53 protein-coding genes, 4 tRNA genes and 1 pseudogene (2 of these 58 cut by a window edge) are annotated in these 55,107 nt (G+C 65.7%); 25 read left to right on the top strand and 33 right to left on the bottom strand.

Going from position 1 to position 55,107, the window contains the following annotated elements; genetic code table 11:
- Positions 1-206, top strand: the 3' end of a protein-coding gene (locus AC1RQK_RS16445) for a pilus assembly PilX family protein (protein ID WP_492375002.1). Its footprint begins 340 nt before the window's first position; the window shows 206 of its 546 coding nt (coding positions 341-546); its start codon lies beyond the left edge, outside the window; its stop codon occupies positions 204-206.
- Between the two features lie 55 nt (positions 207-261).
- On the top strand, positions 262-3,474 hold the full coding sequence (locus tag AC1RQK_RS16440; protein WP_492809889.1) for a pilus assembly protein: 3,213 nt from the start codon (positions 262-264) through the stop codon (positions 3,472-3,474).
- 294 nt (positions 3,475-3,768) lie between these two features.
- Here AC1RQK_RS16440 and AC1RQK_RS16435 read toward each other — a convergent pair.
- A tRNA-Ser gene (locus tag AC1RQK_RS16435) sits at positions 3,769-3,858 on the bottom strand.
- 273 nt (positions 3,859-4,131) lie between these two features.
- On the opposite strand from AC1RQK_RS16435, the gene AC1RQK_RS16430 reads away from it, so the two are divergent.
- The gene (locus AC1RQK_RS16430) at positions 4,132-4,656 is read left to right on the top strand and encodes an outer membrane lipoprotein (RefSeq protein ID WP_492809887.1); all 525 of its coding nucleotides are present in this window, start codon (positions 4,132-4,134) and stop codon (positions 4,654-4,656) included.
- A gap of 82 nt (positions 4,657-4,738) precedes the next feature.
- On the opposite strand, the gene hemW is transcribed toward AC1RQK_RS16430, so the two are convergent.
- From hemW to AC1RQK_RS16405, 5 genes are all read right to left on the bottom strand, one after another.
- Positions 4,739-5,983: a radical SAM family heme chaperone HemW gene (gene hemW, locus AC1RQK_RS16425; RefSeq protein WP_492375005.1), complete on the bottom strand. Its 1,245-nt coding sequence runs from the start codon at positions 5,981-5,983 to the stop codon at positions 4,739-4,741.
- Positions 5,980-6,597 carry an RdgB/HAM1 family non-canonical purine NTP pyrophosphatase gene (rdgB, locus tag AC1RQK_RS16420; protein WP_492375006.1) on the bottom strand — a complete coding sequence of 206 codons (618 nt, stop codon included), beginning with the start codon at positions 6,595-6,597 and terminating at the stop codon, positions 5,980-5,982. Before rdgB ends, hemW begins: the two co-directional genes overlap by 4 nt.
- A 13-nt stretch (positions 6,598-6,610) precedes the next feature.
- Entirely contained in the window at positions 6,611-7,330 is a 720-nt protein-coding gene (rph, locus tag AC1RQK_RS16415) for a ribonuclease PH (protein WP_150986278.1), read from the bottom strand.
- A 140-nt stretch (positions 7,331-7,470) separates the two neighbouring features.
- Positions 7,471-8,385 carry a PP2C family protein-serine/threonine phosphatase gene (locus AC1RQK_RS16410; protein ID WP_492375007.1) on the bottom strand — a complete coding sequence of 305 codons (915 nt, stop codon included), beginning with the start codon at positions 8,383-8,385 and terminating at the stop codon, positions 7,471-7,473.
- Positions 8,386-8,556: 171 nt separating this feature from the next.
- On the bottom strand, positions 8,557-9,606 hold the full coding sequence (locus tag AC1RQK_RS16405; protein ID WP_492375008.1) for a serine/threonine protein kinase: 1,050 nt from the start codon (positions 9,604-9,606) through the stop codon (positions 8,557-8,559).
- A 178-nt stretch (positions 9,607-9,784) separates the two neighbouring features.
- Between AC1RQK_RS16405 and AC1RQK_RS16400 the strand changes: the two genes are divergently transcribed.
- The 4 genes from AC1RQK_RS16400 (at position 9,785) to AC1RQK_RS16385 (ending at position 14,348) form a co-directional block, all read left to right on the top strand.
- A complete protein-coding gene (locus AC1RQK_RS16400; protein WP_150986275.1) occupies positions 9,785-10,726 on the top strand; it encodes a YicC/YloC family endoribonuclease in 942 nt (313 codons plus the stop codon).
- A gap of 5 nt (positions 10,727-10,731) precedes the next feature.
- Positions 10,732-11,385, top strand: a complete 654-nt coding sequence (gene gmk, locus AC1RQK_RS16395) for a guanylate kinase (RefSeq protein WP_043344606.1) — start codon at positions 10,732-10,734, stop codon at positions 11,383-11,385.
- An 84-nt stretch (positions 11,386-11,469) separates the two neighbouring features.
- Positions 11,470-11,673, top strand: coding sequence for a DNA-directed RNA polymerase subunit omega (rpoZ, locus tag AC1RQK_RS16390; RefSeq protein ID WP_006162413.1), 204 nt, complete (start codon positions 11,470-11,472; stop codon positions 11,671-11,673).
- 257 nt (positions 11,674-11,930) lie between these two features.
- Complete coding sequence (locus AC1RQK_RS16385; RefSeq protein ID WP_492375025.1) at positions 11,931-14,348, top strand: RelA/SpoT family protein; 2,418 nt, start codon at positions 11,931-11,933, stop codon at positions 14,346-14,348.
- A 77-nt stretch (positions 14,349-14,425) separates the two neighbouring features.
- On the opposite strand, the gene greB is transcribed toward AC1RQK_RS16385, so the two are convergent.
- Entirely contained in the window at positions 14,426-14,989 is a 564-nt protein-coding gene (gene greB, locus AC1RQK_RS16380; RefSeq protein ID WP_492375010.1) for a transcription elongation factor GreB, read from the bottom strand.
- A 123-nt stretch (positions 14,990-15,112) separates the two neighbouring features.
- On the opposite strand from greB, the gene AC1RQK_RS16375 reads away from it, so the two are divergent.
- The 4 genes from AC1RQK_RS16375 to AC1RQK_RS16360 all read left to right on the top strand — a co-directional run bounded on the left by AC1RQK_RS16375 (position 15,113) and on the right by AC1RQK_RS16360 (position 16,879).
- Positions 15,113-15,189: transfer RNA gene (locus AC1RQK_RS16375), tRNA-Arg, on the top strand.
- Positions 15,190-15,463: 274 nt separating this feature from the next.
- Positions 15,464-16,294 (top strand): DUF1266 domain-containing protein, encoded by an 831-nt coding sequence (locus AC1RQK_RS16370; RefSeq protein WP_492809882.1) that lies wholly within the window; start codon positions 15,464-15,466, stop codon positions 16,292-16,294.
- Between the two features lie 114 nt (positions 16,295-16,408).
- Complete coding sequence (locus AC1RQK_RS16365) at positions 16,409-16,690, top strand: hypothetical protein (protein ID WP_492809880.1); 282 nt, start codon at positions 16,409-16,411, stop codon at positions 16,688-16,690.
- Positions 16,691-16,803: 113 nt separating this feature from the next.
- A tRNA-Met gene (locus tag AC1RQK_RS16360) sits at positions 16,804-16,879 on the top strand.
- 129 nt (positions 16,880-17,008) lie between these two features.
- Here the strand turns inward: AC1RQK_RS16360 and AC1RQK_RS16355 are convergent.
- The gene (locus tag AC1RQK_RS16355) at positions 17,009-17,449 is read right to left on the bottom strand and encodes a hypothetical protein (protein WP_492809878.1); all 441 of its coding nucleotides are present in this window, start codon (positions 17,447-17,449) and stop codon (positions 17,009-17,011) included.
- 123 nt (positions 17,450-17,572) lie between these two features.
- Positions 17,573-17,860: a hypothetical protein gene (locus AC1RQK_RS16350; protein ID WP_492375013.1), complete on the bottom strand. Its 288-nt coding sequence runs from the start codon at positions 17,858-17,860 to the stop codon at positions 17,573-17,575.
- Positions 17,861-18,100: 240 nt separating this feature from the next.
- On the opposite strand from AC1RQK_RS16350, the gene AC1RQK_RS16345 reads away from it, so the two are divergent.
- Complete coding sequence (locus AC1RQK_RS16345; protein ID WP_267605928.1) at positions 18,101-18,784, top strand: Fe2+-dependent dioxygenase; 684 nt, start codon at positions 18,101-18,103, stop codon at positions 18,782-18,784.
- A 129-nt stretch (positions 18,785-18,913) separates the two neighbouring features.
- Here the strand turns inward: AC1RQK_RS16345 and AC1RQK_RS16340 are convergent, their stop codons facing one another.
- Positions 18,914-19,216 carry a hypothetical protein gene (locus AC1RQK_RS16340; protein ID WP_492375015.1) on the bottom strand — a complete coding sequence of 101 codons (303 nt, stop codon included), beginning with the start codon at positions 19,214-19,216 and terminating at the stop codon, positions 18,914-18,916.
- A gap of 279 nt (positions 19,217-19,495) precedes the next feature.
- Between AC1RQK_RS16340 and AC1RQK_RS16335 the strand changes: the two genes are divergently transcribed.
- A complete protein-coding gene (locus tag AC1RQK_RS16335; RefSeq protein ID WP_150986268.1) occupies positions 19,496-19,807 on the top strand; it encodes a hypothetical protein in 312 nt (103 codons plus the stop codon).
- Positions 19,808-19,998: 191 nt separating this feature from the next.
- Positions 19,999-20,901, top strand: coding sequence for a lipid A hydroxylase LpxO (gene lpxO, locus AC1RQK_RS16330; protein WP_492375016.1), 903 nt, complete (start codon positions 19,999-20,001; stop codon positions 20,899-20,901).
- Between the two features lie 90 nt (positions 20,902-20,991).
- Here the strand turns inward: lpxO and AC1RQK_RS16325 are convergent, their stop codons facing one another.
- The 3 genes from AC1RQK_RS16325 to AC1RQK_RS16315 all read right to left on the bottom strand — a co-directional run bounded on the left by AC1RQK_RS16325 (position 20,992) and on the right by AC1RQK_RS16315 (position 24,692).
- Entirely contained in the window at positions 20,992-22,467 is a 1,476-nt protein-coding gene (locus AC1RQK_RS16325; RefSeq protein WP_492375017.1) for a sensor domain-containing diguanylate cyclase, read from the bottom strand.
- A gap of 206 nt (positions 22,468-22,673) precedes the next feature.
- Positions 22,674-23,075 (bottom strand): hypothetical protein, encoded by a 402-nt coding sequence (locus tag AC1RQK_RS16320; protein ID WP_492375018.1) that lies wholly within the window; start codon positions 23,073-23,075, stop codon positions 22,674-22,676.
- Between the two features lie 174 nt (positions 23,076-23,249).
- Positions 23,250-24,692 (bottom strand): aminotransferase-like domain-containing protein, encoded by a 1,443-nt coding sequence (locus AC1RQK_RS16315; protein ID WP_492375019.1) that lies wholly within the window; start codon positions 24,690-24,692, stop codon positions 23,250-23,252.
- A gap of 174 nt (positions 24,693-24,866) precedes the next feature.
- Between AC1RQK_RS16315 and AC1RQK_RS16310 the strand changes: the two genes are divergently transcribed.
- The gene (locus AC1RQK_RS16310; RefSeq protein WP_492375020.1) at positions 24,867-25,232 is read left to right on the top strand and encodes a hypothetical protein; all 366 of its coding nucleotides are present in this window, start codon (positions 24,867-24,869) and stop codon (positions 25,230-25,232) included.
- 79 nt (positions 25,233-25,311) lie between these two features.
- Here the strand turns inward: AC1RQK_RS16310 and AC1RQK_RS16305 are convergent, their stop codons facing one another.
- Positions 25,312-25,617, bottom strand: coding sequence for a single-stranded DNA-binding protein (locus AC1RQK_RS16305; RefSeq protein ID WP_492809873.1), 306 nt, complete (start codon positions 25,615-25,617; stop codon positions 25,312-25,314).
- Between the two features lie 187 nt (positions 25,618-25,804).
- Between AC1RQK_RS16305 and AC1RQK_RS16300 the strand changes: the two genes are divergently transcribed.
- Complete coding sequence (locus AC1RQK_RS16300) at positions 25,805-27,427, top strand: NAD(P)/FAD-dependent oxidoreductase (protein ID WP_492809871.1); 1,623 nt, start codon at positions 25,805-25,807, stop codon at positions 27,425-27,427.
- A 16-nt stretch (positions 27,428-27,443) separates the two neighbouring features.
- On the opposite strand, the gene AC1RQK_RS16295 is transcribed toward AC1RQK_RS16300, so the two are convergent.
- Complete coding sequence (locus AC1RQK_RS16295; RefSeq protein WP_492387117.1) at positions 27,444-28,712, bottom strand: TIGR03862 family flavoprotein; 1,269 nt, start codon at positions 28,710-28,712, stop codon at positions 27,444-27,446.
- Positions 28,713-28,845: 133 nt separating this feature from the next.
- Here AC1RQK_RS16295 and AC1RQK_RS16290 point away from each other — a divergent pair, with 133 nt between their 5' ends.
- Both AC1RQK_RS16290 and AC1RQK_RS16285 read left to right on the top strand, forming a co-directional pair.
- Positions 28,846-29,238 carry a hypothetical protein gene (locus tag AC1RQK_RS16290; RefSeq protein WP_492809869.1) on the top strand — a complete coding sequence of 131 codons (393 nt, stop codon included), beginning with the start codon at positions 28,846-28,848 and terminating at the stop codon, positions 29,236-29,238.
- A 70-nt stretch (positions 29,239-29,308) separates the two neighbouring features.
- Positions 29,309-29,875, top strand: a complete 567-nt coding sequence (locus AC1RQK_RS16285) for a DUF1415 domain-containing protein (RefSeq protein WP_492376652.1) — start codon at positions 29,309-29,311, stop codon at positions 29,873-29,875.
- 72 nt (positions 29,876-29,947) lie between these two features.
- Here the strand turns inward: AC1RQK_RS16285 and AC1RQK_RS16280 are convergent, their stop codons facing one another.
- Both AC1RQK_RS16280 and AC1RQK_RS16275 read right to left on the bottom strand, forming a co-directional pair.
- A complete protein-coding gene (locus AC1RQK_RS16280; protein ID WP_052494454.1) occupies positions 29,948-30,835 on the bottom strand; it encodes a class I SAM-dependent methyltransferase in 888 nt (295 codons plus the stop codon).
- Positions 30,836-31,022: 187 nt separating this feature from the next.
- Positions 31,023-31,976: a bestrophin family protein gene (locus AC1RQK_RS16275; RefSeq protein WP_492809867.1), complete on the bottom strand. Its 954-nt coding sequence runs from the start codon at positions 31,974-31,976 to the stop codon at positions 31,023-31,025.
- A 298-nt stretch (positions 31,977-32,274) separates the two neighbouring features.
- Between AC1RQK_RS16275 and AC1RQK_RS16270 the strand changes: the two genes are divergently transcribed.
- The 3 genes from AC1RQK_RS16270 (at position 32,275) to AC1RQK_RS16260 (ending at position 37,178) form a co-directional block, all read left to right on the top strand.
- Positions 32,275-33,966, top strand: coding sequence for a flagellar assembly protein A (locus AC1RQK_RS16270; protein ID WP_492809865.1), 1,692 nt, complete (start codon positions 32,275-32,277; stop codon positions 33,964-33,966).
- Positions 33,967-34,257: 291 nt separating this feature from the next.
- Entirely contained in the window at positions 34,258-34,767 is a 510-nt protein-coding gene (locus AC1RQK_RS16265; protein WP_492809863.1) for a response regulator, read from the top strand.
- Positions 34,768-35,153: 386 nt separating this feature from the next.
- Complete coding sequence (locus AC1RQK_RS16260; protein ID WP_492809993.1) at positions 35,154-37,178, top strand: gamma-glutamyltransferase family protein; 2,025 nt, start codon at positions 35,154-35,156, stop codon at positions 37,176-37,178.
- Positions 37,179-37,408: 230 nt separating this feature from the next.
- Here the strand turns inward: AC1RQK_RS16260 and AC1RQK_RS16255 are convergent, their stop codons facing one another.
- Both AC1RQK_RS16255 and AC1RQK_RS16250 read right to left on the bottom strand, forming a co-directional pair.
- On the bottom strand, positions 37,409-37,972 hold the full coding sequence (locus AC1RQK_RS16255; protein ID WP_492376656.1) for a hypothetical protein: 564 nt from the start codon (positions 37,970-37,972) through the stop codon (positions 37,409-37,411).
- A gap of 495 nt (positions 37,973-38,467) precedes the next feature.
- Positions 38,468-39,337, bottom strand: coding sequence for a transcriptional regulator (locus AC1RQK_RS16250; protein ID WP_492376657.1), 870 nt, complete (start codon positions 39,335-39,337; stop codon positions 38,468-38,470).
- Positions 39,338-39,729: 392 nt separating this feature from the next.
- Here AC1RQK_RS16250 and AC1RQK_RS16245 point away from each other — a divergent pair, with 392 nt between their 5' ends.
- Positions 39,730-39,984: a hypothetical protein gene (locus AC1RQK_RS16245; protein WP_492809860.1), complete on the top strand. Its 255-nt coding sequence runs from the start codon at positions 39,730-39,732 to the stop codon at positions 39,982-39,984.
- A gap of 97 nt (positions 39,985-40,081) precedes the next feature.
- Here AC1RQK_RS16245 and AC1RQK_RS16240 read toward each other — a convergent pair whose 3' ends face one another.
- Positions 40,082-40,447: a hypothetical protein gene (locus AC1RQK_RS16240; RefSeq protein WP_492809858.1), complete on the bottom strand. Its 366-nt coding sequence runs from the start codon at positions 40,445-40,447 to the stop codon at positions 40,082-40,084.
- A gap of 684 nt (positions 40,448-41,131) precedes the next feature.
- Between AC1RQK_RS16240 and AC1RQK_RS16235 the strand changes: the two genes are divergently transcribed.
- The 3 genes from AC1RQK_RS16235 to AC1RQK_RS16225 all read left to right on the top strand — a co-directional run bounded on the left by AC1RQK_RS16235 (position 41,132) and on the right by AC1RQK_RS16225 (position 43,432).
- Positions 41,132-42,343 (top strand): DUF4382 domain-containing protein, encoded by a 1,212-nt coding sequence (locus AC1RQK_RS16235; protein WP_492809856.1) that lies wholly within the window; start codon positions 41,132-41,134, stop codon positions 42,341-42,343.
- A 244-nt stretch (positions 42,344-42,587) separates the two neighbouring features.
- Entirely contained in the window at positions 42,588-42,872 is a 285-nt protein-coding gene (locus AC1RQK_RS16230; protein WP_492809854.1) for a hypothetical protein, read from the top strand.
- 425 nt (positions 42,873-43,297) lie between these two features.
- Positions 43,298-43,432 carry a hypothetical protein gene (locus AC1RQK_RS16225; protein WP_492374093.1) on the top strand — a complete coding sequence of 45 codons (135 nt, stop codon included), beginning with the start codon at positions 43,298-43,300 and terminating at the stop codon, positions 43,430-43,432.
- A 584-nt stretch (positions 43,433-44,016) separates the two neighbouring features.
- On the opposite strand, the gene AC1RQK_RS16220 is transcribed toward AC1RQK_RS16225, so the two are convergent.
- The 13 genes and pseudogenes from AC1RQK_RS16220 to AC1RQK_RS16160 form a co-directional block, all read right to left on the bottom strand.
- Positions 44,017-44,092, bottom strand: a tRNA-Thr gene (locus AC1RQK_RS16220).
- A 126-nt stretch (positions 44,093-44,218) separates the two neighbouring features.
- Positions 44,219-44,491: a hypothetical protein gene (locus tag AC1RQK_RS16215; RefSeq protein WP_492809852.1), complete on the bottom strand. Its 273-nt coding sequence runs from the start codon at positions 44,489-44,491 to the stop codon at positions 44,219-44,221.
- Positions 44,492-44,559: 68 nt separating this feature from the next.
- Positions 44,560-45,315: pseudogene (locus tag AC1RQK_RS16210) on the bottom strand (amino acid permease); the annotation flags it as partial.
- 97 nt (positions 45,316-45,412) lie between these two features.
- Complete coding sequence (locus AC1RQK_RS16205) at positions 45,413-46,426, bottom strand: amidohydrolase family protein (protein WP_492809850.1); 1,014 nt, start codon at positions 46,424-46,426, stop codon at positions 45,413-45,415.
- Positions 46,423-46,971: a 3-hydroxyanthranilate 3,4-dioxygenase gene (locus AC1RQK_RS16200; protein WP_492809848.1), complete on the bottom strand. Its 549-nt coding sequence runs from the start codon at positions 46,969-46,971 to the stop codon at positions 46,423-46,425. The genes AC1RQK_RS16205 and AC1RQK_RS16200 overlap by 4 nt, the downstream gene beginning before the upstream one ends.
- A gap of 73 nt (positions 46,972-47,044) precedes the next feature.
- Positions 47,045-47,467, bottom strand: a complete 423-nt coding sequence (locus tag AC1RQK_RS16195; RefSeq protein ID WP_492809846.1) for a RidA family protein — start codon at positions 47,465-47,467, stop codon at positions 47,045-47,047.
- Between the two features lie 16 nt (positions 47,468-47,483).
- Positions 47,484-48,254 carry a 2-keto-4-pentenoate hydratase gene (locus AC1RQK_RS16190; RefSeq protein ID WP_492809844.1) on the bottom strand — a complete coding sequence of 257 codons (771 nt, stop codon included), beginning with the start codon at positions 48,252-48,254 and terminating at the stop codon, positions 47,484-47,486.
- The gene (dmpG, locus tag AC1RQK_RS16185; RefSeq protein WP_492809842.1) at positions 48,251-49,345 is read right to left on the bottom strand and encodes a 4-hydroxy-2-oxovalerate aldolase; all 1,095 of its coding nucleotides are present in this window, start codon (positions 49,343-49,345) and stop codon (positions 48,251-48,253) included. Before dmpG ends, AC1RQK_RS16190 begins: the two co-directional genes overlap by 4 nt.
- Complete coding sequence (locus tag AC1RQK_RS16180; RefSeq protein ID WP_492374099.1) at positions 49,342-50,313, bottom strand: acetaldehyde dehydrogenase (acetylating); 972 nt, start codon at positions 50,311-50,313, stop codon at positions 49,342-49,344. The genes dmpG and AC1RQK_RS16180 overlap by 4 nt, the downstream gene beginning before the upstream one ends.
- An 8-nt stretch (positions 50,314-50,321) precedes the next feature.
- Complete coding sequence (locus AC1RQK_RS16175; RefSeq protein WP_492374100.1) at positions 50,322-51,155, bottom strand: 2-keto-4-pentenoate hydratase; 834 nt, start codon at positions 51,153-51,155, stop codon at positions 50,322-50,324.
- Positions 51,156-51,176: 21 nt separating this feature from the next.
- Positions 51,177-52,646, bottom strand: coding sequence for a 2-hydroxymuconic semialdehyde dehydrogenase (locus AC1RQK_RS16170; protein WP_492809840.1), 1,470 nt, complete (start codon positions 52,644-52,646; stop codon positions 51,177-51,179).
- Positions 52,647-52,799: 153 nt separating this feature from the next.
- Complete coding sequence (locus AC1RQK_RS16165) at positions 52,800-53,768, bottom strand: LysR substrate-binding domain-containing protein (protein ID WP_492809838.1); 969 nt, start codon at positions 53,766-53,768, stop codon at positions 52,800-52,802.
- A 336-nt stretch (positions 53,769-54,104) separates the two neighbouring features.
- Positions 54,105-55,107, bottom strand: partial view of a class 1 fructose-bisphosphatase gene (locus AC1RQK_RS16160; RefSeq protein WP_416047949.1) — the 3' portion only. It continues 14 nt past the right edge of the window; 1,003 of the gene's 1,017 nt are visible here — the last part of the coding sequence; its start codon lies beyond the right edge, outside the window; it ends in the stop codon at positions 54,105-54,107.

Here is a 55,107-nt window from a genome sequence, read left to right as displayed (position 1 = left end):
CTGACGACGTTTCCTGCTTCGTTGGCAATGGTAACCAGGACACTGGCATCTTGACGGCATCCGGCGGTGGCGGCGGAAATTCACTGTGCAATGCCACTCAATGGGATGTAAAGGCCAGCGTCAGCGATAGCGCAGCCACTGCGACCAACACCACCTTGCACCAGGGCATCTCAGTACGCGTGCCGGTCGGCACGGCATGCCCGTAAGTTTGCGGCCACGACTCAGTTATCGATTGCCTCACCTCCGAACTCAGGACTCACAATGCGTCAATTCGCTGAACGCGCTGCCTCGCGCATTGCCATCGCCACGTTACTCGCGCTTTCTGCCTTGCACCCGGCAATGGCGGAGGACATCGATCTGTACACTGGCTTGCAGCCCCAGGCCGGCAAGCCCAATGTGCTGATCCTGTTCGACAATGCATCGACCTGGGATGCGTCGGCCAGCTTCACCTGCTCCACATCGGGGGTCGTCTCCAGCAATAACGATGGCAAGGACGTCGGCGCCGAGCAATGCGCGCTCTACAACGCGGTGTCGTCGATCAAGACCAGCCCCACACTGCTGGGCAACCTCAATCTCGGCGTGATGATGTTCGGCAGCGGGAGCAACGTCGGCGGCCAGTTCAAGTTCCCGTCCGTGGCACCTTTCAAGTTGCCGCTGATGGACAACAGCGGGGTCGACAGCTTCCTTCGCTATGTGAAAACAATCGACCGTCAGGCCGACAACTCGAACAACTCGCAGGTCGGTGGCGGTATGCAGGAATCGTGGGCCTACTATGCCGGCCAGACTGGCTTGTCCGGCACCAAGTACACCTCGCCGATCGACAACCCCTGTCAGCGCAATTTTGTCATCTATATCGCCAACGCCGTGAACAACGGCAAGCCGCAAGACACCGGCCAGAATGTCATCAATGCCCTGGCCGCAGCAGGCGCGACTACAGCTCAGCAGCAGCAGATTGTCATTCCCGCTCCCAACAACAAATACCAGAGCAACTGGGGCGACGAATGGGCTCGCTTCATGTACCAGACTGACGTCCAGGGCAACATGGCCAACCGTCAGAACATCGTGACCTACACGATCGCGGTGACCGATGGCAAGAATCCTGACTATGTCCAGCTCGCGAGCAGCATGGCGACCAATGGCGGCGGTAAGACATATGTGGTACAGCTAGGTGACGTCAATGGACTGACGTCGGCCTTGCTGCAAATCTTCAACGAGGTGCAGGCCATCAACAGCGTGTTTGCCTCGGTCAGCCTTCCGGCCTCCGTCAATGCCCAGGGTCAGTTCCTCAACCAGGTCTATGTGGGAATGTTCCGCCCGGATGCCACCGCGGCACCACGGTGGCAAGGCAATCTCAAGCAGTACCAGATCGGCTATGACGCCGGTGGCAACATCGTGCTGCAGGATGCCAAGGGCAACGCTGCCATCAGCAACGCGGCGACGGGCTTCATCTCCCCGAACGCCATCAGTTTTTGGACTACGGAGCCGCCGCTTTCCTTTGGCGCGACCGGCTACGGGAGCAGCGCAGTCGGTAGTTGGCCGGCCACGGGATACTGGCAGAATAGCCCGTCAAGTGTCGGGTGGGGCCTTGATTCCCCTGATGGAGAGGTCGTGGAGAAGGGGGGGGCGGGAGAGATGCTGCGCGCACAGTTGCTGACCAGCCAGACCAGCCGGCAACTGATCACCTGCAACGGCGCGGGTAGTTGCCCGACGAGCGCGGCGATGCCGTCATTCGATAGTTCCAACACATGGCTGAAGGACACGAGTTCGACCGGCGGCCTTGCCGTCATCAACTCGGGGACCAGCGGCGCGAAGACCATCACCGCCACCGAATTGCCCAAGCTCATCGCCTGGGTACGCGGCCAGGACGTCGCTGCTTCGGATACCACCAGCCTGGCCGGCACCGAAGCAGAGCCAGGTCCCGGCACGCCGGTGACCGTGCGCAGTTCGATCCACGCAGACGTACTGCATTCCAGGCCGGCTGTCGTCAACTATGGCGGCAGCAAGGGAGTTGTGGTGTTCTATGGCACCAACGATGGCGTGTTCCATGCTATCAACGGTAACCAGACGCAGGGCATCGGCAGTGTGAGGCCGGGCGGCGAGCTATGGGGCTTCATCGCACCGGAGTTCCTTGGCAAGCTCAGCCGCCTTTATACCAACTCTCCGGAGGTGCAGCTCTCGACCACGCCTGGCGGTATCACCCCCGCTCCGGCGCCGCGGGATTACTTCTTCGATGGAAGTACCACCGTGATGCAGGACTTGCGCGACGCGGCGAATCCTCGTGTGGTCATTTACCTGACGGCACGCCGCGGCGGGCGGCTGATCTATGCAATCGATGTGACCGATCCCGTCAATCCGCGCTTCCTGTGGAAACGCTCCAATGCTGATATCCCTGAACTCGGCCAGACCTGGTCCCAGCCGCGCGTAATGCGCGTGCGCGGCTACGCCAACCCGTTGGTGGTGATGGGCGCGGGCTATGACTCGGCCGAGGACAGTGATCCGTCGCCGGGAGTTGATACCATGGGACGCGGCATCGTGGCATTCGATGCCGTCAGCGGCGCCGTTGTGTGGAGCGCGCTGCCCAACTGTAGCGGTATGAGCGGCACATGCCTGGCGGTTGCCGGCCTGACCCGGGCCATCCCGTCGGATGTCACGGGGCTTGATCGCAATGGCGACGGTTATATCGAACGCCTGTATGTTGGCGACGTCGGCGGCAATCTCTGGAGAGCCGACTTTGAGACTACCGCGGGCAATGCGCCTGTCAACTGGACGCTTAACAAGCTTGCTGCACTCGGCGGCGCAGCCAGCACGAACAACGCGCGCAAGTTCTTCTATGCACCCGACGTCATTTCCACCGCTGCCTACGACGCCATTACAGCCGGCACGGGTGACCGAGAGCATCCTCTCTATTCCGCCTCAACGACGCAGGGGACTGCCTATAACGTGGTCAATCGCCTCTACATGTTGAAGGACCCCAACATACTCGGCATGCCGGCCACCTGGACGCCCATCACCGAGGCCAGTCTCGTCGACGACACCAGCACCACGGCTAAGTACAACGGTACTGGCGCGGGCTTCTATATCACGCTCACGAATCCCGGTGAGAAAGCGGTGAACGCGCCACTGACCGTCAGCGGCTACACCACGATCGGCACAAATACGCCAGCCGTGCCGCAGGCCGGCATGTGCTACCCCAATCTTGGCATTGCCCGGAGCTATTCCTTCAGCTTCCTTACAGCTTCAGGCCAAAACCCACAGCGTTCGATCATCCTGGATGGCGGCGGCTTTCCGCCTTCCCCGGTATTCGGCATGGTATCGATTGGCAGCGGTGTAGTGCCGGTCTTGCTCGGCGGTGGCAACCAGACCGGCGCCGGAGGGGGGGATGCCACCTCGGCGCTAGGTGCCCAAAAGATCAATATCGCGGGGGTCGGCAAGCGCAAGCGCATCTACTGGTATCCGGAGAGCGACAAGCACTAGCGTGGCACAGGTGTCATGCCGCACTCGAAAAGCCTGTCGCCAACGTTTGAAATGGGTTCGCGTTTCGGAAGGCCCCTGGGGTGGGCACCGTTCGCTTGTGCGGCGGGAAATGGAACCCGTCAGCCGACGTACCGCAGAGGCGAGAGCGACTCGGCAAAGAATGCATCATGCTGTGATGAATCTACAAAAGCGCTGCGGTCGGCTGTGAGTACGCTTGCGTGCAGGTAAAAGCGTAGGTGGGCGTTGCGACGAAATAGAAATCCATTTGTAAATCAATGATTTACATTGGATTGATGGCGGAAGCGGTGAGATTCGAACTCACGGATGGGTCACCCCATCGGCAGTTTTCAAGACTGCTGCCTTAAACCACTCGGCCACGCTTCCCGGGGGAAGAGCAGGCATTGTAGCGCGAACAGGGAAGGCCCCTGTCCGTGCCGCATGCTGCTTCGATGCTGGCGCTACGGCCAGCGCCGCGCATTATAGCAAGGCCGCGCGGCCTGGGGGCATGAGAAAATGCCTGTGGCCTTGTCGGTGCCTGTCGGACACGGCGGAACCTTCAATCCGGATTCATGCTCCTATCATGCGTGAGGGGAGTCGTGCCCATGTGGGCGCTCCCTCCTGTTCCATGCAGTAGCAGTCAATCGAGGAGAATAACCAATGAACGGCAAGACTCTGTTGGGCGTGGCGGCGGCGGCCGCGGTGGTGGGTTTGGCGGGTTGCGCGGCGCCCGGTGGTGGTTATGGCGGCGGCTATGGTGGTGGCTACGGTGCGCCGCAGCAAGCAGCCTATCAGGCACCGCCCCCGCCCCCGGGCACCAACACCTACCAGGCACCCGCGAATTCGGCGTTCTATGGCCGGGTGGAATCGATCGAGCCGGTGACGACGCAGCAAAACAGCTCGGGCTTGCTCGGCACGGTGATCGGCGGCGTGGCCGGTGGCTTGCTGGGTCACCAGATCGGCGGGGGCACCGGCAATACCATTGCCACCATCGGCGGCGCCGTGGCGGGTGGCGTGGCGGGCAACCAGATCGAGAAGCGTGCCGGCAGCAGCACCGAAACCGTGTATCGCGTCAACGTGCGGCTGGACGATGGCCGCATGGCTACCGTGACGCAGCGCAACGTCAGCAATCTGCGTATCGGTTCCCGCGTCCAGGTGGCCAACGACATGGCGACGCCGTACTGACCGGCATGGTATTCGCGCCGCCCACGCGGGCAAACGGCCACCCTCGGGTGGCCGTTTTGCTGGTGGCCGCGTGGTATCGCGATCAACCTTTCAGGAACATCTCCTGCAGGTCGTTGAGGAAGCGCCGTCCCAGTTCCGTTGGCTTGATGGTAGCCAGATCCGCTTCCAGCAGGCCTTTCTTCTCGGCGGCGGCCAGGTCGCGGCTGATGGTGTGCAGCGGCAGCCCGGTGTGGTCGAAGAATGTGCTGGCCGGCACGCCGTCAGTGAGGCGCAGCGCGTTCAGCATGAACTCGAAGGGCAGGTCGGCTGCGCCGACATCGTGCTGCTCCTGCACTGCGTTGCCGGCCATGGCCTGCGCCATATACGTGGCGGGATGCTTGTGGCGCATCTGGCGCAGCACCCGGTGCGGGAACGATAGCTTGCCGTGCGCGCCGGCCCCGATGCCAAGGTAGTCGCCAAAGCGCCAGTAGTTCAGGTTGTGGCGCGCTTGCCGGTGCGGCCGGGCGTAGGCCGAGGTTTCGTAGTGGACGTAGCCCGCCTGCGCGGTGCGTGCTTCGATCAGGTCCTGCATTTCATACGCGCTGTCGTCATCCGGCAGCGCCGGCGGGAACTTGGCGAACAGCGTGTTGGGCTCCAGCGTCAGGTGATAGAGCGACAGGTGCGTGGTGTTGAACGAGAGTGCCGTCTCCAGGTCATTGGCACATTCCGCCATCGTCTGGCCGGGCAGCGCGTACATCAGGTCGAGGTTGACGTTGTCGAAGTTGTCCAGCGCGATGCCGATCGCCGCGCGGGCTTCGGCGCCTCCGTGGATGCGGCCAAGCGCGGCAAGATGGCGGTCGTTGAAACTCTGGATGCCGATGGACAAGCGGTTGATGCCGCTGGCGCGATAGCTGGCGAAGCGCTCTGCTTCGAACGTGCCGGGGTTGGCCTCCATCGTGATCTCGGCGTCGGCGTCCAGCGGCAACAGCGCGCGGATATCCGACAGCAGCCGGTCCATGCCGGCGGCCGACAGCAGGCTAGGCGTGCCGCCTCCGATGAAGACCGTGTGCACCTGGCGGCCCCACACCAGCGGCAGTGATTGCTCCAGGTCGGCGCGCAGCGCATCCAGGTAGGCGTCTTCCGGGATGTCGTGGCTGTCCGCCGCGCCGGGCACGGCATGCGAGTTGAAATCGCAGTACGGGCACTTTCGCACGCACCACGGAATATGCACGTAGAGCGACAGCGGCGGGGAGCCGGGCAGCGCGAGCTGGCCCGGCTGCAGCCACAATGACTTGGTATCGGCGGGGGCGCTGGCGCCCGTGGACGCCAGGGGAACGATCGGGATCATGGGCAGCCAGTCCCGGGGCCGCCGGCCTGCAGGCGCTCGGTCAGCGCTTTGAGCGCGAGCGCACGGTGGCTGACGGCGTTTTTTTCCTCGGCGCTCAACTCGGCCGCGGTCTTGCCCAGGTGCGGCAGCAGGAAGTGTGGGTCGTAGCCAAAGCCGGCGTTGCCGCGCGGCGCGTCGACCACCTCGCCAGCCCACACGCCCTCGGCGATCACCGGCCGCGGATCCTCGGCATGGCGCACCAGCACCAGCACACAGTAGTAGTAGGCGTGGCGGTTGAGCTTGCCGGCCAGCTGCGAGATGAGGTGCGCGTTGTTGGCGGCATCGGACTTGGGCTTGCCCACGAGTTGCGCATAACGCGCCGAGTAGACGCCCGGCGCGCCATCCAGCGCGTCGACGCAGATGCCGGAGTCATCCGCCAGCGCGGGCAGGCCGGCCAGGCGGCTGGCGTGGCGCGCCTTGGTGAGGGCGTTCTCGACGAAGGTGGCGTAGGGCTCCTCGGCCTCGGCAATGCCGAGCTGCCCCTGCGGGACCACCTCGAAGCCGAGCGGCGCCAGCAGCGCGCCAAACTCGCCGAGCTTGCCGGGGTTGTTGGAGGCGAGGACCAGGCGTTGCATGGCGTTCACCGTATCAGGCCAGGCCCAGCGCGCGGCGCTGGTGCGCCACCAGTTCGGCGATGCCTTGCTCGGCGATGCGCGTCATCGCATCGAGATCGGCACGGCTGAACGGCACGCCCTCGGCGGTGCCTTGCACTTCGACAAAGCCGCCGCTGCCGGTCATCACCACGTTCATGTCGGTGTCGCAGTTGCTGTCCTCGGCATAATCCAGGTCGAGCACGGCCACGCCATCCACCATGCCAACCGACACGGCGGCAACGAAGTCGCGGATCGGGCTGGCCTTGATCTGGCCGTCGCGCAGCATGGCGGAAACAGCGTCATGGGCGGCCACGAACGCGCCGGTGATGGCCGCGGTGCGGGTGCCGCCATCGGCCTGCAGCACGTCGCAGTCCAGGTGAATGGTGAATTCGCCCAGCGCGGACAGATCGAACACCGAGCGCATCGCGCGGCCGATCAGGCGCTGGATCTCCTGCGTGCGCCCGGTCTGCTTGCCGCGGGCGGCTTCACGGTCCGAGCGCGTGTGGGTGGCGCGCGGCAGCATGCCGTACTCGGCGGTGACCCAGCCTTCGCCGCTGCCCTTCTTGTGGGGGGGCACCTTGGCCAGCACGCTGGCGGTGCACAGCACCTTGGTGTCGCCAAAGGCACTCAGGACAGCACCTTCGGCGTGGCGGGTGTAGTGGCGGGTCAGAGCAATAGGGCGCAGCGCATCGGCTGCGCGTCCGCTGGGTCGCATGTGGGGGTTTTCTCGGAAATCGATTCAGGACCCGGATTTTAACGCCGCCGGGCTGCGCGTGCGCGTCCTGCGCCAACTCCCCCCGCGGGGGCGTGCGAATTCCCGCGCCATTGCGGCGCGGGCGGTACTTTGGCCCGGGCTCAGCGCATGAAATTGCTGGTCTTGTCGATCGCCGCGCGGATCTCAGCGATGGAGCGCTCGATCTCCTCCTCGGAGAGCAGGTCGGTATCGCCGCCGTTGTTCTCCAGGATCGAGGTGGTGAACGTGTTGAGCGGCAGGGTCTCGGTGGCGACCGAGTCCTCGTTGGACAGGTGGGCGTCGAGTTCCCACATCATGGCGATGGCTGTGGTGTTGTCGGCGCCGTCGCCGGCGTTGTGCAGCGCCTGCTCGATCAGGTCCGGGATGGCATGCACCACGGACAAGTTGGTGACCTTCTCGATCAGCAGTTGCTCTTCGATGCTGCCCCACAGCCCGTCGGAGCACAGCAGCGCCACGTCGCCCGGCTCCAGCCGCAGCGGGCCGCCGATATCGATCAGCGGCAGGTTGGGCGAACCCAGGCAGTTGTAGAGCTTGTTGCGCTCGGGGTGGTTGGCCACATCCATTGGCAGCACGCGCTCCTGCTGCAGCAGGTTCTCGATCTTGGAGTGGTCGCGCGTGCGGGTCAGCAGGTTGCCCTTGCGCACCAGGTAGAGGCGCGAGTCGCCGGCGTGGGCCCAGTGGATCTGGCCGTTCTGGACCAGGCAGCAGACCACAGTGGTGCGCGGGACGTCGGCCAGCTGGTTGGCCTCGGCGTAGCGATGGATTTCCCGGTGGGCCAGCATGATGGTGTCCTGCAGGAAATCGGCAGGATTGCGGATCGAAGGCCGGGCCTGGGCCTGGAACTGGCGCGCCAGGGTCTGCAAGGCTTGCTGCGCGGCGACTTCGCCCAGCGCGTGGCCGCCCAGGCCATCGGCCAGCACCATCAGCAGGGCATCCCGCGTAAAGCAATAGCCCATGCGGTCCTGGTTGATGCGGCGGCCGCCTTTTCTGCTTTCCTGGTAGACGGAGAATCGCATGGTGGCTGTAGGAGTCAGTTCTTGAGAGACGGCGGCGTCATCCGCGCGCTCCACCGGCACAGCGTGCGGGCGGGCCGCGAGGCGACGGTTCTCATCATAGTTGTAAATGGTGGCAGAAGGGGGGCACGGAGGCGGCTGCGCATGGCGCGGGGGATGGCGCCACTACGTGCTTTATTCGCCGCTTGCGCCGGCCTCCTTGGCCTGGACTGCCGCGGCTGGCTCCTCGCGCTTGCGCAGCAGCGTCAGGAACCGGCTTGCGAGGGGGCGCTCGGCGGCCGCGGCTGCAGGCGCGGCGGCCTGCTCGCCTAGTGCATTGGTTTGTTCGCGCAGCTCCTTTTGCAGCCGGAACACGCTCTGCGGCCGCTCGGAAGGGGGCAGCCGCAGGCACCATTCGACCAGGTCCACCAGGCCGTCGGTATAGCTGGCGCGCAGTCGCGTGATGGAGTCCGCCATGCGGTCGTCCTTCTCGCGCTGGTTGGCCTCCTGGGGCGGCATGCCGGCCATGCAGGCGTAGAGCGTGGCGCCAAGGCTGTAGATGTCGGTCCACGGGCCCAGCTCGGAATGCTTGCCGTACAGCTCCGGCGCGGCAAAGCCCGGCGTGTACATGGGCTGGAAACGCGCGGCCTCCATGGTCAGGATCTGGCGGGCGGCACCAAAATCGAGCAGGATGGGCGATTCGTCTTCGCGCAGGTAGATGTTGCCGGGCTTGATGTCCAGGTGCAGCAGCTTGTGGATATGCACTTCGCGCAGGCCGCTCATCAGGTCGTGGAAGACCTTGCGGATGAAGTGTTCGCGCAGCACCTTGGCGCGGCCTTGCTGGCGCGCGTGCAGGATGTGTTCCTGCAGTGTCTTGCCCAGCTCGTAGTTCATCACCATGTAGACGGTGGAATTCTCTCGGAAGAAATTCACCACGCGCACCACGCTGGGATGCGAAATCTTCGCCAGCGAGCGGCCTTCCTCGAAGAAATACTTGAGCCCCAGCCGGAACGACGCCGCGCTTTCCTCGGGCACCACCGGGATCAGCTCGCCGGGCTGGCGGCGTGCCAGCGACGACGGCAGGTACTCCTTTATCGCGACAGGGGAGCCGGTCTCGTCGGTGGCAAGGTAGACGAAACTGAACCCCCCGCTGGCCAACTTCTTTACAATACGATAGTTGGACAGCAGCGTGCCGATGGGCAGCGGTGCGCTCTTTGGAGGTGATGCGCCCTTTGGCTCTGTCATAGGATTCGGGACCTTGATTGCCTCCGGATTGTCCTGACTAATCGAAGACTTGTAAAGAACACAATAGCGGCCATTTTGGCCTCTCTTTTCGGCGTTCAACCAGCGTGGTTGCGGGGCTGCCGGCTCCCCGGGCTGTTTGAACCCATGCGGCCAGATGGCCATTTCGCGAGACTACTTAATGATCCACAGCATGACAGGCTACGGCCTGGCGACGCGCCAGGCGCCGCTGACGGACGCGCAAGGCGCGCCAACCGGCAGGACCGCATCCGTTTCGGTGGAGTTCCGCACAGTCAATTCGCGATTCCTCGACCTGTTTTTCCGGGCTCCCGAAGAATGCCGCGCCTTCGAGCCGGCGCTGCGGGAAATGCTCATGGCGAAGCTGTCGCGCGGCAAGCTGGAATGCCGCATCAACCTGCAGCGCGCCGATGCCGGCGCCGGCGGCACCACGCTGGCGCTCAACGACGCCTTGCTGGCGCAGATCCGCTCGATCGAGGCCACGGTAGCAGCCACCTTCACGCAAGCCGGCTCGCTGCGCATGGGCGAGATCCTGCGCTGGCCCGGCGTGCTGGTTGAGCCCGAGTTGTCGCAGGACGCCCTGCGCGAGGCCGTGACGGGCGCAGCCAAGGAAGCGCTGGGCCAGTTGCTGGAAGCGCGCCGCCGCGAGGGCGACGCGCTCAAGGCCACCCTGGACGAGCGCATCGAAGCCATGCTGGCCATCGTCGAGCGCCTCACGCCCACCATCCCGCAATTGATCGCCCATCACCAGGACAAGCTCACCGAACGCCTGCAGGAGGCCTTCAACCTGGTCGCGCCCGGCGGCATGCCCTCAATGAGCCGAGACGAAATCGGCGAGCGCATCCGCCAGGAAGCCACGGTCTACGGCATCCGCATCGACATCGCCGAAGAGCTGTCGCGCCTGCAGGCCCACCTGAACGAAACCCGGCATATCCTCAAGAAGGGCGGGCAGGTTGGCAAGCGGCTCGATTTCATGATGCAGGAGCTCAACCGCGAAGCGAACACGCTGGGCTCCAAATCAGCGGCCAAAGAACTGGCCGATGCCGCCATGGAACTCAAACTGCTGATCGAGCAGATGCGAGAACAGATTCAGAACCTAGAATAATCATCATGAGTGAAACGTCGTCCCACGTCGCCATCGACACCGCCTATCCCGGCAACCTGTTCATGGTGGTGGCGCCTTCCGGCGCCGGCAAGTCCACCCTGGTCAACGCGCTGCTGGCGCAGGACCAGGCCATTCGCCTATCCATCTCGCACACCACCCGCGCGCCGCGTCCCGGCGAGCAGGATGGCCGCGAATACCACTTCACCACCGTGGACGCGTTCCGCGCGGCGCGCGATCGCGGCGAATTCCTCGAGTGGGCGGAAGTGCACGGCAACTACTACGCCACCTCGCGAGTGTGGATCGAGCAACAGATGGCCCAGGGCAACGATGTGCTGCTGGAAATCGACTGGCAGGGCGCGCAGCAGGTGCACCAGCGTTTTTCCAACGCCATGGAGATCTTCATCCTGCCGCCGTCGCTGCAAGCGCTTGAAGAACGCCTGAACAAGCGCGGCCAGGACGAGCCGAACGTGATCGTGCGCCGCCTGCTGGCAGCAGGCAGCGAGATGGCCCACGCGTCCGAGTCGGACTATGTCATCATCAACGAGGTTTTCGAGCAGGCGCTCGAACAGCTTCGCAGCGTCATCCGCGCTACCCGTCTGCGTTTTTCATCACAAAAGGCGCGTCACGCCGACCTCTTCATCGAGCTCGGTATTCATTGATCCGGAGCGCGGCGGGAACGTTTCTTGCCGCGTGCTGTAAAATAGCCGGCATCGCATAAGGTTTTGTCCCGAGGTGGATTACATATGGCGCGTATTACCGTCGAAGATTGTCTGAAACACATCCCGAATCGCTTCGAGCTCGCGCTCGCGGCAACGTACCGGGCCCGTCAGCTGGTGCAGGGTCACACTCCCAAGGTCGAGGCCAAGGACAAGCCCACGGTCGTGGCGCTGCGCGAGATCGCCTCGGGCCAGATCGGCATCGAGATGCTCAAGAAGGTACCGACCTGATTTTCGGGCGGCGGTGGCCAGTCCTAGCAACGCGTACCTTTGCATTGAGACTCTGCTAACGTACTTGTTCGCGTACTTGCTTAACCAGCCAGATTACAGAAGCCGCCCACATGTCTTCCTCCCAGCCTTCCTCCCCTGTCGCGACGGCCAGCCCCACGGCCACGCCGGCGCGATCGCGCGGAGAAGCCACTGGTGACGCGAGTGGCGATGCAGTGCCACCCGTTCAGCGCAAGCGCGCCGTGCCCGGTCAGTCGACCGTGACGGCGCGTACCGGCGCTCCCAATCTTCCCGATCCGCTTGGCAACGATGTCGTTGGCGAGCGTGCCGTTGCCCCCGCAATGGGTGCAGGCAAGGCAAGAGCCGCCCAGACCGCCGCCGAAAGTGAGCTGAGCGATGCGCCGCAGGGCGCGGCGCCGGGCGATGCGCTCTTCATCGACGCGGTGCTGGCGCAGTCCTATCGTCACTTCTTCGGCCCGACCTCGCAACCCGCAGTGCCCCCGCGCCAGCAGGTGATCTCGATCACCCGGCTGATGGAGAAGCTTGCTTATCTCAAGCCGGCGGATCAGGCGCACGTGCGCGAAGCCTTCCAGTTCTCGGACGAGGCTCACCTCGGCCAGTATCGCCAGAGCGGCGAGCCCTATATCACGCATCCGGTAGCGGTGGCCGAACTGTGCGCCGACTGGAAGCTCGATGTCCAATCCATCATGGCGGCGTTGCTGCACGACGTGATGGAAGACCAGGGCATCACCAAGAGCGAGCTGGCGGAAAAATTCGGCCCCAAGGTGTCCGAGCTGGTCGATGGCCTGACCAAGCTGGACAAGCTCGAATTCCAGAGCCGCGAGCAGGCGCAGGCGGAGAGCTTCCGCAAGATGCTGCTGGCGATGGCGCGCGATGTGCGGGTGATCCTGGTCAAGCTGGCCGACCGCACCCACAACATGCGCACGCTGGATTTCGTGCCGCCGGAAAAGCGGCGCCGGATTGCGCTCGAGACCATGGAGATCTACGCGCCGATCGCGCATCGGCTCGGTCTCAACACCACGTACCGGGAACTGCAGGAACTGTCCTTCAAGGTTGGTTCGCCGTTCCGCTATGCCACGTTGGAAAAAGCGGTCAAGGCCGCGCGCGGCAACCGGCGCGAGGTGGTCAAGCGCATTCTCGAAACGGCGCAGAAGGCGCTGGGCGACGCGGGCATCGTGGCGGAGCTGTCGGGGCGTGAAAAGACGCTCTACAGCATCTACCGCAAGATGCACGACAAGCAGCTGTCGTTCTCGCAGGTGCTCGATGTGTATGGTTTCCGCGTCGTCGTCGAAACCCAGATGCACACCTATATGGCGATGGGCGCGCTGCACGGGCTGTACAAGCCCATGCCGGGCAAGTTCAAGGACTACATCGCCATTCCCAAGATCAACGGCTACCAGTCGTTGCACACCACGTTGGTGGGCCCGTTCGGCACGCCGGTGGAGTTCCAGATCCGCACCCGCGACATGCACCAGATCGCGGAAGCCGGCGTGGCCGCGCACTGGATGTACAAGCATCAGGCCGACCAGGCCAACGATATCCAGCAGCAGGCGCACCAGTGGCTGCAGTCGCTGCTCGATATCCAGAGCCAGACCGGCGATTCGCAGGAATTTCTCGAGCACGTCAAGATCGACCTGTTCCCGGATGCGGTCTATGTGTTCACGCCCAAGGGGCATATCCGCGCGCTGCCGCGCGGCGCCACCGCACTCGATTTCGCCTATGCCGTGCACAGCGACCTCGGCAACCAGTGCGTGGCGGTCAAGATCAACAACGAGCTGCTGCCGCTGCGCACGGAACTCAAGAGCGGCGATATCGTCGAGGTGGTGACGGCACCGTACTCCAAGCCCAATCCGGCGTGGCTGGCGTTCGTGCGCACCGGCAAGGCGCGCGCGGCCATCCGCCACTATCTCAAGACCACCCGGCTCGACGAAGCCATCCAGCTTGGCGAACGCCTGCTGGAGCAGTCGGCGCGACAGCTCGGCATCGAGCTCAAGGCGCTGCCGCAGTCGGTGTGGGACCGCATGGTGCAGTGGACCGGCAACAAGCACAAGGAGGACATCTTTGCCGACCTGGCGCTGGGGCGGCGCGTGCCGGCCGTCGTGGCCAAGCGCATGGAGATCCTGCTGCAAGAGCTTTCCGGCGATGTCGACAGCGCGCTGCTGGCGGCCGTGCAGACCTTCGCTGGCGAAGAAGCCCCCGCGGTGCCGATCACCGGCGATGAAGGCATGTCGATGATCTTCTCGTCATGCTGCCGGCCGATTCCCGGCGATTCCATCGTCGGCTACCTGGGCAAGGGCGAGGGTTTGCAGATTCACGTCCAGGATTGCAAGATAGCCAAGCGCCTGCACAGCAAGGACCCGGAGCACTGGATCGATGTGATGTGGGCGAAGAAGACCACGCGCTCGTTCGATGTGTCGATCAAGGTGATGGTGCGCAACGTCAAGGGCATCGTCGCCCGCGTGGCGGCCGACCTGACGTCGGCCGACGCCAACGTCGCGCACGTGGCGATGGAGCAGCAGGAGGGCGGCCATCAGGAAGCCACCTACATGCAGTTCATCATCCAGGTGCAGAACCGCCTGCATCTTGCCAACGTGATGCGGGCTCTGCGGCGCAACCCCGACGTCATCCGCATCTTCCGCGACCGCAACGACGGCTGACGCAGCCTTCCCGCACGCAAGCACTGAGCCCGGCCGAGCCGGGCTCAGTGCTTTTCCGGCTGCGCGGCGGCGATCGGTTACGCTTCCCTGCCGGGATAGCTGACTTTCAGGATATCGATCTGCTCCACCCCGGCTGGCGTGCGCAGCGGCACCGTATCGCCTTCGCGCGCCTTGAGCAGCGCGCGCGCGATCGGCGAGATCCAGCTCACGTGGTTGCTGTCGAGGTCGACCTCGTCGGTGCCGACGATCGTCACGGTGGTTTCCTCGCCGGCCTGGTCGGCATAGGTGACGGTGGCGCCGAAAAAGATCTGGTCGTTGTCGCCCTGCAGGGACGGGTCCACCACCTCGGCCTTCTCCAGGCGCTTGGTCAGGAAGCGGATGCGGCGGTCGATCTCGCGCAGGCGCTTCTTGCCGTAGTGATAATCGCCGTTCTCGGAACGATCGCCATTGGATGCGGCCCACGAAACGATCTGGACCACCTCCGGGCGCGCCGTGTCGATCAGGTGCATCAGTTCATCGCGCAAGCGCTGGTAGCCTTGCGCCGAGATGTAGTTCTTGGTGCCGGGTGGCAGCGGGGTGGCGCCTTCGGGAAGGTCGTCGTCCTCGTCGCCGGGTGACTCTTTGACAAATGCCTTGTTCATGATCCGATCACATCTGCGGGGCTGTCATTATAGGAAGCGGCGGCCTGCCGGCGGGAAAAGCAAAAAAAGTGGGGCAGGGGGGTTCCCAAATTTCAAAAGTACGTTATAATTTCTTTCTCGAGTGCGGCTGTAGCTCAGTTGGATAGAGTACTTGGCTACGAACCAAGGGGTCGTGGGTTCGAATCCTGCCAGCCGCACCACTCATTGCAAAAAGAGCTTCCAGAAATGGAAGCTCTTTTTTCATTTTGGCTTCCGCCAACGCTCTCGGTTCCTGGTCTGGCCATTCTACGGCGTTCCGCCGTGCGTCGACGGCAATCGCCGCGATTGAGACCTGTCTCATCGTGCGCCGAGCTTCCTCTCGCTAATCTCTATTCCGGTGCGCATCCTCGCGCGTTCATAACCGGATTGCTCTCTTGCTGCTGCTTCCCGATCTGCCGGGCCGAGCGATCGCGCTTTCCTCTGGAGCGTCTTGCGATGCGATCGTTGCCGTGGTTCGTCTGTGCCGCCGTGCTCGCCGTTGTGGCCAGTGCCGCATGCCGTCAGCGCAAGCCGGGCATGCCGCCAGCGGCGGAGCGCGGGCCGGTCTTGCAAGACCGTGTCTGTAGCCAGGCGATCGAGGGCAAGGCTGCGTCGGCCATCGGCGAGCGCACGTGCAGTTTGCTGGTGGGCTTTTTGCACGATGCGCGGTTGACCCTTAACGTCAGCACCCTTGCCACCGGTGTGGATTCGCGCACGCAGGCGGGCGCGCTGGCTGCCGACTGGCATATCCATACGGCCGGCGAGGCGCGGGGCACGCTGGCGTGGCTGCTGGAGGAGGGGCACCGCGCGCTGTATCCGCAGGTCTGCCGGATCCTGTTCTCGGTGCCGCGCACGGCGCGCGAGCGTGAGATCGTGCTGCTCAATGATCGCTTCGATCCGGTGCGCCTTGCCCATTGCATTGACAATCTCGAGCGCGCCATGCCGGACCTGCGCGCGAGTCGCCTGCTCGGCTCGCGGGTCGATCTTGCGCGTGGCGTGCTGGCCTGGGACATGAGCCGGGCGATACATGTCGCGCGGGCCGCCTACGACTGTGGCATGCAAACCGAGGCGCAGTCCTGGGCCGTGATCGAGCAGGCGGCGTCGCAGGTCTTCGCGCAGATGGCGTCCTGGCAGGAGGTTGCGGTGAGCTACCTGCTGGGCCGGGCAATGTGGGCCGGGCCTGGCGCGGGTTTGCAGCGGCAGCTGGCGTTTGTCCGGCATTGCCTCGACGATTCGGATAGTCCTATGCGCGGGGTGCGCTATCACGCTGCGCGCCATGGTGTATAGGCGCGCGCCGTCTTGCGGGGCCGGTGCTGGCGGCATAGGCTGGTTCAGGAGCGCGTTGGGGCGGGCGCCAGGCGCTATGCTTCTTGCTTGCGGCAAGAGCCATGGGAGGATCCAATGAGCAATGCGGACTGGCGGGTGGAGGCGTATCGGGGCATGGACGTCTATGTCCTCGTATCGAAGCCGGGTGACGGCGGCGTCCCGGCTTTGGGCAAGGTCGCCCAGTGGGGGTACGAGGTGCGCGTCTGCCAGGAGGGGGCGGATCCCTCCGATGCCGGCGACATCGAGCGCTTGTCGGGCGACGGCGCGCAGTTTGCTACCCGGCACGCTGCCGAGGTCGCTGCGTTCGCTGCGGCCTATCAGCTCGTGGATAGGCTGGTGGGGCCGGTGACGGACTAGCGGGCATGTCGTCCTTGCCGTGCGCGAGGTGTGCTCGATGGCGGGTTTTTCACGATGACGTCACAAAGCGATTGCAATGCGCGGCGGGATCCACCATAATCCGGCCTCTCGGACGCGGGGTGGAGCAGTTGGCAGCTCGTCGGGCTCATAACCCGAAGGTCGCAGGTTCAAGTCCTGCCCCCGCAACCAAAGACCTTTTCTGGTCTCCGAAGCTAGTCTCCGGGCCGTCCTGGCCAAGTTCTGAAAATTCCCAAAGGTACGAAACCCGAGCGTTGCGCGGGGCCGCTTTGCATTGCGTGCGCCATGGGTTCGCGCTGATCAGTGCCGCCCGCGGCCGCCTCCGCTGCGTCCGCCTCGTGCGCCTCCCGTACCTCCCGTACCTCTCCAGCCACCACCGCCATGGTAGTAGCCGTGCGCCATGCCGGAGTGATAGTGATAGCCGCCGTAGTATCGTGGCCCGCCCGCGTGGTAGCCGGGGCCGCGATAGTAGCCATAGGCGCGATAGCCGTGATAGCCGTGATAGCCGCCGTAACCGTAGTAGAAGGCGGGGCCGTAGAACCCGCCATAGTAGGGCAGCGCGTAGTCGTACCCATACCCGTAGGCGTAAGTGCCAGCGGGATAGGCTACGCCGCCCTCGTAGAACCCGTAGGGATCGTAGGGGTTGTAGCTGTCGTAAGGGTCGTAGTAAGGGTATCCGGCGCACGCGCCCACGCACAGCACTGTCACAGTTAACAACAAGCGGAGCAAGGCGCGGTGCATGGGGCTTCGGGTTCGCCAACGGATCGCGCCCGGCGGGCGCCGGGCGATAACAATAAGAGACTGTGATCCGCTGAGTGGTTCAGTGTCGCGCTGGCTTGCGCCCGCACAGCGCCTGCCAGAGATTCAGGCGGGCGCCCGGGCCAGTTCGGCCGCGCGCGAAAACGTGTCTCGCACTTGCGGCTGGCCTTCGCGCGCCGCTGCCTCGGACCGGGCCGTCAAGCGCTCGATCAGCACGCGCAGGTTATTGCCCTGCGGGGCGGTCTTGCTTGCGCCGCACTGACCGACGGCCTCGCGCACGACCTGTCCCAGTTCCTCGGTCACATCCGCGCCATCGAAGGCGCTGATCGACAGGGCGGAAATCTGCTCGAGGTAGAGGTTGACCAACGCTTCGTCGTGTACCGGTTCGGGCATTTCCGTCTCCTTGGCAATGTGGGCTGGGTGCAATCCATTGTAGTAGGCCGCATGCCCGACGCATGTCGGCACAAGGCCTACAGGGCGGCTCCCCTGTACAGGGCTTGCGTCAGGTCAAGGTCAGTCGTTACTGATAATGATTCCCATTTGTATGATCGATGGCTTTCTCTTACAATCGGCGCTCGCCTGGGGCACGGCAAGGTGCCCCGGGCCAACCGTCTTGCCGAGGTAATTGAAATCATGATGCTGCAGATCCCCGATGTGCTGACAAAGGCGCAGGTTGCCCAATGCCGCGCCTGGATGGACGCGGCTGAGTGGACCGACGGCAACGCCACTTCCGGGCATCAGTCGGCATTGGCCAAGCGCAACCTCCAACTGCCCGAAGGCTCGCCGGTAGCGCGCCAGGTAGGCGACCTGATCCAGGATGCGCTGGGCGCCAATCCGCTCTTTATCTCGGCCGCGCTGCCACTCAAGGTCTATCCGCCCTTGTTCAACCGCTACGAGGGCGGGCACGCGTTCGACAACCATATCGACAACGCGATCCGCCACCTGCGCGGCACCAACTTCCGCGTGCGCAGCGACCTCTCGGCGACGCTGTTCCTGACGGAGCCGGAAGACTACGACGGCGGCGAACTGGTGGTGGAGGATACCTACGGGCAGCAACGCGTGAAGCTGCCAGCGGGGCATATGGTGCTGTACCCGGCGACCAGCCTGCACCACGTCAGCCCGGTCACGCGCGGCGCGCGCGTGTCGTCATTTTTCTGGATTCAAAGCATGGTGCGCGACGAGGGTCAGCGTTCGGTACTGTTTGAGCTCGATACGCAGATCCAGCGTGTCGGCCAGGCACTGGGGCACAAGGACGCGGCCGTGGTGGGGCTTACCGGCGTGTATCACAACCTGCTGCGGCGCTGGGCCGACGCCTGAGCGGCGGCGTGGGAAACGAGGGAAACGGGGGAGCGAAGCGGGGAGGGGATGTTGAGGCAGGATGCCTCGGCTTGATACTCGCGAATCGCCGGCATCGGCCAGCCATTCGCGATGCATGGTGCAGCGAGGCTAGCGGCGATCCCGGTGCTGCGGTGGCAGCGGGGCCATGGCTACGCGTCGTCGCGCGGGCTTGAGCGCGCGCTGCATCGGCCAGAACACGTATTGGGTATGCGGATCCATCGGCTTGCCGAAGTAGGACACCCACACCTGCACGCCCTGTTCGGTTTCTGCAACGATGGCAGCCACTGCGCGGGCTGCGACTGCGGGAGATTTGAGCAAGGTAGCCAGCGCTTCGACACCTTGGACCACGTGGTGCTTGACACCACTGAACCATGCGTATTGACGCATGGCTGACAACAAACGCTCGGTCATGAACTCTGGTGTTTGGTTGGAAGTAAAGATCAGACCGGAGCTTACACGCTTTGTTCATTGCTGATTGATGGGACCTGTCTATCGCTTACCCTGAGTCATCGGATGTCCCTGTCCCCGTCCCAGGCGCGGGTGCGGGTGCCGGGCCCGGTGCCTGTTGTCATTGCGTCATTGTGCCAATGCGCCAGTGCCGATCGGCCACCACATTGACAACGCAAGGGCCGAGGATTAGCGTCATCAACAGGACCATCCGACCCTTGAAGCCTTCCTGGGAGCTTGCCGATGACCGAAGACATGCTGCTGCAACTGATGGTGGAAGTCGAGAAGGAAGACCCCATCGACTATGCCGACCTGCCTTTCGACGACGCCACGCTGCGCGCGTTGGTGTGCCGCCTGGTGGCGCAGCGCTCCAGCGCCATGGAGACGGCCGGCATGCCGGTGGACGCGTTGCTGGCGACCATGTGGGCTTCCACCGCCAAGCTGGTGCTGGAGAACATGGTACTCAACGCGCGCCTGCTGACGCTGCAGGGCTTGCCGGACGACGCCAACGCGCTGATCGAGCGCATCGCCCGGCAATCCCGCGGCACGCCCTGAGGCGGGGCCGCCCTCCGGCGGCTTAGGCCGCTTGCGCTGCCGATCCTGAGCGATGGATCGGCGTGTGGCGTATCGCTATCATCCAGCAGGGCGCCTCCCATTTCGATACACTACGGGTTTTCGCCCCCGACACCGTCGCGTTGCTACGCGTATGCAACTGCGCGCGGTACTGCTGATATGGAGGATTTCGGGTGATCAAGTGGATAATCGTCGCGGCGTACCTGGGAGCGATCCTGTACGTGCATTTCCGCGGCAAGGTGAGGCTGCGCATCTGGCGCCAGTTGCTCGACCATTCGGCCCTGGTGGCCCCGGTCAACTGCTTCATGTACATCTTTTCCGGCGTGCCGCGCACGCCCTACATCCCCGTCGAGCGTTTTCCCGAGCTGGAGAAGATCCGCGCTGCGTGGCCGGAGATTCGCGACGAAGGCCTGGCCCTGGCTGCCATGCGCAAGATCAAGGCCGCCGACAAGAACAACGATGCCGGTTTCAACTCGTTTTTCAAGTACGGCTGGAAGCGTTTCTACCTGAAATGGTACGAAGCCCGCCATCCGTCGGCCGAGGTCCTGTGCCCGCGCACGGTGGAGCTGCTGCGCGGCCTGCCGAGCGTGAAGGCGGCGATGTTCGCCGAGCTGCCGCCTGGCGGCAAGCTGAATCCGCACCGCGATCCGTTCGCGGGCTCGCTGCGTTATCACCTGGGCCTGGCCACGCCTAACGACGACCGCTGCTTTATCGAGGTCGACGGCGAGCGCCATAGCTGGCGTGATGGCGAGGGCGTGGTGTTCGACGAGACCTACCTGCACTGGGCGGAGAACAAGAGCGACAGCAATCGGCTGATCCTGTTTTGCGATATCGAGCGTCCGATGCGCTTCGGCTGGGCTGGCAAGATCAACCGCTGGCTGGGCCGCAAGGTCATGACCGCGGCGAGCTCGCCCAACGAAGAGTCCGACCAGACCGGCATGATCAACCGCCTGTTCCGCTTTGTCTGGATTTGCGGCCAGTATCGCCGGCGTTTCAAGGCGTGGAGCCGGCCGGCTTACTACGTGGTCAAGTTCGGCCTGATCGCCGCCGGCGTGGCGCTGATCGTGTACCTGTAACGCTCGAAAGCTCGAAAGCTCGAAAGCATTACTGCGCAAGAAGAAAGGGCCGGCTGATGCCGGCCCTTTCTTTTGCCCATCGGCGATGGCCTATCGGCGCCGCCGCTCGCGCTCGTCGTCGAGCGCCTCGTAGTGGGCGCGCTTGGCCTGGTACATGCGGGCGTCGGCCAGCTTGACGGCGTCGCTCAGGCGGTCCGATGCGCTGCAGCTTGCGGTGCCGATCGACAGGCTGAGCGCGGTGCCCGGATAGAACTGGTTGTTGAGCTCCACCACCTGGTGGATCTGCTCGACCACTGTGGCCGCGCCGCGCTCGTCGCGCGCCGGCAGCAGCACCATGAACTCGTCGCCCCCGACCCGCGCCACGCAGGCCTGGTCGCCCACGGCCTTTTTCAGCGCCTCGCCGGTGCGGCGCAGGAGCGCATCGCCGTCACCGTGGCCGAGCTGGTCGTTGACCTGCTTCAGGCCGTTCAGGTCGACCGCGATCACGCTGACCGGCCACGGGCCCTTGCGGCCCAGCCGCGCGAGCTCATCTTCGTAGTAGGCGCGGTTGTAGAGCTTGGTCAGTACGTCGTGCTTGCCGAGGAATTCGACGTAGGCCTCGGCCTTCTTGCGCGCGGTGATGTCGGTCAGCGACACCAGCACCTGGTCCCATTCCGCCTCGCGGCCGGGGAACACCGACCACTGCATGAACACGTCCACGGCCCGGCCATCCAGCGCGTAGTTGATGACTTCGCGCTGCTGCCAGAGTTTCTCGTTCCAGAGGTCGATCAACTGCTCGGCGAACTGGATGCGCATATTGTCGCGGAACACGTCGCCCAGGCGCGAGAGCAGCTCTTCCTTGGTCGACGCGCTGAACATCAGCAGGGTTTGCTGGTTGACGTCGAGCACGCGGATTTCCTGCATGCAGCGGGAAATGAAATCCGGATGCACGTTGAGGAAGGTGCGGAAATCCGAGATGCCCGCGCCGCGGACTTCATCGAGCAGCACCTTGACCGCGCTGAAATCCTCGACCCACAGCGAGACCGGAGAATGCTCGAACAGGCCCAGCGCGTATTGCTCGCTGCGGCGCAGCTCGCGTTCGGTGGCCACGCGCGCGGTGATGTCCTCGATCGACAGCAGCACGCGTTCCCAGGTGGCCTCATGGCCGGGCATGACGGTGGCATCCAGGCGGATGTCCAGCCGCTTGCCTTCCAGCGTGTAGTTGACGGTCTGGCTTGAAAAGCGCAATTCGCCGTCCCACAGCTGGCCGAGTTCCTCGACGTGCTGGTCGAACATTTCGTCGCGAAAGACGGTGTCGAGGTTATTGACGAGGTCGGTGAGGTCGGCGGCGCGGAAGAGGTCCAGCGTGCGCTGGTTCACGTCCAGCACGCGGATCCGTGCCGAGCAGTGCGCGACTTCCTCCGGATTGGCGCGCAGGTGGCTGCGCAGGTCGGTCACGCCCTGCGCGCGCAGGGCCTGGAATTGTTCGCGCACGGCGCTGAAGTCTTCCAGCCACAGCGAGACCGGCGCCAGCTGGAACAAGGCTTTGTATTCGTTGTCGATCCGCGACGTGTCGGTCGTTGCCATCAATGCGTCTTTTCCCAATCCAATCCCCCATCCAAATCCTGTTCGGCGCGGGCCAGAGCTGGCACGCGTGTGGCACGGCTGGCTTTGCGCCGCCTCGGATTTGCCGGGGCCGCCGCCATGCTCGCTGCGAGCGATAGCATAGGGCAGCAGGGGAGGAAATGGGTGGTGTGTGGCGTAAATACCCACACTTGGCGCCCGCCGGCGCGTCAGCCCTGGCGGGAGAGCTCGGCGATGCGCGCGGGGGCGTACCGGTGCTGCGCGTTCTCTTGCTCGGCGATCAATTGCAGCGTGGCCGCCTGCAACAGCGAGCCGGCGGTCAGGTGCGAAGCCAGGGTGCGCAGTTCATTGAGCTTGCCGCTGGCAGCGGGGTTGGCATGAGTCATCTCAGTCAAGGTCTGGACAGGAACCCGGCCGATGGTATCGGCAAGCCGGGGGGGGCTGCTTTGTCCCTGGTCATGCTCCGTGCGCGCGGCGTTGTCTTTGGTGTCCAGGCCAGCCCTGGCATCGGTGCGTGCCAGGCGATGCGCCGGGTCGGCGCGGCGGGCGGTGCAAAGGCGCAGGGCGGAGCCCACGGTATCGATGGCGAGCGGGAGGGAGGGGTGCGGCATATGGTTCTCCTTGGGAGCGCGGCCTGCCGGTTTCGGCAATGCTCGCAAGGATGCCGGGCCGGTCCGCCGCCGCCAAGCGCGCTGCGATGAACGGCGCGATGCCAGGAGCGAATGGTGGCGCGAGGCGACGGATGTGGCGCGCCATGCCCGCCGCCTGCCATCCACCATCGGCCGCTAGGGCTGGTCCGCCAAGCGCGCCACCACCGCGGCGAGCGTGCGCAACGCGCGCTCGATCTCAGGCGTGAACGGCGTGCCGCAATTGAGCCGCAGGAAATGGTCGAAGCGGTTGGAGTTGGAGAACATCACGCCGGGCACGACGCGGATGCCGGCCGCCATGGCCTGGTCGAACACGGCCTCGGACGGGACCGAGCCCGGCAGCTCGACCCACAGGTGCAGGCCGCCGTTCGGGTTGGAGGCACGCGTGCCGGCAGGAAACTCGGCGGCAATCGCCTGCGCCACCTGCGCGCGCTGGCTGCGCAATTGCTCGCGCAGGCGCCGCAGGTGCCGCTCGAACGCGCCGGAACCCATGAACTCGGCCGCGGCCATCTGCGCCAGCAACTCGTTGGGCCGCGACTGGCTGTGCTTGAGCATTTCCACGCGCGCCTGCCACTTGCCCGCGGCGATCCATCCCAGCCGCATGCCGGGAGCCAGGATCTTGTGCAGCGAGGCGCAATGGATCACGCCGCCACTGCGGTCCCAGGCCTTGAGGGCGGCCAGCGGCGCGTCCCCGTCCGCCAGGGCGGAGAAGCAATCGTCCTCGATCAGCGCGATGGCGCGCGCGTCACACCAGGCCACCAGCTGCGCCTTGTTGGCGTCCGGCATGATGCTGCCCAGCGGATTCTGCAGGTTTGGCACCACCACCACGGCGCGGATGTTGTCGTAGGTCTGCGCCGCCAGTTCCAGCGCTTCGAGCGAGATGCCGGTCTGCGGGCTGCTGGGAATCTCCAGCGCGCGCATGCCCAGGCTCTCCAGGATCTGCAGCAGGCCGTAGTAGGTGGGCGACTCCACGGCAATCACGTCGCCGGGCTGTGCCACCGCGCGCAGGGCGAGGTTAAGCGCCTCGGTGCAGCCGTGGGTCACCAGGATATCTTCCGGCGCGACCGTGATGCGCGAGAGCAGCGCGTTGCGCGCCAGCACGGCGCGAAAGGCTGGATGGCCGCCGGAATCTGCCGCGCTGCCGAACAGCTGCGGGTGCAGGCGCAGCGCGCGCGCCGCCGCATTGCGCAGGTCTTGCGCCGGGTACAGCGCGGGCGCGCCACAGGCGCCGGCAAAGTTCACCGCGACCGGTTGCTGGCGCCCGCGCGCTGTGATGGCGGAAATGCGCTCATGGATGCCCACATATTGCGCGGGGTCCGGCAACGTGGCGGCAGGCTCTTCGATCGGCGCCAGCGGCTTGTGCCGGCGGTGCCGCACGAAGTAGCCCGAGCGCGGCCTGGCCTCGAGCAGGCCATCGCTTTCCATCTGCCGGCAGGCCTGCAGCGCGGTCGACAGGCTCACGCCGTGCAGCTCCATCAGCGTGCGCACGGAGGGCACGCGGTCCCCCGGCTTCAAAACGCCCGTTTCAATGGCGTGCAGGTAGTGCTGGGCAAGCTGGCGGTAGAGGGGGGCGGATTCCATGCGGCATGGTGGCGCGGCGGAGGTCGGCGCAACAGATACAGATCAGGGTCTTCTGTATCGTAACAGATGCTCTGTTATGCCTCTGTTACGGTGCACAAGCCCAGGGCGTGTGCCTGTTTTGGGCCGGCCCGCATCGGTAGTCTGGAACCCTGTCAAAGCCAGGGAGCTGGCATCATGCAAAGCTATCGTTCAGACCCGATCATCCCCACTGTCCAGCCCGTGCAGCCCACGCCCGCCATGCCGGCTGGCGCCGAGCCGCAAGCACAGGCAATCGACCTGGAAAGCAGCCGCGTGCTGCGCTTCCATGCCAAGGCCGGCACCACCCTGTGCGTGCTGGAGGGCGAAATCGAGCTCACCGAGGCGCCGCGCTGGCTGGCCGGCACCGTGTGGCGGCAGCCGCGCCGCCTGCCTGCCGGCAGCGTGGTGGCGCTGTCGCCCGGCTGGGTGGAAGTGCTGGCCCGACAGGCGGCCACGCTGCGCCTGCAGGCACCAGCGGCCGGGCCTTGGTGGACTGGCTGGCTGCGGCGGGCGCAGGCATGAATAAGCGGGAGCGCAACGACGGGGACGAGCCGGCGCAGGCCTGACGCGCACCTGGCCGGGACAGCCGCCCTTGGGGCGGTCAGTCCTGCTGGCCGTGCGCGCTCAGCATGGCATGGGCCACCAGGTCCAGGGCGGGCCGCGTGTCGCCGTTCTTGTCGGTCCAGACCTTGGGCGTGAGGCTGCCTGACAGCGCGACCGATTCGCCGTCCTCCAGCGCCAGCAGCCCTGCGCGCACCTTGTCGGCAAACGCGATCACATTGACGATGACGGTGTCGCCATCGTTGATCGCTGCCTTGAGCTTGGCGGTCACGTACTGGCTGCCGCCCTGGCCGGTACGTTCGCTGGCGTGGCCGTGGAGCCGGCCGCTGACTAGTGCGTCGATCATCTTTCTTCCTTGCTGGTTATCTTGCCGGGGTGCGGAAGATCTCACAATTTCGCGCTCTCGTGGCAGAGAATGCGGACCCTGGCCCTAAAAACGATAAAATTGCGGTCCGGCCAGCCCGACGCTCAACCAGAGTGCAGTCAGCGCCCCTTCCAGGGCTGACCCCCCGGCCGCAGAATTCCAGGTTCCCATGCTACGTCTAAGTGAAGTCAAACTCCCGCTCGACCACGCCGAGAGCGATCTCGAGGCCGTGGTCCTCGCCCGCCTCGCCGAGCTCGGCGTCAAGGCCGATGGCCTGACCGGGTTCACCGTGTACCGCCGCGCGCACGATGCCCGCAAGCGCTCGGATATCAAGCTCACCTACATCCTCGATATCGCGGTGAAGGACGAAGCCGCGGCGATCCAGCGCATGGCCGGCAAGCCGAACTGGAGCGTGACGCCGGACATGGCCTACCGTTTCGTCGCCCAGGCACCCGCACCGGGCACCACGCTGCGCCCGGTGGTGATCGGCATGGGCCCGTGCGGTTTGCTCGCCGGCCTGATCCTGGCGCAGATGGGCTTCAAGCCCATCATCCTGGAGCGTGGCAAGGAAGTGCGCGAGCGCACCAAGGACACCTTCGGCCTGTGGCGCAAGAGCGTGCTGAACCCCGAGTCGAACGTGCAGTTTGGCGAGGGCGGGGCGGGCACTTTCTCCGACGGCAAGCTCTACAGCCAGATCAAGGACCCGAAGCACTACGGCCGCAAGGTGCTCGACGAGTTCGTCAAGGCCGGCGCACCGGAGGACATCCTCTACCTCGCGCGCCCGCACATCGGCACCTTCCGCCTGGTCAGCATGGTGGAGAAGATGCGCGCCGAGATTTTCGCGCTGGGCGGCGAGGTCCGCTTCGAGACCCGCGTCGAGGACGTGGATATCGAGGGCGGCAAGATGCGCGGCCTCAAGCTGTCCAACGGCGAGTACCTGCAGGCCGACCACGTTATCCTGGCGGTGGGCCACAGCGCGCGCGACACCTTCGAGATGCTGCATGAGCGCGGCGTGTTCATGGAGGCCAAGCCGTTCTCGCTGGGTTTCCGCATCGAGCATCCGCAGGGCATGATCAACAGCAGCCGCTTTGGCAAGTTCGCCGGCAACAAGCTGCTGGGCGCGGCGGACTACAAGGTGGTGCACCACGCCAGCAACGGACGCGCGGTCTACAGCTTCTGCATGTGCCCGGGTGGCACGGTGGTGGCCGCGGCCTCGGAGCCGGGCCGCGTGGTGACCAACGGCATGAGCCAGTACATCCGCGCCGAGCGCAATGCCAATGCCGGCATCGTGGTGGGCATCACGCCGGAGGATTTCCCCGGCGGCCCGCTGGCCGGCATTGCCTTCCAGCGCCATTGGGAAGAGCGCGCGTTCGAACTTGGCGGGCGCAACTACAACGCGCCGGCGCAGTTGGTGGGCGACTTCATCGCGCGCCGGCCGTCCACGGCGATGGGCGCGGTCGAGCCCTCCTACAAGCCGGGTGTCACGCCGACGGACCTGTCCACCGCGCTGCCCGACTACATCATCGAAGCCATCCGCGAAGCGCTGCCGGAACTGGACAAGAAGATCGCCGGCTTTGCCATGCATGACGCGGTGCTGACCGGCGTGGAAACGCGCACGTCGTCGCCACTGCGCATCCGCCGCAAGGACAACTACCAGAGCATGAACGTGGAAGGGCTGTACCCGGCCGGCGAAGGCGCCGGCTATGCGGGCGGCATTTACTCCGCGGCCATCGATGGCATCGAAGTGGCCGAGGCCGTGGCGTTGAGCATCGTCAACGGCAAGGCGGCCTGAGCGAGCCCAGGCTGGCTTAGCGCCCGGCAGCCCCGGTCGCTTCCAGCCAGGCCGAGGCTCCCAGCCCGGCCGCGCGCCCGCTGGCAAAGCAGGCGGTCAGCAGGTAGCCGCCGGTGGGCGCTTCCCAGTCCAGCATCTCGCCGGCGCAGAACACGCCCGGCACGGCGCGCAGCATCAATTGCGCGTCCATCGCCTCGAACGCGACGCCGCCCGCGCTGCTGATCACTTCATCGATCGGGCGCGCGCGCAGCAGGCGCACGGGCAGCGCCTTGAGCGCCGCCGCCAGCCGCGCGGGGTCGGCAAATTCTTCTTTTGACAAGCATTCGCGCAGCAAGCCGGCCTTGACGCCGGTGATGCCCAGCTTGCTCTGCAGGTGGCTCGATAGCGAGCGCGCGCCGCGCGGGCGCTGCACCGCGTCTGCCACGCGTGCGGCGGGCAGGCCGGGCGCCAGGTCGAGATGGATCGTGGCCTCGCCCGTGGCTTCGAGCAGGTCGCGCATTGGCGCGCTCAGCGCATAGACCAGGCTCCCCTCGATGCCGCCGGCCGTGATGACGAACTCGCCCTGGCGATAGTGCTCCACGCCATCGCGCTCGCGCAGCCCGATGGCCACGGCCTTGAGCGGGTGGCCGGCAAAACGCGTGCGGAAGTGCTCGCTCCAGGCTACGTCGAAGCCACAGTTGGCGGGGCGCAAAGGGGCGATGTCCACGCCGCGCGCGGCCAGCAGCGGTACCCATGCGCCGTCGGAACCCAGGCGTGCCCAGCTGCCGCCGCCAAGCGCCAGCACTGTGGCATCGGGCCGGACCAGCAGCTCGCCATCGGGCGTGGCAAAGCGCAGCCGGCCCGATGCATCGTCCCAGCCCAGCCAGCGATGGCGCATATGGAACTGCACGCCGGCCTCGCGCAGGCGGTGCAGCCACGCACGCAGCATCGGCGCGGCTTTCATGTCGGTGGGGAAGACGCGGCCCGAGCTGCCGACGAAGGTCTCGATGCCGAGGCCGTGCACCCAGCCGCGCAGCGCTTGTGGATCGAAGCCGGCCAGCAGCGGCGCGATCTGCGCGCTGCGCTTGCCATAGCGCCCGAGGAAGGGCTGCGCCGCTTCGGAATGCGTGAGGTTCATGCCACCGCGCCCGGCCATCAGGAACTTGCGGCCAACCGAGGGCATGGCGTCATACACGTCCACGCGCAATCCGCGCGCGGCCAGCACCTCCGCCGCCATCAGGCCTGCGGGGCCGCCGCCGATCACGGCGACGCTGGCGGCGGGGAGGGGGGCGGTGGGTGCAGACATGGGTTGAATCCGGGGCAAGGCGGTCGATCGCGCAAAGGGGCGCAAGGCAGGGTGCGGCGGATCGGATTATATAGGCCAGGGGCAAGTGCTAATATCGCCCCTTGCCTCGTGCCACGGGTCTCCCGCGCCTCTCATGCCCTTGCCGTCCCGCTTGTCGTTGCCTCTTCCCGCCGCGCGGGCCTTCGTGCTGGTCCTGCTGGTCTTGCTGGGTCTTGTAGCCGGCGTGCACCCGGCGCTCGCGCAGGAAACCGCGCAGGGGCTGCAGGAAAAGGCAATGAAAGGCGATTTCCTGTCCCAGCGCAACCTCTCGTACTGCCTGCAGTCCGGCTGCCTCGGGCTGGAGCGCGACCGCGTCAAGGCCTGCATGTGGCGCAAGGTGATCGTGCTGTCTGGCGAGCGCCATGTCACCGACCTGGACACCGCCAACCTGGAGTACGTCTGCGCAAAGCTGAGCACGACCGAGCGCGATGCGGCCATGCGCCAGGCGGACGCGCTGGCCAGGCAGATCTACGGGCCGCGGCGCTGAGCGCCTTTGGCCTGCTTGGGCGGGAGGCTAAAATAGCGGTTTAGCGCTGTTCCCTTCGTCACGCATCGCCATGCCCATCGCTTCACCATCCAGCCAATTCATCGTAGACGCCACCCAGCAATGGCTGGAACGCGCGGTGATCGGCCTCAACCTGTGCCCCTTCGCCAAGGCCGTGCACGTGAAGCGGCAGATCCGCTACACGGTGAGCGATGCCACCGATACCGAGGGCGTGCTCGCCGATCTCGAAACCGAGTTGCGCACGCTCGCCGATGCCGACCCTGCCGAGATCGACACGACCCTGTTGATCGTGCCACACGCGCTGGCCGGGTTTCTCGACTACAACGATTTCCTCTATTTCGCCGAGCGTCTGCTCAAGAGCTTGCGCCTGGCGGGCATCCTGCAGATCGCCAGCTTCCATCCGCATTACGAGTTCGGCGGCAGCGAGCCGGACGACATCGAGAACTACACCAACCGCGCGCCTTACCCCATCCTGCACCTGCTGCGCGAGGACAGCATCGCGCGAGCCGTGGCGGCTTTTCCCGATGCGTCGGATATCTACGAGCGTAACCAGGAAACCATGCGCCGGCTCGGCCACGACGGCTGGCGCAAGCTGATGACCGAGGCCAGCGGGACATAAAAAACGCGCCGTCAAAGCGGCGCGTTTCAACTTGCGGACGGCAACGCGCCGCACGCATGGCGCGAGTCAGTCTCAGCCGGCAGCAGCCGGCTCCTGCGTATAGAAGCGCGCTTCCATCTCTTCCAGTCCCAGCGTGCGTAGCACTTCGTTCAGCCGCTCCGCCGGGCGGCGGCGCGGCAGGTCTTTGTACTGCGCGATGATGAGCTCGTTCTTCATCGAGTGCTCCCAGCCCACCAGCTCGGTCACGCTGACCTGGTAGCCATGCGCCTCGAGCTGCAGGCAACGCAGCACGTTGGTCACCTGGCTGCCGAACTCACGCGTATGCAGCGGGTGGCGCCAGATTTCGGTCAGCGGATTGCCGGCCAGCAGCTTGCCCTTGTTCTTGCGCAGCACGCCCGCCACCTCGGCCTGGCAGCACGGCACCACCACGATGTACTTGGCGTGCTTTTCCAGCGCGAAACGGATCGCATCGTCCGTGGCCGTGTTGCAGGCGTGCAGCGCGGTGACGATGTCGATGGTGGGCGGAAGCTGATCGGACGTGATCGAATCCGCAACCGACAGGTTCAGGAACGACATGCCCTTGAAGCCGAGCCGGCTGGCGAGCTCCTGCGAGCTGCGCACCAGCTCTTCGCGCGTCTCGATACCGTAGATGTGCGACTGGTCGAGCTGTGCCTTGAAGAACAGGTCATACAGGATGAAGCCGAGGTAGGACTTTCCGGCGCCGTGGTCGACTAGCGTCACGTCGGGGTGATCCTGCTTGAGGTCCTGCAGCAGCGGCTCGATGAACTGGAACAGGTGGTAGACCTGCTTGAGCTTGCGGCGGCTGTCCTGGTTCATCTTGCCGTCGCGCGTGAGGATATGCAGCGCCTTGAGCAGCTCGATGGACTGGCCGGGACGGATTTCGTGGGGGCTGGGCGCCGGTGCGGCGGGCGTCTTGGACGCCGGGGACTTCTGGGCCATCTGGGATGTCTGGAACCTGGAGAAAAGCGGTGAGGCGTGCGCCAAAGCCGGACGACGCTGCGCCGGTACAGCGGCAGTTTACCGAAAGTCGCGCTTGCCCGGGGCGAGTGGTGCAACCGGCGCATGCCGGCGCCGCCTTGCCGGGCCCCTGAACAGGCCCCCTAAACAGGCCCCCTGAAGAGGCCCGCTATAGCAGGCAGTAATCCACGGGGACCAGCGGTGGCGGCAGCGCGGTCTCGCCCAGCGCTTCCTTCATGCCGATCTCGATGGTGCGGCAGAGCGCATCGAGCGGCAGGTCGTTGGCGCTGGTGCCGAACGGTTCTTCCAGCTCATCGCCCAGCGCATCCAGGCCGAAGAAGGTGTAGGCCACGATGGCCACCACCACGGGCGTGACGAAGCCGATGGTATCCACCAGCCCGAACGGCAGCAAAAAACAATACAGGTAGGCGGTACGGTGCAGCAGCAGCGTGTACGAGAACGGGATGGGCGTGTTGTGGATGCGGTCGCACGCCACCGCCGTGGCCATCATGGCCGACAAGGTGTCGTCGATGCCGGCGGCGAGGCAGGGCTCGACGCGGTGCTGCCGCACGCACTGGCCCAGGTCTTCGCCCATGCGCATCATCAGCAAGGCGGGCGCATTGGTGGTGCGCTGCAGGTCTGCGAGTTCCGCCGGGCGCAGCCACGCGGGGTCCAGGCCGGTGGCGGCGCTGGCGCCGCGCAAACGGTTGCGCAGCGCGTACGCGTAGGCAATGGTGCGGGAGATCATGCGCACGCGCGCGTCGCTCAGGCCCGCCGGTTTATGGCCGGCGCTGTCCGGCACGTTGTCGGCGATCAGGCTGAGGCATTGCCGTGCCAGGTTCTGGCTGCGCACCACCAGCTCTCCCCACAGCTTGCGCCCTTCCCAGAAGCGATCGTAGGCGGCGGTATTGCGAAAGCCCAGGAAGATGGCCAGCGGCAGGCCGATCAGCGTGAAGGGAATGGCCGTGAGCGTGACCTTGTGCTGGAAGAACGCGCCGTGGCTGAGCGTGACGGCAACCGCTACCAGCAAGTTCACAAGCAGCACGCGCCAGATGCGCGACAGGATCGAGCCTCGCAGGACCAGGAACAACCTCAGTCCCGATGGGCGGTCTCGCACAATCATCTGTGATCCCCTGGCATTGCGGCACGGCGTTCCGTCGATGGGCAGAAGTGTACATTTTTCGCCTCGGGCGGTGGGGTGCGGGCTGCGCTGCGGCTCAAGTTTTCGGCGAAACGGCCGATGGTGTTGTGTGCGTCAAAAGGGACCGAGATCCCGTGGCGCGTCAATGACATCCCCGGCTTCAAAGGCCTGCCTGGCAGGCCACGGGCACCGGGCGGCCGCGCCATGGCGCAGCGGCGGCGCGGCACTGCCGAGGCTGGGATTGCGGATGGCCCCGAGGACGGGGCGGAGCCGTCCGGACATGATCCATCAATGGAACAACCGAATGGAAAACCGGGGACAAGACACAGAGGCCGGCGGCTTACGGGTTAGCCTGGACGATAGCGCGCGGCAGCTTCGCGCGGCGTATGCTGCCATGCCGGGCCGCATGGCGCCGGACCGCGCCGCGCTGCAAGAGGCGCTGGCCAGGGGCGGCTGGGCGCAGGCGAAGCTGGACAGCGCCGCAATCGGCGCCTTTCTCGCGCAATGCCAGCGCGCCACCGAGGGGACGCCCGTGGAGGCGCTGATCGGCGAGCTGACCGACGGCTATTTCGATCTCAGCGTCAGCAGCGACAACCTGAGCGTGCGGCTCAACCTGCTGCCGCCGCAAGGCGGGCGCGAGGTGTCACGGGACGAGATCCGTGCCGCGCTGGCCGAGCGCGGCATCAAAGTCGAGCCGGACAGCGCGGCCCTGCGTGGCGCGGTCGAGGCGGGCTATTGCGACGGGCTCGAGATTGCCACGGGACGCCCGCCGCTGCCCGGCATGCCGGCGCGCTTCGAGAGCCTGCTGGCCCCCCCAAAGCCGTTGGTGGCCGAGGACGAAAGCGGCCGCATCGACCTGCGCGACCTGGGCACGCTATTGCTGGTGAATCCCGGCACGCCGCTGATGCGGCGCATCCCGGCCCGCCAGGGCAGCGATGGCATCGATGTCTTCGGCAAGGTCGTGCCCGCCGTGCCGGCCGCCGACCCGCCATTTGCGGACGGCCTGACCGGCGTGGCGGCTGATCCCGCCGATCCCGAGGTACTGGTGGCGGCGATCTCGGGCTCGCCGTCCTTGTCGGCGCAGGGCGCATCGGTGAGCCCGGTGGTCGATGTGGAAGCGGTGGACATGCACTCCGGCAACGTCACCTTCGACGGCACGCTGCGCGTCAATGGGGATATCAGGACCGGCATGACCGTGCGCGTGACCGGCGACGTGATCGTCGGCGGCACCATCGAGGCTGCCCATGTGGAGGCGGGCGGCAATGTGGTGGTGAAAGGCGGCATCATCGGCAAGGCCGAGGGCGCGCATCAAGGCGCGCATCAAGGCACACAACAGGGCGCCGAGGGCGTCGCGCTGGCGCGGGTGACCTGCAAGGGCTCGCTGCATGCGCGCTTCATCGAAAGCGCGGTGGTCGAGGCCGGCACCGAGGTCAAGGTGGAAAGCGGCATCCGCCAGAGCGACGTCTGCGCCGGGCGCAGCATCGTTGCCGGCAGCCCCAAGGGTGGCCAGGGCAACATCACCGGCGGGCGCTGCCGTGCGCAACTGGCTGTGCGCACCGCTACCCTCGGCGCCTCCGCGGGTACCGCCACCACCGTGCAGGTGGGCACCAATCCCTATGCCGAAGCCGAGAAGGCCGAGCTCGAGTCCCAGCGCCGCCAGCTGGAGGCGGAGCAGGCCAAGGTGCAGCAACTGGTCAGCTTCTTCGCCAAGAATCCCGAGAAAGCGGTGGGCGACCTGCGCGAGAAGGCACGCGCCACGCTGTTCAAGCTCACCCGCGACTCGATTGCGCTCGACGCCAGGCTCGCCAAGCTCGCCGAGCAGCTTCGCCCGTCTCCCGAGGCGGTGATCGAGGTGAGCCGGCGCATTCACGGCGGTTGCAGCCTGCATATCGGGCAGAAGTCGATGAAGATCATGGAGGACAAGCCGGGCGGCCATATCCGGCTGGTGGAGGACCGCATCGCGCTGGTCTGAGTCACCCTGCGTCCCGTCGCACGCCGGCCGCCGCGCTTTTTGCGCGGCGGTTTCGCATGTGCCGAACGGAACACGAGGCGGAACACGTTACGTGACGCGTAACATGCCGCGGCCCCGCCCGGGCCGCGGTGCCCGAGTCCCCGCGCAAGCGCCAAGCCCTTGCCCCACAAGGCGCAGCGGCCTGCCCAGCTCCACCAGAGAGCCCGCGCTGGCGGCTGGCACGTGCCTTGCACCGTACCGTGTCAGGCGTCCCCGCTGGCGCCGTTCCAGAAAAAAACAAAAGGAGGAATCATGGACATGGCACTCACCAGCCGGGCAGGCGTAGACAGCATCACCTCGCGAGGTGTCTCGCAGGGCGTGCCATCGGCCATGTCGGCGCGGCAGGTTGCCAGGCTGCCGCTAGCGTCGCACGGCACGGTGCCGCTCAGGGCGGTGGTGATCGACGAATGCGCGCTGCTGCGCCTCGGCCTGGCCCGCATGCTGGAGAGCATGCCTGGCGTGGAGCAGGTGGACGGCGTGGATCCGGACGATCTCTCCATGCACGGGACGACGATCCGCGAGGCCGGCTTGCTGGTGTTTGGCATGCCGCAGGACGTGACCAGCGGCTGGCGCCTGCTGCGCAAGCTGCGGAGCATGCTGCCCGCCCAGCGGGTGCTGCTGCTGTCGGACAATATGTGGCTGCACATGCCGCCGCCGGAGATGGGCTACGGCATCTGCTGCTGCCTGCCCAAGACAGCGGCGCTTGTGACCCTGGAAGCCGCCATCAGCAGCATGCTCGAGGCCGAGGTGCTGGCTGCCTGAGCCGTGCTTCAATCCACTCCGGCTGCATCAAATCGCGATCGACGCGGCGGGGCGCATGGACGGGCTGGCATGCACGGTGGCGCTGCTCGGGGCGGATGAGGCGTGACTGGGGGGGCGGGGGCAGAGCGTCAACGCGTCCGTGTCCACGACAGCCAGATGCGCATCTTGCAGCACTCCCAAGTATGAACCACGTTCGCATGTCTGTAAATTCAGACATGTAGCAATTCAGAATCGCGAATGGCAGGTCTATGTTGATCCTTCGTCACAACCGCTCCCCCATCAGCAGCGGTTGCGGCGATCGACGAGGGAAGCGTCGATTTTCTGAAGCCTCAACATAAGACAGGAAGAACATGCCACAAACTGCTCACGAAGCGGTGACCTTGCCTATGGATCCGGCCGGCACCCGCTTCACACCGACCCGGCTCAGCACCATTGCGCTCGCCTCCCTGGCGCTGACCCTGGGTGCCTGCGGCGGCGACGATCCCGTTGCTACCACCCCGGCTTCGACCACCCCGACGGTGGTCTCGGGCTGCGAACTGAACGGCACCACCGGCGGGGAAGCCGTGGTGTTGCCGGGCGACCCCAACGCGCCGGAGATCGCCACCGGCTATGCGCCCAAGAATACGGTCTACGCCAAGACCTATATGGCGGTGACCAACAACCCGGTCTCGACCAAGGCCGCCTGCGACGTGCTGAAGAACGGCGGCACGGCGGTGGACGCCGCGGTAGCGGCGCAGATGGTGCTGAACCTGGTCGAGCCGCAATCCTCCGGCATCGGCGGCGGCTCCTTCATCATGTACTACGATGCGGCCACCAAGCAGGTCACCGCCTACGACGGGCGCGAGATGGCGCCGGCCGCCGCCGACGGCAACTATATCCAATGGAAGTCCGCCGCCGACCAGACTACGCCGGCACCTAACGCGACGCACAGCGGGCGCTCCATCGGCACGCCCGGCACGTTGCGCGTGCTGGAGCTGGCGCACGGCGAGCACGGCAAGCTGGCCTGGAAGGACTTGTTCTCTCCCGCCATCAAGCTGGCGACCGATGGGTTCCCGATTCCGCCCCGCATGGCTGCCGCGATCGCCTCGGCGGTCAGCAACCCGGTGACGGCCCCCAGCATCAAGCGCGACGCCGAGATGGCCGGTTACTTCCTCAATGCCGACGGCACCCCGCGCGCGGTCAACACTATCATCAAGAACCCGGCGCTGGCCAATGTGTTCACCTCGGTCGCCAGCGGCGGCGCGGATGCGTTCTACAAGAACGGCCCGATTGCCCAGGCGATCGTCGCCAAGATCCAGAACACGTACGGCGGCACCGCCACGCCAGGCCTGACCACGCTGGCCGACCTGGAGAGCTACGTCGCCAAGAAGCGCACGGCGGTTTGCACGACCTATCGCGAGTACGAGATCTGCGGCATGCCGCCGCCGTCCTCGGGCGGCATCGCGGTGGCGCAGATCTTGGGCATCGTCGAGAACTACGAGATGTCGCGCTATGCGCCGTCGAACATGGACAAGAACGGCGGCCGCCCGAATGTGCTCGGCGTCCACCTGATGGCCGAGGCAGGCAACCTGGCCTATGCCGACCGCAACAAGTATGTGGCGGATACCGACTTCATCGGCCTGCCGGGCGGCAGTTGGGAAAGCATGCTGAACAAGCCTTACCTGCGCAAGCGGGCGGACCTGATCAGCACGGTGGGCTCCATGACGCTGCCGGTCGCCGCGGGTGACCTCGGCGCCGTGCCGCTGGCCCCGTCGGTCATTAACGAGCACGGCACCACGCACCTGTCGCTGACCGACAAGTACGGCAACGTCGTCTCGATGACCACCACCATCGAGGCTGGCCTCGGTTCATATCACTTCACCAACGGCTTCCTGCTCAACAACCAGCTGACCGACTTCAACGCGGCACCCGCCGATGCCGGCGGCGTGCCGATCGCCAACCGCGTGCAGCCGGGCAAGCGCCCGCGCAGCTCGATGGCGCCCACGCTGGTGTTCAAGCGCAATGCCGACGGTTCGCGCGGCGACTTCTACATGACCACCGGTTCGCCGGGCGGCGCCAGCATCATCCAGTACGTAGCCAAGACCCTGGTGGGTGTGCTGGACTGGAAGATGGACGCGCAGCAGGCCGTGTCGATGATCGACTTCGGTGGCTCAAACAGCGCCACCAGCGGCATGATGGTCGGCGGCGAGCATCCCAACGTGGATGCCACCAAGCCGGCCGGCGGCCTGGCCGGCGACAACGATCCGCTGGTCAAGGGCCTGCGCGGGCTCGGCCACGTGGTCAACGTGACGGCGCAGTCGAGTGGCTTGAGCGCCATCATCCGCACCACCGTGGGCGGGTCGACGGCGCTGGTCGGCGGGGCCGATCCGCGTCGTGAAGGCGTGGTGCTGGGCGATACGTTCAAGCCATAAGCCGGAACGGAAGGGTTTGCGGAAATTTCTCCACATGCATTGGGAAGCGGCTGGTAGGCCGATGCGAGTGCGCTCGCTACAGTAGCCACTTACCGCTCTCTCCCCGGGGGTGGTTTTCCCGAGAGGGCCTAATCCCTTGGCCCTCCTTCCGTGGCGCTGCATGCTGTCGCATGCGGCGCTTTTTTTTCCTCGCCTTCTCCACCTTTCCACCTTTCCACTACGGAAATCGCCTACCAGACCCGGATCTTGAGCTGCAGCGAGATGCAGCCATCCACCTTCCCCCGCATCGTCGGCACGTAGATCAGGTTCGCACCCACGCGCCCATACTCGATGCTGATGACGGGCGCCGCCATCGGCGACCAGCCACCGTGATTGACATCCGGATACCCGCGCACCGCACCCGCCGTGGCACCGATCCGCACCGGGCCAAGATGCAAAGGCTGCCAGGTGACGCTCGCATAGGTGGAGTGATCGCGCATGCTGTTGCGGTACTCGCCGGCCGACAAGGTGAAGTCCTCGGTGATGCGGACATCCGCGCCGATGCCCCAGTTGGCCGCGTTGTAGTGCGCTGCATGATTGAAGTGGTAAGAGAAAAACCCGGCGTTCAGCCAGACCTGGGGGCTGAAGGCGGGCGCCGGCGTAACCTGCGCCGGATCTGCCGGGGTGTCTGGCGGCGTGCTGTCATCCGCGCGGGCGGCGACGGCCCACAGAGATGCGCCTAGCGCAAACACCATCAGGAGCTTGCGCGGAAAAAGGCGATACCTCGCCGCGCCAGGAACTGGATAAGCATCCATGGCCGCTTCCTTGTCGATTGTCTTGGCTGGGAGCTGGCTGGACGCGACGCGAATCGGCGTGCGGGCGCAGCCATCCTGCGCGAGTCCGGCGTGGCGCCGGCGGCCCTAGGTGGCGGCGGTGTGCATGATGTTCCCCGGTTGCGTGGCAAGTGCGAACGCGTACCGCGTGCTGCGCGGCCGCTTCGTCATCGGTCCCGGCAGCCAATTGGATCGGCGGGCCGGTTTTGTATTTATCGTGATACCAGTCTGGTGCTTCGGCGCGTGGGATTCAATCAATCGAATGCCGTAAGCCTATGGAGGGGATTGGAGGGCAAGCGGATATCAACCTTCCGGTAAAAAGGGGACATTGCGCGAGCTTGCGCAGGCAGGCAGGGGGAGGGGTGATATGCCGCTGGCGGCTGCCAGGCGGCAGCGCCAGGGCATGGCGCAATCAGGCAAACACGCGTTTGACGATGCGGGCTGGCGAGCGCCGCGGCAGTGGCAGCGGCGCTTGTCTCATACCGGAGACGCGCTGGCGGAACCAGTCTGGCTGTGCGTCATCGCGCGCCAGGCCAGGTGCGCGGTGCCGGCGGGTGCCTCCGCACGCATGGCTTGCGCGCGCACATCCGGAAAATCCGCTGCGTCGAGCCAGACCGACAGGAAGGCGCCCATCGCGTCGAGCAGCGTGTCCGAGTTGATGCCGGTCGGCCCGCCCACCTTCGGGCAGATGACCAGTTGGGTGCCCTCGTGCGAGTACACGCGCAGCGTCTTGACCAGGTCCGCCGGCTGCAGGTGATGCTCCGAGCAGGGTACGCCCTGGAAGCCGAACGCCAGCAGGAATTCCTCTTCCTCGGCCTGCCCCGTGCAGAGAATCACCTTGGGGCGCATGCGCCGGCGCTGCTCCGCGATAAAGCGGAAGCGCCCACCCTGGCGGCAGAATTCCACATAGCGCCAGTTCGGGCTGAGGCACGGATTGCGGCGAAAGGTCTCGATCTGCGCCAGGTCCATCTGCTGCGGCTTGGGCAGGGGATAGATATTGATCTTGAACTCCCAGCCGCGCGGCGCGTAGAGGTACTGGTCGAAGTAGCCGCGCCAGTCCAGCCCCGGCATGGTTTCACGCAGCGTTGCCGCGCGCGTCGCCGCCATGATGCGGGCGAGGCGCTGGTGCGTCTGCCAGCGCGGCATGTCATGCCGGTGGCGCTCGCGGAATGCGCTGTCCCAGGCGGGCGGCTCATGCACCGGCGCCAGCGAGGCACCCGGCGAAGACGCAAGCAGGTGCGGCTCCTTATCGCATATCCAGACAGCCGCGCCGATGTTCCCTCCCTCCATGCCGGCGTACGAAGAGAAATACGCGTCCAACTCCTCGCTGCTGAAAATTGATGTCATTTGCTCTCTCTCTTCGTCGTGGCCCGTCATGCAAGTCCCTGCGCGATGCGCGCGTGAATGACAAGGACTAAGGCAATGGTCGTGCCATAGGGATGACGGCAATTGCGATCGCGGCGCAGTGGCGGCACGGGGCGGATGCGATCAGGCTGGAAGTGTTGCCAGGCAAGGGTTGCGGGCGCTGTGGCCGAGGCGGGGGAGGGGGTGGCTGCTGAGTCTCGCCGCGTGGGGGATGGCGCGGTGCTGTTACGTCGCTGTTACGCGTTACGTAACGTGGGCGGTGCGGGGGAACGCGGTGGGCGAAATACTACCTGCCGAAAGCGCTGGACCGGCTCACGCCAGGAATGGACAAGGGAGATTCGTGTCTAACTGGTCAAACGCGTCAGGAGGGCGCGATGAGCACATATATCAGAAACCTCACAATCGGTGCGGCCTTGCTGCTGGCCGGCTGCGTGGTAGTGCCTGCTTATGATGCCTATGGCTACAGTTACCCGGCCTACGGCGCCTATGAGCCTTACTATCCCTACCCCTACGGCCCCTACTACAACTACGGTTGGTGGCCTGGATTTTATGGCGGTGCGGTCTTCTTCGGCGGGCGTGGCCATGGCGGGGGACGCCACGGCGGACGCGGAGGTGGCCATGGCCGCTGAGCCGTGTCGCGATCACGCGTTCATTCAGGCCCGGCCGATAAAGTGTCGCACCGACCTTCGTCAGCAGCGCCGCTAGGCCGGGGCTGTCGCCCCGTTGTCAGCGCTTCCAGGCTATCGGCGCGGAGGCAGAGCAGGTGGCGAATTTTCCAGACCAAGTCCTGCTGGTGGCGACCTGGATGCGTTGCTCGTTGACCGGCTCGAGCTGCCGTTGCCGGCGCTCGGCCAGGCTGTTGGCCACGCTGGTCAGCGCTGACTTGCATGCCGCCTCCGCCGCGCTGGAGCGCACGAAGAGCTGCGGATAGCGATAGTTGACCATGAGGGTGAAACCGTCTGCGACGTACTCCACCGTGTATTCGGTGTCGCTGTCATAGGTTGACATCTGTCGGCCGGCGGATGGCACGGGCGTCGTGCAAGCCGCTGATATCAGGCAGGCCACTGCTGCCAGCACCTTCTTGTATTGCACAGCATGATCTCCATGGGTTGCATAGCAGGGAGCGACGCGTGCACCTTGGCACGTGCGAGTCCGGGGCTGGATGGTACCAAGGAATGGCGGCGCAGGATTCCGGACATGTGCATGGCGTACCCTTAAAGGCCCATACCCCAGAAATGTGGTGGACGCTGGGCAAAGCTTGCAAACGCTGGGCAACAAAAAACCCGGAGAGCGTTACGCTGTCTGGGTTTCTAGGCAATGCTGGTCAAACTTTGGAATTCTTATGGGAACAGAGGAATCGAAAAGTTGCTGTAATCAGGCCTATGCTGGGGAATCTCGTGTTCTGATTGAAATTCATACCCGTTACATACCCCAAAATCTTACGGTGCCCCATAGCAGGTGATTCTTTTGCCACTGCTGCCCCAGGTTGGCAAAGCGCCGTCAAACTTCTTCGCCAGGCAGGGCAGGCACGCGGCTTCATGCGGCCCTATCCGCTTGAGCTGACGGCTACCGAGCCGGGTCCAGTGGCGCCGCGGCCGAAGCACGCGTGAGGCTACGGTCAACGCCGTCGATTGGACGATGCGTCGCAAATGTTACGGGATGTGGCGTCTCCGTAACCCTGCGGTAGATCTGTGACACGCATTACAAATTCTTACAGCGTGCGGCATTCGCGGGGACTTATGCTCCTGTTGCCCCAACACTTGGCCGAAAACAACTATGAATCGCAAAGGCATTTCCCCCTTGTTTCGACGCACTCTCGCGCTAGGCGCTGCGTTCGGCGCGCTTGCTCTTGCTGCCTGTGGCGGTGGGGGTGATGGCTCGTCGTCCGGCACAAGCGGTTCGGGCACGCTAAGCGTGTCGATGACCGACGCGCCCGCTTGCGGTTTCGACCATGTGTTCGTCACGGTCGACAGGGTGCGCGTCAACACCGATTCCAATGCCGACATCAACGGCAGCGGCTGGACCGACGTTGTGCTTAGCCCGGCGCGACGAATCGACCTGCTTTCGCTCACCAATGGCGTGCTCACCACGCTCGGCCAGACCCCGCTGCCGGCCGGCACGTATCAGCAGATCCGCCTCGTGCTCGTACCCAACGGCGCCGGCGCGCCGGCTAATTCGGTGGTGCCAACCGGCGGTACCGAGCAGGCCCTTGATACGCCCAGCGCGGTACAGACCGGCATCAAGATCATCCGCCCCTTCACCGTGGCGCCCAATACCCTGACCGACCTGGTATTGGACTTCGATGCCTGCAAGTCGATCGTCACGCGCGGCAACGGCACCTTTGGTCTTAAGCCTGTGGTGACGGCGCTGCCCACCGTCGTGAGCGGCGCCGTCACAGGTGTGCTGGCCGGCGCGCCCGGCGCCCAGGTCTATGCCGAACGCAACGGCGTGGTGGTCAAGGCGACCGCGGCTGATGCCAATGGCAACTTCACTCTGTCTCCGATCGAACAGAGCAGTACCGCCGGCAATGTGGATGTGGTGATTGTGCCGACCTCGACGAATGGCCGAGGCACCGGCATCGTGCGCAGCGTGCCGGTGGTGGCGGGCGGCAGCACCGCCGTTGCGACCGCAGCGGCACCGATCAGCCTGCCGACGTCAGTGTTCCGCACCGTTTCCGGTACCGTGACTCCGGCCAGCGCGCAGGCGACGATCCGCGCCCTGCAACTGACTGGCGGCGGCACTTTCGAGGTTGCCGCGACTGCGGCCGCGTCCGATACCGGTGCCTACAGCCTGTTCCCGACGCAGCCGGCTCTGCCGGCGGGCGCACCATCGGTAGGGACTTACCAGACCTCCCTGCCAATTCCGCTGGCGGCAGACGCGACTGCGGCAGGCAAGTACAGCATCCAGGCCACGAGCTCCGGCGGGACGGTCAGCACGCAGCAGGTCAATGTGACCGTGAGTAACGTAACCCAGAACTTCGCATTCTGACGCGAAGCAAGGAAGGGTGCCGGCATCGCCGGCGCCCGATTCAGACAAGCGAGAACAAGAAATGAAATTCGTACTCGGCGCGCTGCTGGCCACCACGCTTGTGACCGGCTGCACGGTCTATACGCCTGGTGTCGCCGTTCAGACACCTGCGGTGGTCGTAGATCCGGGCCCCAGTTCTGGCTCCTGCCCACCAGGGCAGGCCAAGAAAGGACGTTGCTAAGCTGATTAGAGAAAGGAGAATTTGATGAGCAAGACCCGCGTACTATCCTTGATCGCTATCGCCATCCTGGCGACGAGCTCGATGGCCGCCTTCGCCCAGCGCGGCGGTGGCGGCATGGGCGGCGGAGCCGCTGGAGCCAGGGGCGATTTTGGTGGCCGCTCGGACAGCCACATCAGCGGCAGCGGCTTGCGCAACTCCAACGGTCCGGACGCGATAGACCGTGACAGAGGTCATGCGCGTGCAGCGGATCGGAGCGAGATGCGTGCCCGTGCGCCCAACGGGAAGGCGCATTCGCATCGCAAGAGCTAATCGCTTGAACCGATCCGTCGTTTAAAGCCCGCAGTTCGCGGGCTTTTCTCTTTGACCTGACCCGTCCTGACTAAGGTTGACACTTTTTCCCTTGCAAGGAAGGAGAGTCCATTGGAAGCGGTCGAAAAGCGAACTCAGCGGGATGACAGCCTGGCTTTTAAGCTGGCGGTGGTGGAGCAAGTCGAAAAAGGCGAATCGACGAACCACCTAAGTTGACGGAGCAGCAACTGAAATCGTCACCGCCTGTTGCCGCGGCTGCCGATTCTTCCTCATTGAGTCAGTCGCCACCGTTGGCGCAAACCTCTACAGGTTCGTAGCCGAGCAACGGCAATGGTGTCGAGCCGTGGGGCGACCTCACTCCCGAGGCATTTCACGCGAAGTTCGATGCGCTTGCGCTAGCTGATGGTTCCGACACGATCAGGCAAATGCGAAAGGCGAAGAATGGCATCGTGGTTGTGCTGAACGATGAGCGTTTCCAGCGCGGAATCAACGAGCTGAAAAGGCTGAACTTAGCAAACGGCAACTTTAGTAGCGAAATCATCCTGTCGGGCTGTTACTGAAAGTGAGCGGCGCAGGAAAGATCGGCCAAATAGACGTATATGGAAGCCGGTCCGATCCCGTCAATCTGGGGCGTTTCGTAGGCGCTGTCGGGATCGCGGATGACATCTTGAATCCTGGGCAGGCCGAAAAGGAAAATATCGAGTTCCTTTCCTCCCTCAAATTGATGAGGGGGGATGACGACGAGTCCACTGGCAAGCCGATTTCGTCCTTCACTGGGCCTTCACGGGGCCTTTGCGTGCCTAACGATGCCATCAGCCCTGACGATGAACATTGGCTGCACGGTAACTCCTAGATCGTAGCGATCGACGCAGGGCACTTCTGAGTGGTGGGAAAGCAGTGCGGCGCGTGGAAGGTTCATACCTACACCCACGATGTGCTTGCCTCCCCGATCGCCGGTGGAGGTGTGGACAGGGGATCGGAGATACAGGGGATGCAGTCGCCCTAAAAGTCGGCCAAGGACTTCTGGTGGTGCTGCCGGGGGTGGCCCGTGCCCCGTTGACGAAATTCGCTTACAAGGCGGTTACACGAAGTCCAGAAACAACAAAGCCCAACCGGACAGGTTGGGCTAAGTGCTTGAATCTTATGGTGCCGAAGAGAGGAATCGAACCCCCGACCTTCTCATTACGAATGAGCTGCTCTACCGACTGAGCTACTTCGGCCCACCATCCGTCAACAACCGGATGAAGCCCGCAATCATAGCAGCGTTTTTTTTTGCTGGGAAGCCCCGGCGCAAAAATTTTGCCGGGAGTCCCCGCAGGCGCGCCGCCAGGTGGCGGCACGATCATTCAGGCGGCATCGTTGGCGGCCAGTGGCGCGGGTTCGGCGCGCTGGCGGAACCAGAGCAGGTAGGCCACGCTGAGCACCGCCAGGAAGGGGATGCCGGTGAGCAGCGTCATGCGGAAGGCGTCGGTAAACAGGGTGGTCAGCATGATGGCCAGCAGCATGCCGGCGCCTAGCAGCGTGAGCACGGGGAAGCCGCGCATGCGCAAGGCCAGGGGGGGGCGGTTGCCGGCGGCGGCCCATTGGCGGCGGAAGCGGTAGTGGGTGACGAAGATCACCCCGGCGACGCCTTCCTGCTGATGATGGCCATCTCCATGTTCGGCGCCCTCTTCACCTGGTTCATCAGCACGGCGCGCTCGGGGTCCTGGGCTTCGCCGGCGGCGACCGCGATCATCTCGATGCTGGGGTAGCTGAAGATCGAGACGATCACCGCGACCCACATGCCCCACAAACCGTTTGGCAGGAAGCCGCCGTGCGCCGTGTAGTGGTGGAAGCCGGCGCCGGCCGCGCCGCTGCCGGTGCTGCCGGGCGCGCCGAAGACGATGTAGGCGGCCACCAGGATAAAGGCGACGATGGCGATGATCTTGACCATCGAGAACAGGTATTCGACGGCGCCGAAGATGCCTACGCCGACCAGGTTGATCAGGATCAGCGCGGCGGAGAACGAGACGATCCAGAACCAGGCGGGCACCTGCGGGAACCAGTACCCCATGTAGAGCGCCACGGCGGTGACTTCGGTGCCGACCGCGAGCACGATGGAGGCCCAGTAGGCGTAGCGCACCTGGAAGCCGGCGAGCGGGCTGACATAGTGCTCGGCATAGGCGCCGAAGGAGCCGGAGGTGGGGTGGGCTACCGTCATCTCGGCCAGGCAGCCCATCAGCAGCAGCGTGACCAGCGCGCCGATGGCGTAGCTGAGCAGCACGCCGGGGCCGGCGAAGCCGATGGCAAAGCCGCTGCCCATGAACAGGCCGGTGCCGATGGCGCCGCCAATGGCGATCATGGCGAGCTGAGCGGGTTTGAGGCTGCGGTGCAGGCCTTGCTCGCGCTGGACGATTTGCTGGAAGCCTCCGCTTGCGTGGCGTTGCCCGTTTCCTTGTTCCATGTCTCCTCCTTGGTTTGCCCGACGCCCGTGCCTTGTGGGGCGCGAGCGGCGTCATTTGTGGCTGGTCGTTTGTGGCTTGTTGTTTGTTGTTTGTCGTTTATGACTTGTTAGTCCCGAGCCCGAAGAATGCGGCTGCATTGGCGCCCAGCAGCTTGCGGCGCGCCGCGTCGGCAAGATCGGTCCCGCGGATCAGCGCGCCGACCTGTTGCTCGCCGAGCGGATAGGGGTAGTCCGAACCCAGCATCACCCGGTCCTCGCCCATCACGTCGACCAGCAGCTTGAGCGCGCGCGGGTCGAACACAGCGGAGTCCACGAAGAAGCGGTTGACATACGACGAGGGCGGGTGCGGGCAGTCCTCGCGCACGATGTCGCGATGGCGCCAGGCGTTGTCGACGCGGCCGAGCAGGAAGGCGAAGCTGCCGCCGCCATGCGCGAAGCACAGCTTGAGCGAGGCCGGGATGCGCTCGAACGCGCCGGACAGGATCAGCGACAGGATGCCGAGCTGCGTTTCCGCCGGCATGGATACCAGCCACGGCAGCATCCACTTTTTCATGCGCGGGGCGCCCATCATGTCCCACGGGTGCACCAGTACGGCAATGCCTTCGTTGGCGCAGTGGATGAGGAAAGTGATCAGGCCTTCGTCGTCGAGGTCGCGGTCGCCGAGGTGGTTGCCGATCTGCACGCCGACATGGCCACCGGCCTTGGCGCGCGAGGCTTCGCGGCAGGCGGCGTCGATATCCTGCAGCGGCACCTGGGCCAGCGCCTTGAGCCGCGCGGGACGGTGCGCGCAGAGCGCCAGCGCGTAGTCGTTCATGCGCTGCGACCAGGGCACCGCGACGTCTGCCGGATAGCGGTAGCCGAACATCACGGGCGTGGCGCACATCAACTGGATGTCGACGCCGCAGCGGTCCATTTCCTCGATGCGGCGCGCGGGGTCCCACAGCGCGGAGTAGACCGGGCGGAACGGCTGGTCGCCGGTCATGATCATGGCCGTGTCAGTGCCATTGGTCTGCAGCCAGGGCGCGGCGACGGGGTCAAGCGCCGCGGCCTCCTGGCGGGTGATGGGCGGGAAGAAGTGGCTGTGGATGTCCACCACGCTGTTGGTGCTCATTCAGGGTCCTTGCTGGCTGATGCCGAGGCCCGGCCCGGATGCACCGTGCCGCATTGCCCGCAGCGGCGCAGCGCTGCGTTGTCGTAAAAGCCGGCAAACAGCGGCGGCAGGTCGGTGACGATGCTCTTGAGCTGCACCTCCACGCGGTGCACCAGTGCGCTGCACTCGGGGCAATACCACTCGAAGCCGTCCACCACGCCTTCGGGGCGCTGGCGCTCGATGACCAGGCAGCGGCTGTCGGCCTCGGGGCGTTGCGGGGAATGCCGCACGTGCGGGGGCAACAGGAAAATGTCGCCCTCCTTGAGGTCCACTCGCTCGCGCTTGCCACGGTCCATGATGTCCAGCCAGGCATTGCCCTTGAACTGGTAGAAGAACTCTTCGAGCGGATCGTCATGGAAATCCGTGCGCTGGTTGGGGCCGCCCACCACCGTGACGATGGTGTCGGCGTCCTGCCAGACCTGCTGGTTGCCCACGGGCGGCTTGAGCAGGTGCGCGTGCTCGTCCAGCCAGCGCGGGAAGTTGAGGGGCATGCCGTAGGTGAACATGGCGCGAGTCTCTTGTGCGGGTGAGGTTGCGGTTGCGATGTCGGGCGTGTCTGTGCATCAGCGCATCAGCGCATCAGCGCGGAAGCGGCTGGTAGGCCACGGCCTTGATCTCGATGAGCAGGTACGGGTGCGGCAACTGGTGCACGGCCACGGTGGTGCGGGTCGGGCCGTCGTAATCGAAGTACTCGCCGTAGACCTCGTTGTAGCCGCCGAAATCGTTCATGTTGACGAGAAAGGTGGTGATCTCCACCAGGTCGGACAAATCGCAGCCGACGCTTTGCAGGATCTCGCGGATATTGAGGATCACGGCGCGGGTCTGCTCGCGGATGTCGAGCGCGGTCACGCCCATGGCGTCGGCGCTAGCGCCGGCGAAGCTGTTGTCCGCACGGCGCGAGCTGGTGCCCGAGACGAACAGGAAGTCGCCGGCGCGCTTCACGTGCGGGAAGCGGCCGCGCGGGGTGGCCTTGCCGGTCAGGACTTTGGAAAGCGTAGTCATGCGTGGTCTCCGGTTGTCAGCGTGTGCTCAGTTCGACTTGCCCCAGCCCGCTCACGCGGGTGCGCACGTGGCAGCCGGGACGCAGCGGCTCGGCCGCGGTGGCAGCGCCGGCCATGATCAGCGAGCCGGCCGGCAGCACCATGCCGGCCCGCGCCAGCAGTTGCGAGGCCTGTACCAGCGCCCGCAGCGGGTTGCCGAGGATGGCCGCGGTCGTGCCGAGCTGCGCCGGGCGGCCGTCGATCTCGAGCTGCACGCCGCGGTTGGCCAGCGCGCTGTCCGGGCGCGACCACGGACCCACCACCAGCGCGGCGGACGAGCAGTTGTCGGCGACCACGTCGGCCAGCGAGAACTTGAAGTTGCGATAGCGCGAGTCGATGATCTCCATGGCCGGGGCCACCGCCTCGATGTAGCCGCCGGCATCGAGCAAGGTGAGCGGGCCGGCGATATCGCGCGATGTCAGGAAGCACACCTCGGGCTCGATGCGCGGATGGATAAAGGCGTCGAGCGCGAGCGCGGCGCCTTCCTCGCACAACATGGCATCGGTGAGCTGGCCCCAGATCAGGCTGTCCACGCCCATCTGGACCATCTTGGCGCGGCTGGTGAAGCCGAGCTTGATGCCGATCGGTCGCTCGCCGCGCGCGTGGCGCAGCGCGATGGCGCCGGCCTGAATGGCGTAGGCGTCATCGATGGAAAATGGTGTGGCGCCACCCAGCGGGTCGATGGCTTCACGCTGGCGCGCGGCGTCGTCGAGGCGCGTGGCGTACTGGGTAATCTGATCGGCAATCATGCGGCACTCGCGATCGGGTTGTTGGTGGGGGCGGTGGGATTGGTGGCCGGATCGCGCTGGCGCAACAGGTCCAGCGCCACGTCCACGATCATGTCCTCCTGTCCGCCGACCATGCGGCGGCGTCCGAGCTCGACCAGGATGTCGACGGTGGCAATGCCGTAGCGCGCGGAGGCAGCCTCGGCGTGGCGCAGGAAGCTGGAGTACACGCCAGCATAGCCAAGCGCCAGTGTTTCGCGGTCGACGCGCACGGGGCGGTCCTGCAGCGGGCGAACCAGGTCGTCCGCGGCGTCCATCAGCGCGTAGAGATCAGTGCCGTGCGCAATGCCCGCGCGGTCGATCGCCGCGATGAAGACCTCCAGCGGTGCGTTGCCCGCACCCGCGCCCATGCCGGCGAGCGAGGCATCCACGCGGTCGCAGCCATGCTCCAGCGCCACCATGGAATTGGCCACGCCCAGCGACAGGTTGTGGTGGGCGTGCATGCCGGTCTCGGTGGCGGGATCTAGCACTTGCTTGAACGCATCGAAGCGCTCGGCCACGTCGCGCATCGACAGCGCGCCGCCGGAGTCCACCACGTACACGCACTGCGCGCCGTAGGATTCCATCAGCCTGGCTTGCTGCGCCAGCGCCGCCGGCGTGGTCATGTGCGACATCATCAGAAAGCCCACGGTATCCATGCCGAGCTTGCGCGCGTACTCGATATGCTGGCGCGAGATGTCGGCCTCGGTGCAGTGGGTGGCGATGCGCACGGTGCGCGCGCCGGCGTCGTAGGCGGCGCGCAGGTCGTGGATGGTGCCGATGCCGGGCAGCAGCAGCGTGGCCACGCGTGCGTGCTTGAGTTCCGCCGCCACCGCGGCGATCCATTCGAGATCGGTGTGCGCGCCAAAGCCGTAGTTGAAGCTCGAGCCGTTGAGGCCGTCGCCGTGGGCCACCTCGATGCTGTCCACGCGTGCCGCGTCCAGCGCGCGGGCGATGGCCACGGCTTGCGGCAGGCTGTATTGGTGGCGGATGGCGTGCATGCCGTCGCGCAGCGTCACGTCCGACACATGGACTTTCTTCATGGTATTGCCTGCGGGATGTGGTGCTGCGGTCATTGCGTTGCTCCTTGCGCGCGCGCCAGCTTGTGCCCGGCCACGCGCTCGGCGGCGGCCAGCGCGGCGGACGTCATGATGTCGAGATTGCCGGCGTAGGCGGGCAGGTAGTGCGCGGCGCCTTCCACCTCCAGGAACACCGAGACCTTGAGGCCGGCCAGGCGGCCGATGCCCGGCAGCGTGAGCGGGCGCGCTGGGTCGATGCGCTCGAACTGGACTCGCTGCTTGAGCCGGTAGCCGGGCACATAGGCGGCCACCTGCGCCACCATGCGCTCGACCGAGGCGCGGATGGCATCCTGGTCGGCATCGGCCGCGGTCAGGCAGAACACCGTGTCGCGCATCAGCAGCGGCGGCTCCGCCGGGTTCAGCACGATGATGGCCTTGCCGTGCGCGGCGCCGCCCACTTCCACGATCGCATTGGAGGTGGTTTCGGTGAACTCGTCGATATTGGCGCGCGTGCCCGGGCCGGCCGAGCGGCTGGCGATGGACGCGACGATTTCGGCGTAGCTCACCGGCGCCACTTGCGATACGGCACGCACGATGGGGATCGTCGCCTGCCCGCCGCAGGTGACCATATTGAGGTTGGGCGCATTGAGGTGGGCGTCCAGGTTGACCACCGGCACCACATAGGGGCCGATAGCCGCCGGGGTGAGGTCGATCACCTGGATGCCGTGCTTCTGCAGCACGGCGTTGTGATGCATATGGGCGCCGGCCGAGGTGGCATCGAAGGCCACGCGGATGTCCGCGAAGCCGGGCATGCCAAGCAGCCCCTCGATGCCTTCATGCGTGGTGGGCACGCCGAGGCGCTGCGCGCGGGCGAGGCCGTCGGAGGCGGCGTCGATGCCGACCATGGCGCCGACTTCCAGGTGCTGGCCGTGGCGCAGGATCTTGATCATCAGGTCGGTGCCGATATTGCCGGAGCCGATGATGGCTGCGCGCAGGCGCGTCCGGGATGGCTTGCTTATGCTCATGTTCATGCTCATGCGGATGGCTCCTTGTTGGCCGGGGCGAAGCGCGTGGACAGGCGTCCCAGCCCTTCGATCTCCAGGTCGAAGGCGTCGCCGGCGGCAACCGGCACCATCGGGCCCAGCGCGCCGGTCATGACGATGTCGCCGGCCTGCAGCGGACGGCCCACGCGCACCATGGTGTCGGCCAGCCACAATGCGGCGTGCAACGGATTGCCCAGGCAGGCGGCGCCGGTGCCGAGCGAGACCTGTTCGCCGCGGCGCTCCATCACCATGCCGCAGCCGATGAGGTCCAGGTCCGCCAGCTTGACGGGGCGCGAGCCGAGCGCGAACAGGCCGCTGGATGCGTTGTCGGCAATCGTGTCGGCCAGGCGGATATCCCAGTTGGCCACGCGGCTGCCGACGATCTCCGCAGCGGGCAAGGCGTAGGCGGTGGCGCGGATCAGGTCGGCGATGGTGTGGCGCTCATGCGCAAGCGGATGCGCCAGCACCAGCGCGATCTCGGCTTCGATCTTGGGCTGCAGCACGCGGCGCAGGTCGATCTCCTCGCCCTCGGCCACGGCCATGTCGGCGAACAGCATGCCGAAATCCGGCTCGCCCACGCCCAGCTGCTGTTGCACGGCGCGCGAGGTCAGGCCGATCTTGCGGCCCACCAGGCGGCGGCCTGCGGCGAGCCAGCGCTGCGTGTTGATCTCCTGCACCTGATAGGCGGCCTGCGGATCGGTTTCGCCGATCAGCGTGCGCACCGGCGCGCAGGGCGCATGCCCGGCATGCGCCTGCCACAGCAGGTCGGCGGCGGCGCGGATGGCGGCGTCGGCGTTGGAGGGTTGTTGGGTCTCGTTTGTCATGGTTGTCATGGTTGTCATGGCTCAGAGCTTGATGCAGATGTTCGCCACTTCCGAGTAGAAGTCGAGCGAGTGGCGTCCACCTTCGCGGCCCAGGCCCGAGAGGCCGACGCCGCCGAAGGGCGTGCGCAGGTCGCGCAGGTACCAGGTGTTGACCCAGGTCAGGCCCACGCGCACCTGGCGCGCTACGCGGTGGGCGCGTGTCAGGTTGGTGGTCCACAGCGCGCAGGCCAGGCCGTAGGCGCTGTGGTTGACGCGGGCGACGACTTCGTCTTCGCTGTCGAACGGCGCGATATGGCAGACCGGGCCGAAGATCTCCTCGGTGACGCAGCGTGCGCTGTCCGGCAGGCCGGTCCAGATGGTGGGCATCACGTACGCGCCTTCGTCGCGCGCATCGCCGAACACCGGCACCTTGCCGCCGCAGACCACGGTGGCGCCTTCTTCCACCGCGAGGCGGAAATACGACTCCACCTTGTCGCGGTGGCCGCGCGAGATCAACGGGCCCATGTCCACGCCATCGTCGCCGGGGTAGCCGAGCTTGAGCGCCTGCGTGCGCGCCTTGAGCGCCGCCACAAAGGCATCGAAGATCGGCCGCTCGACAAATACGCGCTCGGAGCACAGGCAAACCTGGCCGGCGTTGGTAAAGGACGAGCGCAGCACGCCCGCCACCGCGGCGTCGAAATCGGCGTCGGCGAACACAACCGCGGCGTTCTTGCCGCCGAGCTCGAAGGAGATTTCCTTCACGCCGTCGGCCACCGCACGCATGATGGTGCTGCCGGTCCTGGACTCGCCCGTGAACGTGATGGCGTCGATGCCGTCGTGGCGGGTGAGGAACTCGCCGGTGGAGCCGCCGCCGAAGCCGTGCAGCAGGTTGAACACGCCGTGCGGCACGCCGGCCTGGTGGATGACCTCGGCCAGCAGCGCGGCCGAGGCCGGGGTCTCTTCCGATGGCTTGGCCACCACGGTGTTGCCGCACGCGAGCGCGGGCGCGACCTTCCAGGTCAGCAGCAGCAGCGGCAGGTTCCACGGCGAGATGATGCCGACCACGCCCACGGGCTTGCGCACCGTGTAGTTGAGCGCGCCCGCGCCATCCGCCGTGGGCGTCTCGTACAGTTCGTTGCCGGCGGTCTTGGCGAGGTCGGCGAAGGTGCGAAAGTTGGTGACGGCGCGTGCTACGTCCAGCGTGCGGGCCTGGTGCTCGGGGCGGCCGGTGTCTTCCACCTCGGCGGCCACGAACGCGTCGAAGCGGGCTTCGATGCCGTCGGCGATGCGGTGCAGCAGCGCCGCGCGCTGTTGTACGTCGAGTTGTCCCCAGGGGCCTTGCAGCGCGCGCCGCGCGGCTTGCACGGCGCGGTCCACGAGCGCCGCATCGGCTTCGCACACGTTGGCGACAAGGTGGCCGTCCACCGGGCAGGTGTCGGGAAAAGTGCCGGCGCTGGCGACGAACTCGCCGTCGATGTAGTGCCGGATGAGTGGAATGTTTTGCTTGGGCACGGGTTGGTCTCCGTGCTGCGCGGGGTGGGGGAAGGGTGCGCAGCGAGGACCAGTATATGGAGCGCCCCCCGGCCTTGCATAATGAAGAAGAAGGCCCCTGGTATTCCAAAATGGCATGTCTGGAAGGGGCCAGGGTGGCCGGCTTCGGAGTGCTCAGCGCTCTGGCGGCAGTGCGGCGGCTTCGCGCAGGCAGGCGATGAAATGCGCGGCGGCGGGTGCCGGCGCGCGGTCCGTGCGCACCGAATATCCGATGGTGCCAAAGCGCCCGATATCGCCCAGGTCAAGGATGGCCAGCAGCCCGAGGCGCACGAAATGATCGGCCACGTCGCGCGCCATCAGGCCGATGGCGCCGAGATCCTGCATCAGGCCGATATTGGTCAGCAGCGAGAGCGACTCCACCAGGTTGGCGGGCACCTGCAGGCCGGCGTCGAGGAACAGGCGCTCGGCGGCCAGGCGCGCGGGAGATTCGTTCAGCGGGAGGATCCACGGATGCGCGGTCAGTTCGGCCAGGCGCAGGCCGGCGCTGATCGCCAGCGGGTTGTCGCGTGCCACCACCACGCACATCGCGGTGTCGTACAGCGCGGTGTGCGTGAGCGCGAACATGCGGGCGAGCGGCAGATCGCTCTCCGGCAGGCGGCCGATGACCAGATCGAGCTCGCCGGTGGCAAGGGCGGGGAAGAGACGGTCGGTGGGGGCTTCGCGCACCGTCACCAGGATGCCGGGGCGGCGCGTTTTCATCAGCGCGATGGTGCGCGGCAGCAGCCGGGCCGAGGCGGAGATCAGCGTGCCGACGATGACGTTGCCGGTGTCGCCCGAGCGGAAGCTGTTGAGCTCGTCGGTGAGGTAGCGCAGCTCGGCGATGACCGACTTCACGCGCTCGCCCAGCAGCAGGCCGTAGCTGGTCGGCACCACGCCGCGGTTGGTGCGCTCGAACAGGGGGACTTCGAGGTCTTCTTCCAGCTCCTGGATCGCCTTGGTGACGGCGGGCTGGGTCAGGCTCAGCTCACGCGCTGCCCGCACGATGGAGCCGGACTGCAGCACGCGATCGAAGATCAACAGGGGCTTGAGCTTGAGGCGGCGCAGCATCACGTCGCTCAAGGTAACGGTGGGACGGCTGGACATGAGGCACATTGCTTTGACCGCCTGGTGGGGCGGAAGACCATGCGCCGATTATAGGGTGGGCACCGGTGCCGCTATATTGAGGTTTACCGCCGGCGCGCCTCGCGGGCCGCGCCGGCAAAGGCGTATTCGCGATCTACACCGAGTACGACCGCAATATCCTCTGGGCCTTCACCGAGAACGGCGCCTACGCATTGTCGACGCCCCTGCTTGGCAAGCCGGTACTGGGCGCGTCCGCTACGCCCTGGCCGCCGCGCAACGTTGCCGCACGGGCGCGATAGACGCAATAGAGAAAGGGACGCCGCGGCGTCCCTTTTTCGTCGATGAAGCCGCCAGCGATCAGCCGGCCGCTTTCTCTTCCTGGTGGTAGCGGGTTGCGCGTTCCACTTCGTTCTTCGAGCCGAGGATCACCGACACGCGCTGGTGCAGCTTTTCCGGCTGGATGTCGAGAATGCGCTCATGGCCATTGGTGGCCGCGCCGCCGGCCTGCTCGATCAGCATGGCCATGGGGTTGGCTTCATACATCAGGCGCAGCTTGCCGGGTTTCTCCGGTTCGCGCTTGTCCCACGGGTACATGAAGATGCCGCCGCGCGTGAGGATGCGGTGCACGTCGGCCACCATCGAGGCGATCCAGCGCATGTTGAAGTTCTTGCCGCGCGGGCCTTCGTCGCCGGCCAGGCATTCGTCGATATAGCGACGCACGGGCGGGGCCCAGTGGCGCATGTTGGACATGTTGATCGCGAATTCCTTGGTGTCTTCCGGGATCATCACGTCCGACTGCGTCAGCACGAAGCTGCCGGCCTCGCGGTCCAGCGTGAACATGTGCACGCCGTTGCCAACGGTCAGCACCAGCGTGGTCTGCGGGCCGTACACGGCGTAGCCGGCGGCGACCTGGCGGCTGCCGGCCTGCATGAAGTCGGCTTCAGTGACGGTCTGGCCCGGCTTGGGCATGTGCAGCACCGAGAAGATGGTGCCGATCGACACGTTCACGTCGATGTTGGACGAGCCGTCGAGCGGGTCGAACAGCAGCAGGTATTCGCCCTTGGGATAGCGGTTCGGGATCTCGTAGAAACTGTCCATTTCCTCGGACGCCATGGCGGCGAGGTGGCCGCCCCATTCATTGGCGTCGAGCAGGACTTCGTTGGCGATCACATCCAGCTTTTGCTGGGTTTCGCCTTGCACGTTGCCGGTGCCGGCCGAGCCGAGGATGCCGGCGAGGGCGCCCTTGCTCACGGAGTTGGAAATGGCCTTGCAGGCGCGCGCCACCACTTCGATCAGGAGCCGCAGTTCGGGCTCGATCGTGTTGTGCTTGCGCTGCTCCTCGACCAGGTAGCGGGTGAGG

This window comes from Cupriavidus sp. GW822-FHT02D05 (genome assembly GCF_058802485.1).
Note: the sequence above shows the minus strand (reverse complement) of the source record. Positions and strands in the feature narration are given on the sequence as shown.

Coding starts and splice junctions, on each gene's coding strand:
- AC1RQK_RS16440 (WP_492809889.1), top strand. CDS start 262: ATGCGTCAATTCGCTGAACGCGCTGCCTCGCGCATTGCCATCGCCACG.
- AC1RQK_RS16430 (WP_492809887.1), top strand. CDS start 4,132: ATGAACGGCAAGACTCTGTTGGGCGTGGCGGCGGCGGCCGCGGTGGTG.
- hemW (WP_492375005.1), bottom strand. CDS start 5,983: ATGATCCCGATCGTTCCCCTGGCGTCCACGGGCGCCAGCGCCCCCGCC.
- rdgB (WP_492375006.1), bottom strand. CDS start 6,597: ATGCAACGCCTGGTCCTCGCCTCCAACAACCCCGGCAAGCTCGGCGAG.
- rph (WP_150986278.1), bottom strand. CDS start 7,330: ATGCGACCCAGCGGACGCGCAGCCGATGCGCTGCGCCCTATTGCTCTG.
- AC1RQK_RS16410 (WP_492375007.1), bottom strand. CDS start 8,385: ATGCGATTCTCCGTCTACCAGGAAAGCAGAAAAGGCGGCCGCCGCATC.
- AC1RQK_RS16405 (WP_492375008.1), bottom strand. CDS start 9,606: ATGACAGAGCCAAAGGGCGCATCACCTCCAAAGAGCGCACCGCTGCCC.
- AC1RQK_RS16400 (WP_150986275.1), top strand. CDS start 9,785: ATGATCCACAGCATGACAGGCTACGGCCTGGCGACGCGCCAGGCGCCG.
- gmk (WP_043344606.1), top strand. CDS start 10,732: ATGAGTGAAACGTCGTCCCACGTCGCCATCGACACCGCCTATCCCGGC.
- rpoZ (WP_006162413.1), top strand. CDS start 11,470: ATGGCGCGTATTACCGTCGAAGATTGTCTGAAACACATCCCGAATCGC.
- greB (WP_492375010.1), bottom strand. CDS start 14,989: ATGAACAAGGCATTTGTCAAAGAGTCACCCGGCGACGAGGACGACGAC.
- AC1RQK_RS16370 (WP_492809882.1), top strand. CDS start 15,464: ATGCGATCGTTGCCGTGGTTCGTCTGTGCCGCCGTGCTCGCCGTTGTG.
- AC1RQK_RS16365 (WP_492809880.1), top strand. CDS start 16,409: ATGAGCAATGCGGACTGGCGGGTGGAGGCGTATCGGGGCATGGACGTC.
- AC1RQK_RS16355 (WP_492809878.1), bottom strand. CDS start 17,449: ATGCACCGCGCCTTGCTCCGCTTGTTGTTAACTGTGACAGTGCTGTGC.
- AC1RQK_RS16350 (WP_492375013.1), bottom strand. CDS start 17,860: ATGCCCGAACCGGTACACGACGAAGCGTTGGTCAACCTCTACCTCGAG.
- AC1RQK_RS16345 (WP_267605928.1), top strand. CDS start 18,101: ATGATGCTGCAGATCCCCGATGTGCTGACAAAGGCGCAGGTTGCCCAA.
- AC1RQK_RS16340 (WP_492375015.1), bottom strand. CDS start 19,216: ATGACCGAGCGTTTGTTGTCAGCCATGCGTCAATACGCATGGTTCAGT.
- AC1RQK_RS16335 (WP_150986268.1), top strand. CDS start 19,496: ATGACCGAAGACATGCTGCTGCAACTGATGGTGGAAGTCGAGAAGGAA.
- AC1RQK_RS16325 (WP_492375017.1), bottom strand. CDS start 22,467: ATGGCAACGACCGACACGTCGCGGATCGACAACGAATACAAAGCCTTG.
- AC1RQK_RS16320 (WP_492375018.1), bottom strand. CDS start 23,075: ATGCCGCACCCCTCCCTCCCGCTCGCCATCGATACCGTGGGCTCCGCC.
- AC1RQK_RS16315 (WP_492375019.1), bottom strand. CDS start 24,692: ATGGAATCCGCCCCCCTCTACCGCCAGCTTGCCCAGCACTACCTGCAC.
- AC1RQK_RS16310 (WP_492375020.1), top strand. CDS start 24,867: ATGCAAAGCTATCGTTCAGACCCGATCATCCCCACTGTCCAGCCCGTG.
- AC1RQK_RS16305 (WP_492809873.1), bottom strand. CDS start 25,617: ATGATCGACGCACTAGTCAGCGGCCGGCTCCACGGCCACGCCAGCGAA.
- AC1RQK_RS16300 (WP_492809871.1), top strand. CDS start 25,805: ATGCTACGTCTAAGTGAAGTCAAACTCCCGCTCGACCACGCCGAGAGC.
- AC1RQK_RS16295 (WP_492387117.1), bottom strand. CDS start 28,712: ATGTCTGCACCCACCGCCCCCCTCCCCGCCGCCAGCGTCGCCGTGATC.
- AC1RQK_RS16290 (WP_492809869.1), top strand. CDS start 28,846: ATGCCCTTGCCGTCCCGCTTGTCGTTGCCTCTTCCCGCCGCGCGGGCC.
- AC1RQK_RS16285 (WP_492376652.1), top strand. CDS start 29,309: ATGCCCATCGCTTCACCATCCAGCCAATTCATCGTAGACGCCACCCAG.
- AC1RQK_RS16280 (WP_052494454.1), bottom strand. CDS start 30,835: ATGGCCCAGAAGTCCCCGGCGTCCAAGACGCCCGCCGCACCGGCGCCC.
- AC1RQK_RS16275 (WP_492809867.1), bottom strand. CDS start 31,976: ATGATTGTGCGAGACCGCCCATCGGGACTGAGGTTGTTCCTGGTCCTG.
- AC1RQK_RS16270 (WP_492809865.1), top strand. CDS start 32,275: ATGATCCATCAATGGAACAACCGAATGGAAAACCGGGGACAAGACACA.
- AC1RQK_RS16265 (WP_492809863.1), top strand. CDS start 34,258: ATGGACATGGCACTCACCAGCCGGGCAGGCGTAGACAGCATCACCTCG.
- AC1RQK_RS16260 (WP_492809993.1), top strand. CDS start 35,154: ATGGATCCGGCCGGCACCCGCTTCACACCGACCCGGCTCAGCACCATT.
- AC1RQK_RS16255 (WP_492376656.1), bottom strand. CDS start 37,972: ATGGATGCTTATCCAGTTCCTGGCGCGGCGAGGTATCGCCTTTTTCCG.
- AC1RQK_RS16250 (WP_492376657.1), bottom strand. CDS start 39,337: ATGACATCAATTTTCAGCAGCGAGGAGTTGGACGCGTATTTCTCTTCG.
- AC1RQK_RS16245 (WP_492809860.1), top strand. CDS start 39,730: ATGAGCACATATATCAGAAACCTCACAATCGGTGCGGCCTTGCTGCTG.
- AC1RQK_RS16235 (WP_492809856.1), top strand. CDS start 41,132: ATGAATCGCAAAGGCATTTCCCCCTTGTTTCGACGCACTCTCGCGCTA.
- AC1RQK_RS16230 (WP_492809854.1), top strand. CDS start 42,588: ATGAGCAAGACCCGCGTACTATCCTTGATCGCTATCGCCATCCTGGCG.
- AC1RQK_RS16225 (WP_492374093.1), top strand. CDS start 43,298: ATGCGAAAGGCGAAGAATGGCATCGTGGTTGTGCTGAACGATGAGCGT.
- AC1RQK_RS16205 (WP_492809850.1), bottom strand. CDS start 46,426: ATGAGCACCAACAGCGTGGTGGACATCCACAGCCACTTCTTCCCGCCC.
- AC1RQK_RS16200 (WP_492809848.1), bottom strand. CDS start 46,971: ATGTTCACCTACGGCATGCCCCTCAACTTCCCGCGCTGGCTGGACGAG.
- AC1RQK_RS16195 (WP_492809846.1), bottom strand. CDS start 47,467: ATGACTACGCTTTCCAAAGTCCTGACCGGCAAGGCCACCCCGCGCGGC.
- AC1RQK_RS16190 (WP_492809844.1), bottom strand. CDS start 48,254: ATGATTGCCGATCAGATTACCCAGTACGCCACGCGCCTCGACGACGCC.
- dmpG (WP_492809842.1), bottom strand. CDS start 49,345: ATGACCGCAGCACCACATCCCGCAGGCAATACCATGAAGAAAGTCCAT.
- AC1RQK_RS16180 (WP_492374099.1), bottom strand. CDS start 50,313: ATGAGCATAAGCAAGCCATCCCGGACGCGCCTGCGCGCAGCCATCATC.
- AC1RQK_RS16175 (WP_492374100.1), bottom strand. CDS start 51,155: ATGACAAACGAGACCCAACAACCCTCCAACGCCGACGCCGCCATCCGC.
- AC1RQK_RS16165 (WP_492809838.1), bottom strand. CDS start 53,768: ATGTCCAGCCGTCCCACCGTTACCTTGAGCGACGTGATGCTGCGCCGC.